The 54,703-nt window shown below is 67.0% G+C and carries 54 protein-coding genes and 2 pseudogenes; 35 read left to right on the top strand and 21 right to left on the bottom strand.

Annotated elements, in window-relative coordinates:
- The 4 genes and pseudogenes from WS62_RS35560 to paaK form a co-directional block, all read left to right on the top strand.
- A pseudogene (locus WS62_RS35560) lies at positions 1-149 on the top strand (3-oxoadipyl-CoA thiolase); the annotation flags it as partial.
- Between the two features lie 61 nt (positions 150-210).
- The gene (paaG, locus tag WS62_RS30635; RefSeq protein WP_066579068.1) at positions 211-1,002 is read left to right on the top strand and encodes a 2-(1,2-epoxy-1,2-dihydrophenyl)acetyl-CoA isomerase PaaG; all 792 of its coding nucleotides are present in this window, start codon (positions 211-213) and stop codon (positions 1,000-1,002) included.
- A 73-nt stretch (positions 1,003-1,075) separates the two neighbouring features.
- Positions 1,076-1,468, top strand: a complete 393-nt coding sequence (gene paaI, locus WS62_RS30630; protein WP_066579076.1) for a hydroxyphenylacetyl-CoA thioesterase PaaI — start codon at positions 1,076-1,078, stop codon at positions 1,466-1,468.
- A gap of 37 nt (positions 1,469-1,505) precedes the next feature.
- On the top strand, positions 1,506-2,804 hold the full coding sequence (gene paaK / locus WS62_RS30625; RefSeq protein WP_066488299.1) for a phenylacetate--CoA ligase PaaK: 1,299 nt from the start codon (positions 1,506-1,508) through the stop codon (positions 2,802-2,804).
- Positions 2,805-3,325: 521 nt separating this feature from the next.
- On the opposite strand, the gene mltA is transcribed toward paaK, so the two are convergent.
- Positions 3,326-4,444, bottom strand: a complete 1,119-nt coding sequence (mltA, locus tag WS62_RS30620) for a murein transglycosylase A (protein ID WP_066579067.1) — start codon at positions 4,442-4,444, stop codon at positions 3,326-3,328.
- Positions 4,445-4,472: 28 nt separating this feature from the next.
- Between mltA and WS62_RS38560 the strand changes: the two genes are divergently transcribed.
- A complete protein-coding gene (locus WS62_RS38560) occupies positions 4,473-4,616 on the top strand; it encodes a hypothetical protein (RefSeq protein ID WP_226382804.1) in 144 nt (47 codons plus the stop codon).
- A 41-nt stretch (positions 4,617-4,657) separates the two neighbouring features.
- Here WS62_RS38560 and apaG read toward each other — a convergent pair whose 3' ends face one another.
- On the bottom strand, positions 4,658-5,032 hold the full coding sequence (gene apaG / locus WS62_RS30615) for a Co2+/Mg2+ efflux protein ApaG (protein ID WP_006029800.1): 375 nt from the start codon (positions 5,030-5,032) through the stop codon (positions 4,658-4,660).
- Between apaG and WS62_RS38555 the strand changes: the two genes are divergently transcribed.
- The 9 genes from WS62_RS38555 to WS62_RS30575 all read left to right on the top strand — a co-directional run bounded on the left by WS62_RS38555 (position 4,958) and on the right by WS62_RS30575 (position 12,455).
- On the top strand, positions 4,958-5,167 hold the full coding sequence (locus tag WS62_RS38555; protein ID WP_082716003.1) for a hypothetical protein: 210 nt from the start codon (positions 4,958-4,960) through the stop codon (positions 5,165-5,167). The two genes, apaG and WS62_RS38555, sit on opposite strands and share 75 nt — an antisense overlap.
- Positions 5,168-5,212: 45 nt before the next feature.
- The gene (gene rpe, locus WS62_RS30610; RefSeq protein WP_066579065.1) at positions 5,213-5,899 is read left to right on the top strand and encodes a ribulose-phosphate 3-epimerase; all 687 of its coding nucleotides are present in this window, start codon (positions 5,213-5,215) and stop codon (positions 5,897-5,899) included.
- A 5-nt stretch (positions 5,900-5,904) separates the two neighbouring features.
- Positions 5,905-6,618 carry a phosphoglycolate phosphatase gene (locus tag WS62_RS30605; protein ID WP_066579062.1) on the top strand — a complete coding sequence of 238 codons (714 nt, stop codon included), beginning with the start codon at positions 5,905-5,907 and terminating at the stop codon, positions 6,616-6,618.
- A 361-nt stretch (positions 6,619-6,979) separates the two neighbouring features.
- Positions 6,980-8,473, top strand: a complete 1,494-nt coding sequence (gene trpE, locus WS62_RS30600; RefSeq protein WP_066579059.1) for an anthranilate synthase component I — start codon at positions 6,980-6,982, stop codon at positions 8,471-8,473.
- A 13-nt stretch (positions 8,474-8,486) separates the two neighbouring features.
- On the top strand, positions 8,487-9,077 hold the full coding sequence (locus WS62_RS30595) for an aminodeoxychorismate/anthranilate synthase component II (protein WP_066579056.1): 591 nt from the start codon (positions 8,487-8,489) through the stop codon (positions 9,075-9,077).
- Positions 9,078-9,094: 17 nt separating this feature from the next.
- Entirely contained in the window at positions 9,095-10,126 is a 1,032-nt protein-coding gene (gene trpD / locus WS62_RS30590) for an anthranilate phosphoribosyltransferase (protein WP_066579054.1), read from the top strand.
- Positions 10,127-10,182: 56 nt separating this feature from the next.
- Positions 10,183-10,968, top strand: coding sequence for an indole-3-glycerol phosphate synthase TrpC (trpC, locus tag WS62_RS30585; protein ID WP_066579051.1), 786 nt, complete (start codon positions 10,183-10,185; stop codon positions 10,966-10,968).
- A gap of 12 nt (positions 10,969-10,980) precedes the next feature.
- On the top strand, positions 10,981-11,622 hold the full coding sequence (locus WS62_RS30580) for a CYTH domain-containing protein (protein ID WP_059598309.1): 642 nt from the start codon (positions 10,981-10,983) through the stop codon (positions 11,620-11,622).
- Positions 11,623-11,666: 44 nt separating this feature from the next.
- Positions 11,667-12,455 (top strand): uracil-DNA glycosylase, encoded by a 789-nt coding sequence (locus WS62_RS30575; protein WP_059598310.1) that lies wholly within the window; start codon positions 11,667-11,669, stop codon positions 12,453-12,455.
- Between the two features lie 313 nt (positions 12,456-12,768).
- On the opposite strand, the gene WS62_RS30570 is transcribed toward WS62_RS30575, so the two are convergent.
- The 4 genes from WS62_RS30570 to WS62_RS30555 form a co-directional block, all read right to left on the bottom strand.
- Entirely contained in the window at positions 12,769-13,365 is a 597-nt protein-coding gene (locus WS62_RS30570) for an FMN-dependent NADH-azoreductase (RefSeq protein ID WP_059598311.1), read from the bottom strand.
- A 137-nt stretch (positions 13,366-13,502) separates the two neighbouring features.
- Positions 13,503-15,332, bottom strand: coding sequence for a M61 family metallopeptidase (locus WS62_RS30565; RefSeq protein ID WP_066579048.1), 1,830 nt, complete (start codon positions 15,330-15,332; stop codon positions 13,503-13,505).
- A gap of 91 nt (positions 15,333-15,423) precedes the next feature.
- Positions 15,424-16,152 (bottom strand): DsbC family protein, encoded by a 729-nt coding sequence (locus tag WS62_RS30560; protein WP_059598313.1) that lies wholly within the window; start codon positions 16,150-16,152, stop codon positions 15,424-15,426.
- 98 nt (positions 16,153-16,250) lie between these two features.
- The gene (locus tag WS62_RS30555; protein WP_059598314.1) at positions 16,251-17,432 is read right to left on the bottom strand and encodes a UbiH/UbiF family hydroxylase; all 1,182 of its coding nucleotides are present in this window, start codon (positions 17,430-17,432) and stop codon (positions 16,251-16,253) included.
- Between the two features lie 307 nt (positions 17,433-17,739).
- Between WS62_RS30555 and WS62_RS38720 the strand changes: the two genes are divergently transcribed.
- From WS62_RS38720 to WS62_RS30530, 6 genes and pseudogenes are all read left to right on the top strand, one after another.
- On the top strand, positions 17,740-17,862 hold the full coding sequence (locus WS62_RS38720) for a hypothetical protein (protein ID WP_081464153.1): 123 nt from the start codon (positions 17,740-17,742) through the stop codon (positions 17,860-17,862).
- A gap of 417 nt (positions 17,863-18,279) precedes the next feature.
- Complete coding sequence (locus WS62_RS30550; protein WP_066579045.1) at positions 18,280-18,645, top strand: hypothetical protein; 366 nt, start codon at positions 18,280-18,282, stop codon at positions 18,643-18,645.
- A gap of 430 nt (positions 18,646-19,075) precedes the next feature.
- Positions 19,076-20,170, top strand: a complete 1,095-nt coding sequence (gene ychF, locus WS62_RS30545) for a redox-regulated ATPase YchF (protein ID WP_066579043.1) — start codon at positions 19,076-19,078, stop codon at positions 20,168-20,170.
- 323 nt (positions 20,171-20,493) lie between these two features.
- Positions 20,494-21,573 carry a GSCFA domain-containing protein gene (locus WS62_RS30540; protein ID WP_066579040.1) on the top strand — a complete coding sequence of 360 codons (1,080 nt, stop codon included), beginning with the start codon at positions 20,494-20,496 and terminating at the stop codon, positions 21,571-21,573.
- Positions 21,570-22,415 (top strand): hypothetical protein, encoded by an 846-nt coding sequence (locus tag WS62_RS30535; protein WP_066579038.1) that lies wholly within the window; start codon positions 21,570-21,572, stop codon positions 22,413-22,415. Before WS62_RS30540 ends, WS62_RS30535 begins: the two co-directional genes overlap by 4 nt.
- Positions 22,370-22,697: pseudogene (locus WS62_RS30530) on the top strand (AraC family transcriptional regulator); the annotation flags it as partial. The gene WS62_RS30535 and the pseudogene WS62_RS30530, both read left to right, overlap by 46 nt.
- A 105-nt stretch (positions 22,698-22,802) precedes the next feature.
- On the opposite strand, the gene gabP reads toward WS62_RS30530, so the two are convergent.
- The 3 genes from gabP to WS62_RS30520 form a co-directional block, all read right to left on the bottom strand.
- The gene (gabP, locus tag WS62_RS30525) at positions 22,803-24,206 is read right to left on the bottom strand and encodes a GABA permease (protein ID WP_066579036.1); all 1,404 of its coding nucleotides are present in this window, start codon (positions 24,204-24,206) and stop codon (positions 22,803-22,805) included.
- 458 nt (positions 24,207-24,664) lie between these two features.
- On the bottom strand, positions 24,665-24,802 hold the full coding sequence (locus WS62_RS37750) for a hypothetical protein (protein WP_197422954.1): 138 nt from the start codon (positions 24,800-24,802) through the stop codon (positions 24,665-24,667).
- Positions 24,803-25,045: 243 nt separating this feature from the next.
- Positions 25,046-26,011, bottom strand: coding sequence for a glycerophosphodiester phosphodiesterase family protein (locus tag WS62_RS30520; RefSeq protein WP_066579034.1), 966 nt, complete (start codon positions 26,009-26,011; stop codon positions 25,046-25,048).
- Between the two features lie 148 nt (positions 26,012-26,159).
- Here WS62_RS30520 and WS62_RS30515 point away from each other — a divergent pair, with 148 nt between their 5' ends.
- Both WS62_RS30515 and ettA read left to right on the top strand, forming a co-directional pair.
- Positions 26,160-26,462 (top strand): DUF3761 domain-containing protein, encoded by a 303-nt coding sequence (locus WS62_RS30515; RefSeq protein WP_066579031.1) that lies wholly within the window; start codon positions 26,160-26,162, stop codon positions 26,460-26,462.
- A gap of 334 nt (positions 26,463-26,796) precedes the next feature.
- Positions 26,797-28,464, top strand: coding sequence for an energy-dependent translational throttle protein EttA (gene ettA, locus WS62_RS30510; RefSeq protein ID WP_066579028.1), 1,668 nt, complete (start codon positions 26,797-26,799; stop codon positions 28,462-28,464).
- 325 nt (positions 28,465-28,789) lie between these two features.
- On the opposite strand, the gene WS62_RS30500 is transcribed toward ettA, so the two are convergent.
- From WS62_RS30500 to WS62_RS30485, 4 genes are all read right to left on the bottom strand, one after another.
- Positions 28,790-29,413, bottom strand: coding sequence for an HAD family hydrolase (locus WS62_RS30500; protein WP_066579024.1), 624 nt, complete (start codon positions 29,411-29,413; stop codon positions 28,790-28,792).
- On the bottom strand, positions 29,410-29,961 hold the full coding sequence (locus WS62_RS30495; protein ID WP_066579019.1) for an isochorismatase family protein: 552 nt from the start codon (positions 29,959-29,961) through the stop codon (positions 29,410-29,412). Before WS62_RS30495 ends, WS62_RS30500 begins: the two co-directional genes overlap by 4 nt.
- Before the next feature lie 88 nt (positions 29,962-30,049).
- Positions 30,050-31,864 (bottom strand): aminopeptidase P family protein, encoded by a 1,815-nt coding sequence (locus tag WS62_RS30490; protein ID WP_066579017.1) that lies wholly within the window; start codon positions 31,862-31,864, stop codon positions 30,050-30,052.
- 18 nt (positions 31,865-31,882) lie between these two features.
- Positions 31,883-32,137, bottom strand: a complete 255-nt coding sequence (locus WS62_RS30485) for a hypothetical protein (RefSeq protein ID WP_059469997.1) — start codon at positions 32,135-32,137, stop codon at positions 31,883-31,885.
- 171 nt (positions 32,138-32,308) lie between these two features.
- On the opposite strand from WS62_RS30485, the gene WS62_RS38550 reads away from it, so the two are divergent.
- From WS62_RS38550 to WS62_RS30450, 7 genes are all read left to right on the top strand, one after another.
- Positions 32,309-32,650 carry a hypothetical protein gene (locus WS62_RS38550; protein ID WP_231748459.1) on the top strand — a complete coding sequence of 114 codons (342 nt, stop codon included), beginning with the start codon at positions 32,309-32,311 and terminating at the stop codon, positions 32,648-32,650.
- 27 nt (positions 32,651-32,677) lie between these two features.
- Positions 32,678-33,976, top strand: coding sequence for a glutamyl-tRNA reductase (hemA, locus tag WS62_RS30475; protein ID WP_059469998.1), 1,299 nt, complete (start codon positions 32,678-32,680; stop codon positions 33,974-33,976).
- A gap of 65 nt (positions 33,977-34,041) precedes the next feature.
- Positions 34,042-35,124, top strand: coding sequence for a peptide chain release factor 1 (prfA, locus tag WS62_RS30470; protein WP_066579016.1), 1,083 nt, complete (start codon positions 34,042-34,044; stop codon positions 35,122-35,124).
- A 22-nt stretch (positions 35,125-35,146) separates the two neighbouring features.
- A complete protein-coding gene (gene prmC / locus WS62_RS30465; RefSeq protein WP_066579013.1) occupies positions 35,147-36,004 on the top strand; it encodes a peptide chain release factor N(5)-glutamine methyltransferase in 858 nt (285 codons plus the stop codon).
- Positions 36,005-36,083: 79 nt separating this feature from the next.
- A complete protein-coding gene (grxD, locus tag WS62_RS30460; RefSeq protein WP_010106712.1) occupies positions 36,084-36,392 on the top strand; it encodes a Grx4 family monothiol glutaredoxin in 309 nt (102 codons plus the stop codon).
- Positions 36,393-36,405: 13 nt separating this feature from the next.
- Positions 36,406-37,002 (top strand): UbiX family flavin prenyltransferase, encoded by a 597-nt coding sequence (locus WS62_RS30455; RefSeq protein ID WP_066579010.1) that lies wholly within the window; start codon positions 36,406-36,408, stop codon positions 37,000-37,002.
- A gap of 229 nt (positions 37,003-37,231) precedes the next feature.
- Entirely contained in the window at positions 37,232-38,020 is a 789-nt protein-coding gene (locus tag WS62_RS30450) for a DODA-type extradiol aromatic ring-opening family dioxygenase (RefSeq protein ID WP_066579007.1), read from the top strand.
- Between the two features lie 360 nt (positions 38,021-38,380).
- Here the strand turns inward: WS62_RS30450 and WS62_RS30445 are convergent, their stop codons facing one another.
- A complete protein-coding gene (locus tag WS62_RS30445) occupies positions 38,381-39,979 on the bottom strand; it encodes an APC family permease (RefSeq protein WP_066579005.1) in 1,599 nt (532 codons plus the stop codon).
- Between the two features lie 432 nt (positions 39,980-40,411).
- On the opposite strand from WS62_RS30445, the gene WS62_RS30440 reads away from it, so the two are divergent.
- On the top strand, positions 40,412-40,615 hold the full coding sequence (locus tag WS62_RS30440) for a cold-shock protein (RefSeq protein WP_066488200.1): 204 nt from the start codon (positions 40,412-40,414) through the stop codon (positions 40,613-40,615).
- Positions 40,616-40,730: 115 nt separating this feature from the next.
- Here WS62_RS30440 and WS62_RS30435 read toward each other — a convergent pair whose 3' ends face one another.
- The 3 genes from WS62_RS30435 to WS62_RS30420 form a co-directional block, all read right to left on the bottom strand.
- The gene (locus WS62_RS30435) at positions 40,731-41,990 is read right to left on the bottom strand and encodes an Hsp70 family protein (protein ID WP_066579002.1); all 1,260 of its coding nucleotides are present in this window, start codon (positions 41,988-41,990) and stop codon (positions 40,731-40,733) included.
- 403 nt (positions 41,991-42,393) lie between these two features.
- Complete coding sequence (locus WS62_RS30425; protein WP_066488196.1) at positions 42,394-42,999, bottom strand: nitroreductase family protein; 606 nt, start codon at positions 42,997-42,999, stop codon at positions 42,394-42,396.
- Between the two features lie 442 nt (positions 43,000-43,441).
- On the bottom strand, positions 43,442-44,725 hold the full coding sequence (locus WS62_RS30420) for an MFS transporter (RefSeq protein WP_066578996.1): 1,284 nt from the start codon (positions 44,723-44,725) through the stop codon (positions 43,442-43,444).
- Positions 44,726-44,887: 162 nt separating this feature from the next.
- Between WS62_RS30420 and WS62_RS30415 the strand changes: the two genes are divergently transcribed.
- The 3 genes from WS62_RS30415 to WS62_RS30410 all read left to right on the top strand — a co-directional run bounded on the left by WS62_RS30415 (position 44,888) and on the right by WS62_RS30410 (position 46,592).
- A complete protein-coding gene (locus WS62_RS30415) occupies positions 44,888-45,517 on the top strand; it encodes a TetR/AcrR family transcriptional regulator (protein WP_066578995.1) in 630 nt (209 codons plus the stop codon).
- 48 nt (positions 45,518-45,565) lie between these two features.
- Positions 45,566-45,730 carry a hypothetical protein gene (locus WS62_RS37120; RefSeq protein ID WP_156441188.1) on the top strand — a complete coding sequence of 55 codons (165 nt, stop codon included), beginning with the start codon at positions 45,566-45,568 and terminating at the stop codon, positions 45,728-45,730.
- Between the two features lie 280 nt (positions 45,731-46,010).
- Entirely contained in the window at positions 46,011-46,592 is a 582-nt protein-coding gene (locus WS62_RS30410) for a DUF1415 domain-containing protein (protein WP_066578993.1), read from the top strand.
- 69 nt (positions 46,593-46,661) lie between these two features.
- Here the strand turns inward: WS62_RS30410 and WS62_RS30405 are convergent, their stop codons facing one another.
- The 4 genes from WS62_RS30405 to WS62_RS30390 all read right to left on the bottom strand — a co-directional run bounded on the left by WS62_RS30405 (position 46,662) and on the right by WS62_RS30390 (position 51,325).
- Positions 46,662-47,555 carry a class I SAM-dependent methyltransferase gene (locus WS62_RS30405; RefSeq protein WP_066578991.1) on the bottom strand — a complete coding sequence of 298 codons (894 nt, stop codon included), beginning with the start codon at positions 47,553-47,555 and terminating at the stop codon, positions 46,662-46,664.
- A 129-nt stretch (positions 47,556-47,684) separates the two neighbouring features.
- Entirely contained in the window at positions 47,685-48,821 is a 1,137-nt protein-coding gene (locus WS62_RS30400; protein WP_066579074.1) for a N5-glutamine methyltransferase family protein, read from the bottom strand.
- Between the two features lie 436 nt (positions 48,822-49,257).
- The gene (locus tag WS62_RS30395) at positions 49,258-50,376 is read right to left on the bottom strand and encodes an acyltransferase family protein (protein WP_066579072.1); all 1,119 of its coding nucleotides are present in this window, start codon (positions 50,374-50,376) and stop codon (positions 49,258-49,260) included.
- A 442-nt stretch (positions 50,377-50,818) separates the two neighbouring features.
- A complete protein-coding gene (locus tag WS62_RS30390; RefSeq protein WP_066578989.1) occupies positions 50,819-51,325 on the bottom strand; it encodes an LEA type 2 family protein in 507 nt (168 codons plus the stop codon).
- A gap of 25 nt (positions 51,326-51,350) precedes the next feature.
- Here WS62_RS30390 and WS62_RS37745 point away from each other — a divergent pair, with 25 nt between their 5' ends.
- The gene (locus WS62_RS37745) at positions 51,351-51,554 is read left to right on the top strand and encodes a hypothetical protein (protein ID WP_197422956.1); all 204 of its coding nucleotides are present in this window, start codon (positions 51,351-51,353) and stop codon (positions 51,552-51,554) included.
- Positions 51,555-51,935: 381 nt separating this feature from the next.
- Complete coding sequence (locus WS62_RS30385; protein WP_066578987.1) at positions 51,936-54,095, top strand: M1 family metallopeptidase; 2,160 nt, start codon at positions 51,936-51,938, stop codon at positions 54,093-54,095.
- Positions 54,096-54,703 lie beyond the last annotated feature (608 nt).

The following is a 54,703-nucleotide window of genomic DNA, read 5'->3' as shown; positions in this document are numbered from 1 at the left end:
TCGCGCTCGGGCACCCGCTCGGCGCGTCGGGCGCACGGCTCGTGACGACCGCGATGTATCAGCTGCATCGCACGAACGGCCGCTATGCGCTGTGCACGATGTGCATCGGCGTCGGACAGGGCATCGCGATCGCGATCGAACGCGTGTAAGGCACGGCAAGCAGACGAAGGATGCATCCCGTTTCATTTCGAAGATATAAGGAGGCCATCGATGTCCTACCAAGCGATTCGCATCGAAATCGATCAGGCGACACACGTTGCGACGATCGCGCTCGATCGCCCCGACAAGCTCAACAGCTTCACGCGCGAGATGCACCGTGAGTTGCAATCGGCGCTCGACGACGTGCAGGCCGCCAACGCGCGCGCACTGATTCTCACCGGCGCGGGACGCGGCTTCTGCGCGGGCCAGGATCTCGCCGACCTCGATTTCACGCCGGGTGCGATGACCGACCTCGGCGCCATGATCGAAGAGCACTTCAACCCGCTCATTCGCCGCCTGCAGGCGCTGCCGCTGCCCGTCATCGCCGCCGTGAACGGCACCGCGGCGGGCGCGGGGGCCAATCTCGCGTTCGCGTGCGATCTCGTCATCGCGGCGAAATCGAGCAGCTTCATCCAGTCGTTCGTGAAGATCGGCCTCGTTCCCGATTCGGGCGGCACGTGGTTCCTGCCGCAGCGCGTCGGCTTCGCCCGCGCGCTCGGCCTCGCGCTGACGGGCGACAAGCTCGGTGCGGAGCAGGCAGAGCGGTGGGGGCTCGTCTGGCGCGTCGTCGACGATGCCGAACTGTCCGGTACCGCCGCACAGCTCGCCCGACAACTCGCGCAGCAGCCGACACGCGCAATCGCCGCAATCAAGCAAGCGATGCGCGCGGGCATCACCAACACGCTCGACCAGCAGCTCGATCTCGAACGCGACCTTCAGCGCGAACTCGGGCAATCGTACGACTACGCGGAAGGGGTCCGCGCGTTCATCGAGAAACGCACGCCCCGCTTTGAGGGGCGCTGAGATGGCCGACCACTCCGCATCGATCGCCGCCGAACTGTCCGCCGAAGCGCTCGCCCGCGCGACCGCCCAGGCGATGTACAAAGCAGACGCCTGCAGCCGCGGGTTCGGCATGGAGCTTCTCGAGGTGCGGCCGGGTTACGCACGCATGCGCATGCCGGTGCGCCCGGATTTCCTGAACGGCCACCAGACCTGTCATGGAGGGCTCATCTTCGCGCTCGCGGACTCGACATTCGCGTTCGCGTGCAACTCGTACAACATCAACACCGTTGCGGCCGGCTGCGCGATCGAATTCCTGCGGCCGGTCCCGGTCGGCGACGTGCTCATCGCGGAAGCGACCGAACAGACGCTGAACGGCCGGCACGGCATCTACGATATCCGCGTGACGAACCAGGCAGGAAAGGCCGTCGCGATGTTCCGCGGCAAATCGACCCAAATCAAAGGGACCGTAATCCCTGTAGACCGATAGCGTCCACGCACGCATTCATAACTAGATTGGAGACATCATGGCAACCTCGCTTCCGCTCGAACCGATCGAACGGGCGAGCCGCGACGAACTGCTCGCGCTTCAGCTCGAACGCCTGAAATGGTCACTCGCGCACGCGTATGAAAATTCGCCTGTGTATCGGCGCAAGTTCGATGCGGCGGGTATTCATCCACGCGATCTGAAAACGCTCGCCGACCTGGGTCGCTTCCCGTTCACGACGAAGAACGACCTCCGCGACAATTACCCGTTCGGCATGTTCGCCGTGCCGCAGGAGCGCATATCGCGCATTCACGCGTCGTCGGGCACGACAGGCAAGCCGACGGTGGTCGGCTACACGGCTCACGACATCGACACGTGGGCCAATCTCGTCGCCCGCTCGATCCGCGCAGCGGGCGCGCGACCGGGCGACAAGGTCCACGTGAGCTACGGCTACGGCCTCTTCACGGGCGGGCTCGGCGCCCATTACGGCGCGGAACGGGCCGGGCTCACGGTCATTCCGTTCGGCGGCGGGCAGACGGAAAAGCAAGTGCAACTGATTCAGGACTTCCGGCCCGACATCATCATGGTGACGCCGAGCTACATGCTGTCGATCGCCGACGAGATGGAGCGTCAGCACCTCGATCCCGCGCAGTGCTCGCTGCGCATCGGCATCTTCGGCGCGGAACCGTGGACCAACGACATGCGCGGCGCGATCGAGAAACGCATGGGCATCGACGCCGTAGACATCTACGGGCTCTCCGAAGTGATCGGTCCGGGTGTCGCGTCGGAATGCGTCGAAACGAAGGACGGCCCCACGATCTGGGAAGATCACTTCTACCCGGAGATCATCGATCCCGACACCGGCGAAGTGCTGCCGGACGGCGAGTTCGGCGAGCTCGTGTTCACGTCGCTCACGAAGGAGGCCATGCCGATCGTCCGTTATCGGACCCGCGATCTCACGCGCCTGCTGCCCGGCACCGCGCGCACGATGCGGCGGATGGAAAAGATCACCGGCCGTTCGGACGACATGATGATCGTGCGCGGCGTGAACGTGTTTCCGACCCAGCTCGAGGAACAGTTGCTGAAGCAGCGCGCGCTCGCGCCGCACTATCAGGTCGTGTTGACGAAGGACGGGCCGCTCGACGTGCTGACGCTAAACGTCGAGCCCTGCCCGGAGACGGCGCCGGACGCCGCCACCATCGACGCCGCGCGCAAGGCGCTCGCGCACGACATCAAGTCGCTGATCGGCGTGACGGCGATCATCAACGTGCTGCCCGTCAACGGCATCGAGCGCTCGGCCGGCAAGGCTCGGCGGATCGTCGACAAGCGTAGGTCGTGACGATTGCGCGCGGGCGGCGGGACGGGCTCGGCACGCGCGTCCCGCCACTGCCAGGCTGCGTCTCGCGCAGTTCGAGCGTGGCCGTTCGGGCCGCTATCGCGGCCTTGATCGCTTTCGCCATCTGAGCCCTGCGCCGAGACTCAGCCGACTGAGCCTAGGCACTGAGGCCGGGTCCCAAGCTCTGCAGCCCCGGCACTGGGTTGAGCAACCGTTCCAAGAGCAATGGAGCCCTGGAAACTCGCCCGCCGGAACACCATAGCCCTTCGCGCCCCGCGTTCCCCGGCGTACCGATGCGCCGAACGCCCTGGCTCACGAATGCCCCGATTCCGCAAGACGCTTCGATTGCGGCCCCCTCGATCGGGGCCACCTCGTGCCGCCGCCGCACCACCGACCGCCCAAAAACAAAACGCGCCGCGCCACCCGATAGACGGGCGAACGCGGCGCGCGATCTGGCGCCGACCGAACGCAAAGCTCACGCGATCGAGCAATCGACGCTCGCCGCCCGAACGCTCACGAACGGATCACGAATTGGGAAAGAGCAACCACATCCGCCCGGTCTGCTTCATCCGGCCGGCCTGATCGCCCGCGTCGTCGCCAAGCCCCCAGAAGTAGTCGGCGCGCACGCCGCCCTTGATCGCGGTCCCGACATCCTGCGCGAACACGAGGCGATTGAGCGGCGAATTCGTCATCGGACGCGTCGTCTGCAGGAACACCGGCGTGCCGAGCGGAATCGACGACGGATCAACCGCGATCGAGCGCTCCGGCGTGAGCGGCACGCCGAGCGCGCCGACGGGACCGTCCGCGCCGCCGTGCGGCACGTCTTCCTGCGACGGCATCTCGCGGAAGAATACGAAGCGCGGATTCGTATCGAGCAGCGCGTCGACCCGCGACGGATTCGCGCGCGCCCACGCCTTGATCCCCTGCATCGTCGCCTGTCCGGCGCCGAGTTCGCCGTGATCGAGCAACCACTTGCCGATCGAGCGGTATGGCTGGTTGTTGGTGCCGCCGTAGCCGACCCGCATCACCGCGCCGTCGTCGAGGACGACCCGGCCCGAGCCCTGCACTTGCAGGAAGAACGCCTCGATCGGATCGTCGACCCACACGAGCTCGTTGCCGTTCAGCGCGCCCGAGCGCACGAGCTGCGCCCGCGCCGGCATCGAAGCGCCCGCGCGGTAGCCCGCAGGCCAGCGGTAGAGCGCGTACTGATACTGGCCGCGCCGCACCCGTGAGCCGTGCAGCAGCGGCTCGTAGTAGCCGGTCACGAGGCCGTCGAGCGTGCCGTCGTTGTTCGCGAACTGAAATGGCGTGAAATATGTCTCGAAGAAAGTGCGGGCGCTGCCGACGTCGAGATCGTCGATCCGCGCGGCCGCCGCACATGCGCGCTGCCAGATCGCCTGCCGCGCGAGGCGCGCGCAGTTCTGCCGCAGCGCGATCGTCGCGCCGATCAGGCTGTCGTCCTGCCAGCCCGGCACCTGCTGCCATGCGACGGGCGTGAGTCGCGCAGCCGCGACCTGCCCTGGTACGATCGCGGCACCCGTCGGCCGCGATCCCTGTCGCACGGGCGTGCCGCCGCAGGCGGCGAGGAACGCCGCAGCCGCGATTGCCGCCGCCCACCCGGCAAACCGCCGGCTAAAACCCATACAATGTCCGTTGTTGATGGAAACCGCCATGTCCGATCTGCTCGACCAATACCCAATGCTCATCTTCGCGCTGGAATCGTTGCTGGCGCTCGCCCTGCTCGTCTTCATCGTCGTCTGGACGACTTCGGGCAAGAAGAAGCAACCCAGCCGGCACGACAAGCCCCAGCGCTGACAGCGCCCTTGAATCTCCCGTGACCCGGCAACGCGGCACGCTCAATGCAGCGTGCGCGGCATGTGCAGCGCGAATTCGTCGACGGGCGCCTCGAAGCGCTCGCCGTCCTCCGCGACACAGAAATACGCACCCCGCATCGTGCCGACGGGCGTCGCGATCACGGCCCAACTCGTGTACTCGAACTGCTCGCCCGGCTGCAGGAGCGGCTGGTGGCCGACGACGCCGAGCCCCTTCACCTCCTGCACCTGGCTTTCGCTGTCCGTGATGATCCAGTGCCGTGCGATCAACTGCGCCGCGACCTGGCCCGTGTTCCGGATCGTCAGCGTGTACGCGAATGCATATTGACGGCGTTCGGGGTCGGATTGTTCCGGCAGATAGCTGGTCTTCACCGACACGCTGAATCGATACTGGCTCATGGTGGTCTCGTCGAGGTCGCCCGGCGCAGCCGACGCCGGGGCGCCCGCCCCGCGCGGCCGACGCGCCGCTTTGGTTCGGCATTCTGCTTGATGAGGCTCCGGCCCGCAACCGGGCAGCGAGCGCCTCAGCGGTAGAATGACACCTTTCGCATCGCAACGCTCCCCACGCTCTTTCCGCTCATGACGCAATTCCGCATCGCCCCCAGCATCCTGTCGGCCGACTTCGCGCGGCTTGGCGAAGAGGTCCGCAACGTGGTCGCCGCCGGCGCCGACTGGATCCACTTCGACGTGATGGACAACCACTACGTGCCGAACCTGACGATCGGCCCGCTCGTCTGCGAGGCGATCCGCCCGCACGTGCAGGTGCCGATCGACGTGCACCTGATGGTGCGCCCCGTCGACCGGATCGTGCCGGATTTCGCGGAGGCGGGCGCGAACCTGATCAGCTTCCACCCGGAAGCGTCGGACCACATCGACCGCACACTGGGCCTCATCCGCGACCACGGCTGCAAGGCGGGCCTCGTGTTCAATCCGGCCACGCCGCTCAATTACCTCGACCACGTGATGGACCGCGTCGACCTCGTGCTCATCATGTCGGTGAATCCGGGCTTCGGCGGCCAGTCGTTCATTCCCGAAGCGCTCAGCAAGCTGCGCGAAGCCCGCGCTCGGATCGACGCGCACACCGCGCGTACCGGCCGCGAGATCCATCTGGAGATCGACGGCGGCGTGAAGGCCGACAACATCGCCGAAATCGCCGCGGCGGGCGCCGACACGTTCGTCGCGGGCTCGGCGATCTTCGGCAAGCCCGACTATCGTCAGGTGATTGGCGAGATGCGCGACGCGCTCGCGACCGTCAAGCGCGCGTGACCACGATGACGATGCTCGCACGCGACACGCCGCGCATCGACGCGGCGCTCATCGACCTCGACGGCACGATGGTCGATACCGCAGACGATTTCACCGCCGGCCTGAACGCGATGCTCGCGCAGCTCGACGCGGAGGAGACGACGCGCGAGGAAGTGATGCACTACGTCGGCAAGGGCTCGGAGAACCTGATCCAGTGCGTGCTGACGCCGCGCTTTTCGGAAGACGAAGCGAAAGCGCGCTTCGACGAGGCGCTCGCGCTCTACCAGGCCGAATACGCGAAGATCAACGGCCGCCACACGCGGCTCTACCCGGACGTCGAGGCAGGCTTGCAAGCGATGCGCGATGCGGGCCTGAAGCTCGCATGCGTGACGAACAAGCCGTACCGGTTCGCGGTCGAGTTGCTCGCGCAATACGGGCTCTCCGGCTACTTCTGCGCGGTGTTCGGCGGCGACAGCGTGCCGCGCAAGAAGCCCGATCCGGCGCCGATGCTCGCTGCGTGCGACGCGCTCGGCGTCGCACCGCGCGCGACGGTCGCGATCGGCGATTCGGAGAACGACGCGCTTGCGGGCCGCGCGGCCGGGACGGCGACGCTCACGGTGCCGTACGGCTACAACCACGGCAAGGCTATACAAACGATAAATTCGGATGGTATAGTCGATTCGCTTCTCGCCGCCGCGCAAGCCATTGCCGCGCACAATTCGGCAAGATCAGCCATCTGACTTTTTTCTTCCATCCGCATGTTTCTGAACAAAAAACGGAGTCTGAGCAGCATCGACCGGGGAGCCTGGCCCTGGCGTCGCTGGTCGCGCTAACCTCGATGAGGTACGCTGAAGCTCGTCTTCAGCCCCGTTTTTTGTTTCGCTGCGCGTCCGCGCCCCCGATCGTCGTCCAACTTGCCGGTTTCGCCGCTGTCGAACGCTTCGCGTTCGGGCTGCCTGTCGGCGCGCGGCGCACGATCGCCAGGCACAGCATCCGCCGGTTCGTCCGACCCGCCCCGCGAGGGGCCGTGCTCCGGGCGCAGCGCAGCGCCACGCGATCCCCGGCGCACCGCGCCGATCGTCCCGACGACAGGACCGGAACATGACTGAACTCGAATTCCAATCGCTCGCCAACGAAGGTTACAACCGCATTCCGCTCATCGCCGAAGCGCTGGCCGACCTCGAAACGCCGCTCTCGCTGTACCTGAAGCTCGCGCAGCCCGAACGCGGCGGCGCCAACTCGTTCCTGCTCGAATCGGTCGTGGGCGGCGAGCGCTTCGGGCGCTACTCGTTCATCGGCCTGCCCGCGCACACGCTCGTGCGCACGAAGAACGGCGTGTCGGAAGTCGTGACGGACGGACAAGTCGTCGAGACGGACGACGGCGACCCTTTCGCATTCATCGCGAAGTTCCAGGATCGCTTCAAGGTCGCGCAGCGCCCCGGCCTGCCGCGCTTCTGCGGCGGCCTCGCCGGCTACTTCGGCTACGACGCGGTGCGCTACATCGAGAAGAAGCTCGCGCACACCGCGCCGCGCGACGATCTCGGCCTGCCCGACATCCAACTGCTGATGACCGAGGAAGTCGCCGTCATCGACAACCTCGCCGGCAAGCTCTACCTGATCGTCTATGCCGATCCGGCGAAGCCCGAGGCCTACACGAAGGCGAAGCAGCGGCTGCGCGAGCTGAAGCAGCGGCTGCGCGCGAGCGTCGTGCCGCCCGTCACGTCGGCGAGCGTGCGCACCGAGATCTATCGCGAGTTCAAGAAGGAAGACTATCTGGCCGCCGTGCGCCAGGCGAAGGAATACATCGCGGCGGGCGAGCTGATGCAGATCCAGGTCGGCCAGCGCCTGACGAAACCGTACCGCGACAATCCGCTGTCGCTGTACCGCGCGCTGCGCTCGCTGAATCCGTCGCCCTATATGTATTACTACAACTTCGGCGAATTCCATGTCGTCGGCGCGTCGCCCGAGATTCTCGTGCGCCGGGAAAAGCGCGGCGACGACCAGATCGTCACGATCCGCCCGCTCGCCGGCACGCGGCCGCGCGGCAACACGCCCGAGCGCGACGCCGAGCTCGCGACCGAGCTCCTCAACGATCCGAAGGAAATCGCCGAGCACGTGATGCTGATCGACCTCGCGCGCAACGACGTCGGCCGCATCGCGCAAATCGGCTCGGTCCACGTGACCGACAAGATGGTGATCGAGAAGTACTCGCACGTGCAGCACATCGTGAGCTCGGTCGAAGGCAAATTGAAGCCCGGCATGACGAACTTCGACGTGCTGCGGGCGACGTTCCCGGCCGGCACGCTGTCCGGCGCGCCGAAGGTTCGCGCGATGGAGCTGATCGACGAGCTCGAGCCCGTCAAGCGCGGCCTGTACGGCGGCGCGGTCGGGTATCTGTCGTTCTCGGGCGAGATGGATCTCGCGATCGCGATCCGCACGGGCCTGATCCACAACGGCAATCTGTACGTGCAGGCGGCGGCGGGCGTCGTCGCCGACTCGGTGCCCGAATCCGAATGGCAGGAAACCGAGAACAAGGCGCGCGCGGTGCTGCGCGCGGCCGAACAGGTGCAAGACGGCCTCGACAGCGATTTCTGACCGGAGACTGACCATGCTGCTCATGATCGACAACTACGATTCGTTCACCTACAACCTGGTCCAGTACTTCGGCGAGCTCGGCGAAGACGTGCGCACCTATCGCAACGACGAGATCACGCTCGACGAGATCGCGAAGCTCGATCCGGACGCGATCTGCCTGTCGCCCGGCCCGAGCAATCCGCAGCACGCGGGGATCACGCTCGACGTGCTGCGCGAATTCGCCGGCAGGAAGCCGATTCTCGGCGTGTGCCTCGGCCATCAGGCGATCGGCGAGGCGTTCGGCGGCCGCGTCGTGCGCGCGAAGACGATCATGCACGGCAAGGTGAGCCGGATCGAGACCGACGGCCGCGGCGTGTTCACCGATCTGCCGAAGCACTTCGACGTGACCCGCTATCATTCGCTTGCGATCGAGCGCGAATCGCTGCCCGACTGTCTGGAGATCACGGCGTGGACCGACGACGGCGAGATCATGGGCGTGCGCCACAGGACGCTGCCCATCGAAGGCGTCCAGTTCCATCCGGAATCGATCCTGTCGGAGCACGGCCACGCGCTCCTCGAGAATTTTCTGAAGGAAGCGCGGCAAGCGGCCGCTCATTCAGCTTAACGACGGCGGCCCGAATCATGACCATCACTCCACAGGAAGCGCTGCAGCGCACGATCGAGCATCGCGAGATCTTCCACGACGAAATGCTGCACCTGATGCGGCTCATCATGCGCGGCGACATGTCGCCCGTGATGTCGGCCGCGATCATCACCGGCCTGCGCGTGAAGAAAGAGACGATCGGCGAGATCACCGCCGCCGCAACCGTGATGCGCGAGTTCGCGCGCCACGTCGAGGTCGCGGACAACGCGAACTTCGTCGACATCGTCGGCACCGGCGGCGACGGCTCGCACACGTTCAACATCTCGACCGCGACGATGTTCGTCGCGGCGGCGGCGGACGCGAAGGTCGCGAAGCACGGCAACCGCGGCGTGTCGAGCAAATCCGGCAGCGCCGACGTGCTCGAGGCGCTCGGCGTGAACATCGACCTGCAGCCCGACCAAGTGGCCGCGTCGATCGCCGAGACCGGGATGGGCTTCATGTTCGCGCCGAATCATCATCCTGCGATGCGCAACATCGCGCCCGTGCGCCGCGAGCTCGGCGTGCGGACGATCTTCAACATCCTCGGGCCGCTGACGAACCCGGCCGGCGCGCCGAACCAGTTGATGGGCGTGTTCCATCCGGATCTCGTCGGCATCCAGGTGCGCGTGATGCAGCGGCTCGGCGCGCAGCACGTGCTCGTCGTCTACGGCAAGGACGGGATGGACGAGGTGTCGCTCGGCGCGGCGACGCTCGTCGGCGAGCTGCGCGACGGCGAAGTGCGCGAGTACGAGATCCATCCGGAAGACTTCGGGATGCAGATGGTGTCGAACCGCACGCTGAAGGTCGAGAACGCCGAGGAATCGCGCACGATGCTGCTCGAAGCGCTCGGCAACAAGCCCGGCGTCGCGCGCGAGATCGTCACGCTGAACGCGGGCACCGCGCTCTATTCGGCGAACGTCGCGGGCTCGATCGCCGACGGCATCCAGCTCGCGCGCGAAGCGATCGCGAGCGGCAAGGCCCGCGAGAAAGTCGACGAACTGGTGCGCTTCACGCAGCAATTCAAGCACTGACGCGCCGCTTCAGCTTCAGTCTCAACCGAACCCGATTCAAGCACGCAGGACAACCCATGAGCGACATCCTCGACAAAATCATCGCCGTCAAGCGCGAAGAGATCGCCGCCGCGCTCGAGAGCGCGCCGCTCGAAGAATTGAAACTGCAGGCGTCGGCGCGCGATTCGCGCGACTTCGTCGGTGCGCTGCGGAAACAACATGCAGCGGGTCGAGCCGCCGTCATCGCCGAGGTGAAAAAGGCGAGCCCGTCGAAAGGCGTGCTGCGCGAGCACTTCGTGCCGGCCGACATCGCGCGCTCGTACGCCGGGCACGGCGCCGCGTGCCTGTCCGTGCTGACCGACGAGCAGTTCTTTCAGGGCAGCGCGCGCTATCTCGAAGAAGCGCGCGCCGCGTGCAGCCTGCCCGTGCTGCGCAAGGACTTCATCATCGACGCATATCAGGTGCTCGAAGCGCGCGCGATGGGCGCGGACGCGATCCTCCTCATCGCCGCCGCGCTCGACACGCCGCTGATGCAGGATCTCGAGGCGTACGCGCACTCGCTCGGCCTCGCGGTGCTCGTCGAAGTGCACAATCGCAACGAGCTGAACGAAGCGCTCACGTTGAAGACGCCGCTCATCGGCATCAACAACCGCAACCTGCGCACGTTCGAGACGACGATCGACACGACGCTCGGCATGCTCGACGCGATTCCGGACGACCGGATCGTCGTCACCGAATCCGGCATCCTGGCGCGCGCGGACGTCGAACGGATGGAAGCGGCGGGCGTGCACACGTTCCTCGTCGGCGAGGCGTTCATGCGCGCCGAGAATCCGGGCGCGGAGCTCGCGCGGATGTTCTTCTGAGCGCGGCGCACGATGGCGATCGAACAGGAAATCAAGCTCGCGCTGCCCGCCGCGCAGATCGACGCGGCGCGGCGATTCTTCGACGCGCGCGCCGGCGCGCCCGGCCGCGAGATCTCACTCGTGAACGTCTACTTCGACACGCCGGCGCTCGCGCTCGCGCGTGCGAAGAGCGCGCTGCGGCTGCGGCTCGCGCCGCAAGGCTGGCTGCAGACGTTCAAGACGGCCGGCGCAGCCGTTGGCGGGCTGCATTGCCGCCATGAGTGGGAGATGCCCGTCGCGGGCGAGGCGCTCGAGATCGACGCGCTCTGCGCCGCGTGCGACGTCGAGCAAGCCGCCGACGCGCTGCGCGCCGCCGCGCCCGGCCTCATCGCACTCTTTCGCACCGATTTCTCGCGCACGCTGTGGCGAATCGAGCACGCGGGCGCGACGATCGAGGCCGCGCTCGATCGCGGCGAGATCGTCGCGCAAGTCGACGGCGACGTGCGCCGCGAGCCGATCTGCGAGATCGAACTCGAGCTCGTCGACGGCGACGCGGCGGCCCTCTCGTCGCTCGCCGAAGCGGTCGCCGCCGCGCTGCCCGGCGTCGCGCCGGACAACCTGAGCAAGGCGCAGCGCGGCTATCGGCTGCGCGGCGGCGAACTGCGCGCCGACTGACCGCCCTTTTTCCCCGCATGACCAAGCCCTCACCGTCCCGCCCGATGCGACAACCTTCGCTGTTCGACGATCCTGCCCCGCCCGCTCCGCCCGCAGCGAAAAACGGCGCCTCCGCGCCGTCCATCGCTTCGCAATTCGATGCGCTGCCGCCCGACTGGCGCGCGATTCTCGAGCCGTTCATCGCGAGCGACGCATACGCGCCGCTCTGCCGCTTCGTCGACGGCGAACGCGCGGCGGGCAAGGCCGTTTATCCGGCCGACGTGTTCCGCGCGCTGCGGCTCACGCATCCGGACGACGTGAAGGTCGTGATCCTCGGCCAGGACCCGTACCACGGCGAGGATCGCGGAATTCCGCAGGCGCACGGCCTCGCGTTCTCGGTGCCGCCCGGCGTGAAGCCGCCGCCGTCGCTGCGCAACATCTTCAAGGAAATCTCGGCCGACTTCGGCTACGAGACGCCCCGCCACGGCTGCCTCGACACGTGGGCGCGGCAAGGCGTGCTGCTGCTCAACACGGTGTTGACGGTCGAGCGTTCGTCGGCCGCGAGCCACGCGAAGCGCGGCTGGGAGAAATGCACCGACACGCTGATCCACGAGCTCGCGACGCGCCATCACCATCTCGTGTTCATGCTGTGGGGCGCGCATGCGCAGGCGAAGCGCGCGCTCTTCGACGCGAGCGAGCATTGCGTGCTCGAAGCGCCGCATCCGTCGCCGCTGTCCGCGCATCGCGGTTTTCTCGGCTGCCGCCATTTCGCACTCGCCAACGACCATCTGAAGCAGCATGGACGCGCGCCGATCGATTGGCGGCTGCCCGAAGAGGCCGAGACGCTCGCTTGAGCACGAGCCGACACGCTCGCCGGCGCGTGAGCGCGATCGCAGCCCGGCTCGTCGGCGACGTGACGCGATCGCTTTTTCGTGTGCCGCCGAGGAATGTTGCGTCGTCGTGCCGCCGCACGGCCCATGCCGGGCCGCGCGCCTCGCCGACGGCGCTTGACGGCTTCGCCGCAAGCCGCCGCGCACCATCCCGTTCACGTGCGGGCGCACGCCGGGCCGCGATGCCGCGGCAACATTCGGCACATTCTCGACACAAGCAAAAACGCCGCGAACCTTCCGGTCCGCGGCGTTTTTTTCAGCTATCCGGCGAAGACGCTCAAACCGCGGCGATCGCCTCGCGTGCGTTCGCGAGTGCGGCGTTCGCAGCATCCGGCCCGAGCGCGAGACCTTCCGCGTAGACGAAAGTCACGTCGGTCATGCCGATGAAGCCGAGGAACGTCTGCAGGAACGGCGTCTGGCTGTCGGTCGACATGCCGACGTGCTTGCCGCCGCGCGCCGACACCACATAGACCTTCTTGCCCTTGATCAGCCCTTCGGGGCCTTCCGCCGTGTAGCGGAACGTGACGCCTGCGCGAGCGATCCAGTCGAAGTACGCCTTGAGCTGCGACGACACGCCGAAGTTGTACATCGGCGCGCCGACCACGATCACGTCGGCCGAGCGCAGCTCGTCGATCAGCGCGTCGCTCTTCGCGACAATCGCGTTCTGCTCGGCGGTGCGCTGGTCGGCCGGCGTGAAGAACGCGCCGAGGACCGCGTCGTCGAGGTGCGGCAGCGCGTCGGCGAGCAGGTTGCGGACCTTGACGGTCGCGCCGGGGTGGCTTTGTTGCAGCTTCGCCGTCAGTTCGTCGGCAAGCATCGTCGACTGGGCGCCTTGCGAGCGGGCGGCGGAATTGATCTGAAGAATGGTCGTCATGTCGGGCTCCGGGGGTTGGTTTGCGCCAAGTGCAGCGCGAGTGACGCCATTGTGCGGATCGTTGCGGTCGCGAAAAAGCCGTGACTGGGTGACGGATTGTTGCAACAGCGAAACAATCGACGCCCGGTTCGGCGCGGCTATTTCCCGCCACGCGCCGCCGGCAGCCCGAGCCACGCGTCGCGGTGCGCACGCGTCGCGGCGGGCTTCGGCTGCGCGGTCAGCTTGTAGCGCGCGACTTCCGGGCCGTCGAGCTTGAGCCGCGCGACGCGCAGCTCGTCGCGCCGGAACGCGTGGATCTCGACCTTGTCGCCGACCCGATAGCGCGCGAGCAGCGCATCGAGGTTCGAGCCCGTCACACGCAGCCCGTCGAGCGCGACGAGCGCATCGCCCGCCGACAGCCCCGCGCGATGCGCGGCGCCGCCTTCGTAGACGGCCGCGAGCGTGCATTCCGCGCCGCCTCGCGTGCGTGCGCCGAGCGTCGGCTTCGGCGGCGCGCCGGTCGAGCCGTTCGCGCCCGTGTCGGGCGCGAGCGTCACGCCGAACGGCTCGAAAAGCGCGGCGAGCGGCAGATCGCGCGTGCCGGACACCGCATCGTCGAACAGCCGGCCGAGGTCGACGCCCGTCGCTTCGGCGATCAGCGCCTTCACGTCGTCCTCGCCGACGCCGTGCGGCTTGCCGTGATAGAAGTCGCGCCCGAAGCGCTGCCACAGGAGCCGCATCACGTCGTCGAGCGACTTGCGATGGCGGGTCTGCGCGCGGATCGCCAGATCGAACGCAAGCGCGACGAGCGAGCCCTTCGTGTAGTAGCTGACGATCGCGTTCGTCGCGTTCTCGTCCTGCCGGTAGTACTTGATCCACGCATCGAACGAGCTTTCGGCGACGCTCTGCCTGAGCCGGCCGGCGCCGCGCTGCACGCCGGCGATCGTGCGGCCGAGCATCGCGAAATAGTCGTCCTGCGAGATGAGGCCGCTGCGCACGAGCATCAGGTCATCGTAGTACGACGTGACGCCCTCGAAGAGCCACAGCAGCGACGTATAGCTCTCGCGCGACAGGTCGTACGGCGCGAACGCGGCCGGCTTGATCCGCTTCACGTTCCACGTGTGGAAGTACTCGTGGCTGCACAGGCCGAGATACGTGCGATAGCCTTCCGTCGTCTCCGGGCGCCCCTTCACCGGCAGATCGCTGCGATTGCAGATGAGCGCGGTCGACGCGCGGTGCTCGAGCCCGCCGTAGCCGTCGCTGACCGCCTGCGTCATGAACACGTAGCGCGACATCGGCGCGCGCTTCGTCTTCGGCTCGAAGAGCGCGATCTGCGCTTCGCACACGCGCTTCAGGTCGGCCGCGAGCCGCTCGAGATCGAGCCCGACCACACGGCCCGCGATCGCGACGTCGTGCGGCACGCCGTGCGCCTCGAACGTCGTCAGCGCGAATTCGCCCAGCGTGACCGGATGATCGATCAGCTCGTCGTAATTCTCCGCGCGGTACGCGCCGAAGCCGTAACGCTTCGTGCCGCGCGCCTCCGGCAGCGCGGTCGCGACGCGCCAGCGCCGATATGCATCGCCCGCCGGGCGCTCGATCGTCACCTCGCGCGGCGCGTCTTCGCGGCCGACCGGCGAAAGAAACACGCTCGTGCCGTTGAAGAAGCCGCCCGTGTCGTCGAGATGCGCGGCGCGCACCGACATATCCCACGCGTAGACGTCGTAGCGCAGCGTGATCGATCCGGACGTCGGCGCGGCCTGCCAGGTCTGCTTGTCGGTCTTGTCGATCCGCAGCTTGCGGCCCGCGTCGTTGAACGCGCGCAGCGTCACGATGTTGCGCGCGAACTCGCGCACCATGTAGCTGCCCGGAATCCACACGGGCAGCGTGAAGCGCTGGCCCGCCGGATCGGGATCGGCGAGCGTGAGCGTCACTTCGAACAGGTGGGCGGCGGGGTCTTTCGGAACGATCGTGTAGCGAATCGGCTTCATCGTCGGAATCGGTCGGGGCTAGCGGAAACGGATACGAAAAGAGGCGCCGGCCAAGCGCCGGCGCCTCCTTCGCGATGCAAGAAACGCCGCGTCACTTGACGCCGGCGAGCGCCTGATTCAGTTCGTCGGCGGACACGGCGCCCGGCAGGCGGGTGCCGTCGGCGAGGAACACGGTCGGCGTGCCCGTCACGTTCATCCCGCGGCCGAGCGCGAGATTCTTGTCGAGCGCGGTCGTGTCGCAGCTCGTCGCGCTCGCGGGCGCGCGATGCTCGAGCATCCATGCCTGCCAGGTCTTCACGCGGTCGCTCGCGCACCAGATCGACTTCGACTTCACCGTCGAATCGGGCGACAGCACCGGATACAGGAACGTGTAGACGGTCACGTTGTCGACCGACTGCAGCGTCGTCTCGAGCTTCTTGCAGTACGGACAGTTCGGATCGGAGAACACCGCGATCTTGCGCGCGCCGTTGCCCTTCACGACCTTGATCGCGTTCGAAAGCGGCAAGCTCGTGAAATCGATCTTGTTGATCTCGGCGAGACGCTCGGCCGTGAGGTTCTTGTGCGTCTTCGTGTTGACGAGCTCGCCGAGCAGCACGTAGTCGCCCGACGCGTCGCTATAAACGATCTGCGAGCCGAGGTTGACCTCGTACAAACCCGCGATCGGCGACTTCGTCACGCTCTTGATCGGAGCGTCGGCGCCGAGGCGGGACTGCAATGCAGCCTTCAGCTTGTCGGTGGTCTGATCGGCCTGCGCGGTGCAGCCGAGCGTCGCCGTCGCGGCGGCCAGCGCGAGCGTGGCGATACGAATCGTTTTTTTCATGCAAATCTTCCTTCAAAGCGTGCGTGCAACGCCACAGTGTACGACTGCGGCGGAGCAGTGTCGGACTGCCGTGCTGCGCGAAGGTTCGCCCGCCGCGGTCAGCCGAGCGCCGACGCGACCAGCCAGCGCTTGACGAGCGGCTGCGCGCCGACGAGCGCCATCCCCGTATTGCGCACGATGCGTGCGACCGTGCCCGGCAGCGAAAAGATCCGCTGCAGGCCGTCGGTCGCGATCATCTGTGCGCGAATGTCCTCGCGCCGCGCGCGCTCGTAGCGGCGCAGCAGTACAGTGTCGCCGAGATCGCGGAACGCTTCGCGGTGCGCGATCGTGTCCGCGAGCGCGGCGACGTCGCGCAGCCCGAGGTTCATCCCCTGGCCCGCGAGCGGGTGAATCAGGTGCGCGGCGTCGCCGACGAGCGCGACGCGCGGCGCGATCAGCCGGTCGACCGTCTGCAGCGCGAGCGGGAAGCCCTTCGCGGGCGTCACGCACTCGAGCGCGCCGAGGCGGTTCATCGTCACGCGCTCGACCTCGGCCGCGAGCTGCGCGGGATCGAGCGCGAGCAGCGCGTCGGCGTGCGCGGTGTGCGCGGACCAGACGAGCGACACGTGGCCGTCCGGCAGCGGCAGCAGCGCAACGATCTCGCCATCGCGGAACCACTGATACGCGGTCTCGCGATGCGGCAGCGACGCCTTGAAATTCGCGACCACGCCCGTCTGCCGATAATCGCGCCGCTCGACCTTCGAGCCGATCTGCGAGCGCACCCACGAATGCGCGCCGTCCGCGCCGACGACGAGATCGCATTCGATCACGTCGCCGTTCGCGAGCGCGAGCGTCGCGGCGTCCGGCTTCACGTCGAAGCCCTGCGCGCGCGCGTCGAACCACGTGAGGTTCGGCTGGAAGCGCAGCGCGGCGTCGAGCGCGCATTCGATCAGCGACGATTCGCCGATCCATGCGAGCTGCGGCACCGCCGACTGGAACGCGGAGAAGTGAAGTTCGGCGTGCGCGTCGCCGTACACGCGCATGTCGTAGACGGGCGCGAGCCGGCTGTGGTCGAGCGCCTGCCACACGCGCAGCCGCTCGAGGAGCGCCTGCGAACTCGCCGATAGCGCGTAGATGCGCGAATCGAATGCGAGATCGGCGGGACGCGGGGCGGCCGGCTGCGCGAGCAGCGCGGTCTTGTGGCCCGCCTGCGTCAGCGCGAGCGCGGCCGTCTTGCCGACGAGGCCGCCGCCGACGACGGCGACGTCGAAGGTCTGATGGTAGGCAGTCATGGCGGGCATTATAGCCGGGCGAAGCAGGTCGCTTCGCTCAGGGAATTTGCGGTAAATCAGGGCACGCGACACGGTGACGCACGCATCGAGCCGGTTTCGCCGCGCTCGTCGAACGCGGGTTTCCACGTAACCGCGCATGCCGCGCGCCGACGCGGCCGCACCGCCCGTCAGCGGCGATGTAACCGGCGCTCGCCCACCGCCGCTCGCCACCGGAACCGCGCGTTACGCGCCACACGTTTCCTTACAAACGCACACCGCTTGTCATGCGCACGGCCGCTACAGTGAGCCGACGCAACAACTGGAACAGGAGATGTCGATGAAACGGATCGCGGCTCTCGCCGCCCTCGCGGTCGTGCTGGGCAGCGTGCTCGCAGGATGCATCGTGGTGCCGGAAGGCGGCGGCTACTATCACCATCGCGACTACTACTACCGGTATTGATATGCGGTTCGGCGGCTCGTTGCTCGCGGATCGCATGGCGCATCTCGTCGCGTGCGGCACGCGGGGAGCGCGCTGACGCCGGCTGGCGCCCGGCCCTCGAGCCGGCGCCAGCCGGGCCGATGCACGACCGCAAACGCGCGCCTGTCGACGAAAACGGCGGCTCGATCGAGCGCCTTCCCTCAGTCTTCCTTCAGCCGTCCCTCAGCCTTCGCTCACTCGCCACTCCGACCGCACGGACAGTCGCCACGGCTGCGGCCGTCGCTGCCCCCACGCGCAAGCCCCCAGCGCCGCAAAGTGCGTTCCACCCCACCGAACGGTTGTCTGATTCCGCTCATCGCGTGCTATCGTTTCAATGACGACGCGACCAATCTGCAGGCGTCGCAAAAACAGGTCTCAACCACCATCGCGAGCACGGCCATGAGCGACCTGCGCCACCATCTCAATCAACAGGACCGAGTGGAGCTGCTCTGCTGGCTCGCCGTCGGAAATCTCGGCGCCTTTTACCTGAACGAGAGCTGGCCAGGTGCAGCCTTTCAGGTCCAGTCCGCGCACAAATGGCTCGACCGGCATGCGCGCGAGGCCGATTGGCTGACGCTCGCGAAGCTGTCGCTCATCGCGCTCGACATCGCGAAGAAGCACGCGGATTTCGTCAACGCGCCGTGGGCGCGCGACGCAGTTGAGGAAATCATCGATACCGACGATCTGAACTACGATGCGCGCCTCGCGCAGCTCGTGCTGAACGACTGCCGCACGGCGCTCGTCGATCGGCGGACCGCCGACTGATTCGCCCGCTGCCCTCGCGGGGCGGCGCGGACGAAGGACGATCGACGCCGGCGCGCACCGCACCGCCGCCTGAAGGCGCCGGCCGTCTTCCCGCGGAATGCGATTCCGCCCGCGCTTGTCACGTGATACGCGCTTCGCCGTGCGCAGCGACATCGCTCACATCGAGTCGGCTGCGAGCCCGCGCTGCCCGGACATCGGCCGGCGGCCCGCGCGCGGCGACGCCGCTCGAGCCGCCGGTTGCCTTGGCGCGCCGTCGAACGAGTTACAATTGCCTCTTTTGGTGGCAGCGCACGTCCCGCTTGCGCTCGAGCGTCCGAACGGACGCTCCTGCCCGGCCCCGATGTGGCCCAAAAGGCGCGCGGACGAACGCCCCGCGCCGTGCACGATGCGCTCCACATCACGCACAACCCATTGAATCCCGAAGGAATCCATGAGCCTCAAATGCGGCATCGTCGGCTTGCCCAACGTCGGCAAGTCCACCCTGTTCAACGCGCTGACGAAGGCCGGCATCGCCGCCGAGAACTACCCGTTCTGCACCATCGAGCCGAACGTCGGCGTCGTCGAAGTGCCTGACGCGCGCCTGAAAGCGCTCGCCGACATCATCAAGCCCGAGCGCGTCGTGCCCGCCGTCGTCGAGTTCGTCGACATCGCGGGCCTCGTCGCCGGCGCGAGCAAGGGCGAGGGCCTCGGCAACCAGTTCCTCGCGAACATCCGCGAAACAGACGCGATCACGCACGTCGTGCGCTGCTTCGAGGACGAAAACGTCATCCACGTCGCCGGCAAGGTGAGCCCGCTCGACGACATCGAAGTCATCAACACGGAACTCGCGCTCGCCGACCTCGGCACCGTCGAGAAGGCGCTCGCCCGCTATTCGAAGGCGGCGAAGTCGGGCAACGACAAGGAAGCGGCGAAGCTCGTCGCGGTGCTCGAGAAGGCGCGCGCGCATCTCGACCAGGGCAAGGCCGTGCGCGGCCTCGATCTGTCCGACGACGAGAAGGCGCTCATCAAGCCGTTCTGCCTGATCACCGCGAAGCCGGCGATGTACGTGGCGAACGTGAAGGACGACGGCTTCGCGAACAATCCGCACCTCGACGCGGTCCGCCAGTACGCGGACGCCGAGAAGTCGCCGGTCGTCGCGGTGTGCGCGGCGATCGAGGCGGAGATCGCCGATCTCGACGACGCCGACAAGGAAGCGTTCCTCGCCGACATGGGCATGGAAGAGCCGGGCCTCGACCGCGTGATCCGCGCGGGCTTCAAGCTGCTCGGCCTGCAGACGTACTTCACCGCGGGCGTGAAGGAAGTGCGCGCGTGGACGATCCACATCGGCGATACCGCGCCGCAGGCGGCGGGCGTGATCCACACGGATTTCGAGCGCGGCTTCATCCGCGCGCAGACGATCGCCTACCACGACTTCATCGCGTACAAGGGCGAGCAAGGCGCGAAGGAAGCTGGCAAGATGCGCGCGGAAGGTAAGGAGTACGTCGTGCATGACGGCGACGTGATGAACTTCCTGTTCAACGTCTAGCCGTACCACCGGCTCGGCGGGCGCAGGCGGCGGATCGTTCGCCGCTCGCGACCGCCGGGTCGTTTCGATTTCGCGCGGATCACGCCGAACGCGAAATCCTCGCGCGTCGCCACCGCTTTCCGATTCGATCGAAGCCGCGCTCGCCGGCCCCGGCGATCCCGCCCGTCCGCTCCCCGAAGCCTCACGCAGAGCCCCCCGAGCGCCCCCTCTTCTCCGCGCTTCAAAAACCGCCGGCTCGTGACATATCATGCTGGCTGGCTCGGCCGAACGCCGCTCGCGGCAACACGCCCCCGACTCCGATCAATCTCCTCTTTCCAGCGAGCATGTCGAATCCATACGCGCTGCAGCCGACGAGAGCCTTCTGGCGTCCCGCGGTCGGAGACGTCAATCCGATGGAGATCTCGGACCTCTGGCGGCCGAAGTATCCGATCGGCAAGCACGAACCGATCGCGACGCTCGGCTCGTGCTTCGCGCAGCACATCAGCCGCGCGCTGATGCGGGCGGGCTACCGTTGGCTCGACAGCGAACCGCCGCCGAGCCGCTTCCCCGAAGCGCTCTTCGACGACTACCACTACCGCGTCTTTTCGGCGCGCATCGGCAACGTCTACACGGCGGCGCTGCTGAACCAGTGGGTGCGCTGGGCATTCGGCGTCGAAGCGCCGTCCGACGAGATCTGGGAGCAAAACGGCCGCTACTACGATCCGTTCCGGCCGAACATCGAGCCGAACGGCTTTGCATCGCGTGACGAAGCGTTGCTCACGCGGCAAGCGACGCTCGGCAACCTCCGGCGAATGTTCGAAACGTGCGGCGTGTTCATCTTTACGCTCGGACTGACGGAAGCATGGCTCGACACCGAGCGCCGCGTCGTCTATCCGATGTGTCCCGGCACCGTCGCCGGCACGTTCGACGCCGCCCGCCACGCATTCAAGAACTACGCATTCAACGAGATCGTCGCGGACCTGTCCGACGTCTTCGATCTCGTCCGGCAAGTCAATCGCGGGATACGGTGCCTGCTCACCGTGTCGCCCGTTCCGCTCACGGCCACCGCGACCGACGCGCACGTGCTCGTCGCGACGGTTCATTCGAAGTCGATACTGCGGGCCGTCGCGGGGCAACTCGCGGCGTCGCGGCCGAACGTCGACTATTTCCCGTCGTACGAGATCGTCAGCGCATTCCCGTTCAAGGGAGCGTTCTACGAGCCGAATATGCGCTCGGTCTCGACGTTCGGCGTCGACTTCGTGATGCAGCAATTCTTCGACGGCCTGACGTCCGTCGCGCCCGGCGATGTGCGGTCGCCCGAAACGGCCGCCGTCCCGCCCGAGCGCGGCGCGCCCGGGCCGGCCGCGCGCGACGAAGTATGCGAAGACATGATCTTGGACGCGTTCAGGAAGCTGAAGCCATGAAAATCGCCGTAATCGGCAACTCGCATGCGCTCGCGCTGGTTGCCGCGCACCGTGAAGGGCTCGGCGGCGCGATCGGGCAGCTCGACTTCTACTTCATACCCGGCGAATGGGCCATGGCCGACGCCGATCGGCTGACGAACGCCCCGCCGCTCGCGGACGACGACAAGGGCATCCTGCTGGGCGACTACGACGGCTACCTGATCTCGGCGCTCGGCTGGTGGGCCGCGCGCAACGAAACGCTCGAGCGCGGCATGCATCCGCTGTCGCACGTGGCTTGCGCGACGTGGCTTGCGGCAAACGCATCTTCGTCGAGCTTGCATCTGCCCGAGCATCTGCCCGCGAACCTCGCCGTCGTCTCGACAGCCGTGTTGTCGAAAACGATCGCGGGATGGCTTGCCGAACAGCCGATCGCCAGATTGGCGAAGCACATCGCCGGCCGGTACGACAAGCCCGTTTTCCTTCAGCCTTGGCCGGCGCCGAATCGTGCGCTGGCCGCCGATTCCGACTGGACGATCAACCGTTGGTATCGCGCCGTCGGCCCGGCCATCTGGCGGCAGTACTTCGACGCGCAGCATGACGCGCTGAAGGCGATGGCGGCCGGCATGCGCGACGGCGTGACACTGCTCGACTATCCGCTGCCGGGGCCGGCGCGGGACGGGCTCATGGACCAGCAATGGTGCGAGCCCGATCCGTTTCACGGCAATGCGCGGTACGGCGCGCTCGTTCTCGAACAGTTGCAGCAGGCGCTCGCGAGACGGCCGGTCGATGCCGATGTCGATGCCGATGCCGAAACCAGGCCCGAAGCCAACGCCAACGCCAACGCCAACGTACCGCAAGCCTAACGGCGTCAACGGCACAAGCGCGCGAGATGCGCTCGCTGTTTCGCTACGCGCGCACGCTCGGCCGCCTGATCGCCGCTGATTTCGCGCTTCGCGCCGCCCGCGCCGAGCGGAATGGCGATCGGTTGCGGCTACTACGATCACGCGCAGATGACGCCGGACTTTCGGCGCTACGCGGGCATGGCGCGCGTCCAGCTTGCGGCCGCGGCGCGCGCCATGCCCAGGACGCCGATGGCGATGTATCGCTACGAGCACGCGGACAAGCAGATCCTGCCGAACGCGTGACTTGCATTCGGCGCGGCGTGTCTCGCCGCGCTTCGCCAGGCTCCGCTTATCGAACCGAATGCGATCGGCCCGGCGGCCGCGCGCCGCCGCCGGGCCGATGTCCCGTCACCGCAGGTTCGCGGACACCCGAGGCGGCGCGGACGCCGACGCCTCGGCGCCGCGCGCGCGCCGATTCATCCACGACGCCGCGACGACGGCGAGCGCAAGCACCGCGGTCGCGGCGATTTCCATCCGGTGATCCTCACGCAGCAGCATCAAGACGAGCACGCCGCAGATGAACAGGATCACCGCCCACGTGAGCCACGGGAAGCACCACATCCGCAGCGGCAGGCGCTCGCCGGTCGCGTCGAGCGTCGAGCGCATCCGCAGTTGCGAAATCGCGATCACGAGATAGACGAGCAGCGCGATCGCGCCCGACGTCGCGAGCAGGAAGCCGAACACCTGCTCGGGCATCACGTAGTTCGCGATCACGGTCAGGAAGCCGAATGCGGTCGACGCGAGCACAGCCGCGCGCGGCGTGCCGCTCGCGTCGGTGCGGCGCAGGAACGCGGGCGCGTCGCCGCGCGTCGACAGCGAAAAGATCATCCGCGACGCCGTATAGAGCGCCGAATTCAGGCAGCTCGCGACCGATACGAGCACGATCACGTCGATGATCGCCTTCGCGTGCGGCACGCCGATCAGTTCCATCGCGCGCTGATACGAGCCGTGCGTGGGCAAGAGCGCGTCGTTCCACGGCACCAGCGCCGCGACGACGAAGATCGAGCCGAGATAGAACAGCGAGATCCGCCAGATCACCGAGTTCGTCGCGCGAACGATCTGGCGCTCCGGCTGCTCGGACTCGGCGGCGGCGATCGTGACGATCTCGGTGCCGACAAACGAGAACATCGTCGTCAGCATCGCGGCGAGCACCGCACCGATCCCGTTCGGCATGAAGCCGCCCGCGTTCACGAGCCGCGCGGCGCCCGACACGCTCGAGCCCGGCAGCAGGCCGACGATCGCCGCGCCGCCGATCGCGAGGAACACGACGATCGCGACCACCTTGATGAGCGCGAACCAGAATTCGAACTCGCCGTAGTTCTTGACCGAGAAGAGGTTCGTCACGGTGAGCACCGACGTGATGCCGAGCGCGAAGATCCATGTCGCGACGCCGGGGAACCATACGTTGAGGATCGTCGCGGCCGCCGTCGCCTCGATCGGAATCACGAGCACCCAGAACCACCAGTAGAGCCAGCCGATCGTGAAGCCCGCCCAATGGCCGATCGCGCGATCGGCATAGGTCGAGAACGAACCGCTGTCCGGCTGCGCGACCGCCATCTCGCCGAGCATCCGCATCACGAGTACGACGAGCAGGCCTGCGATCGCGTATGCGATCAGCGCGGCCGGCCCGGCTTCCGCAATCGCGTGCCCCGAGCCGACGAACAGCCCGGCGCCGATCACGCCCGCAATCGACAGCATCGTGACGTGACGCTGCTTCAGGCCGGTTCCCAGGCCTGTCTGATTTCCTTTCATGTCTCCCTCCAAATAAACGGTTCCGGTATGACCGGGCATCGTGTGAAGGCGGCGCGGGGCCTTTTTTTGTTATCGAACCGTGCTCGTCGCGACGTGCGTCGCGCGTCGGCCGGACATCGCGCCTGCGGCCGCCCGGACGGATGCGCCGCGCAGATCCGCGCAACTGCGTTTGCGATGCGCCGCGCATGCGGCGGCGCATCGCGGCGCCCCTGCCGTCGGCATCATGGTCGGCCGCCTCCGAAGCGAAGCAGTGTAAGCATCAAACGGTTCGCGACTAAGAACCAATTGGTGAATTTCGATAGAACCATTTGCCGTATCGATAAAGACGCGAGCGATGCATGGTCCGTCCGACGCTGTCGCACGGGCCCGCGAAGCCGCTCGAAAAAAACGGCCGGATGCCCACGCACGGCGCTTCGTGAAGCAGGCGTAGCGACGAAAAACGCGCGTCGACAGACAAATCACAGCGCGCCGCCCGCCGTCTCGTCGCGCCATTTCACGGGCACGATCGCCTGCCATTCGCGCAGGAGCAGCGCCTTCACGGTGTCCGGATGCACGGCCGACAGGCGCACCAGCACGATCGGCCACCCGGCGAACATCGCGAACGGCGACGCACGGCGGTCGAGCCGGTCTGCGATGCCGGCACCGCGAAACCGCGCAATTGCGCGACGCGCAGATCGTCGTCGACGACTGCGGCATCATTGAAGCGGACGCCGCGCTACGAAGTCGGCCGCACCATGTGCGCCCGACGCCGCAAATCGACCGCACCGTCGCCAGCCACACCGATCGATTCGGGACATCCGCTCGACACGCCTGCGGCGCACGGTCGTCGCGCGCTCCATCTATCGCGCCTCCCTTCCACAACGCAACGGCCGCGCCTGCAGCGCCGCCTTGATCGCGGCCATCCCGCGCGGCGAATCCGCGAGCACCGCGTCGACCCCGAGACACGCGGCCACGCGGTAATCGTGCGCGTCGTTCACCGCGATCGCGAGAATGTGGGCGTTCGCGCGCTGCTTGAAGCACGCGACGGTCGCGGGCGTCCACAATGTCGCCGCGACCTTCGACACGCCCTCGCCGAGCGTGAAGCGCTCGCTCACCGTCAGATTCCGACGCATCTCGAAACCGGCCCACACGGGCGCATCGGGCGCGCCTTCGCACGCACCGCCGAGCAGCACGTTCACGAGCCGCCCTCGCGTCGCATCGCGCGACTCGAAGAGCCGCGCCTGCGGGTACGACGCAAACGCGGCCTGATACGCCGCGTCGGTCGAATAAATCGTCACGCGCGGCCACGCGGACTCGCTCGCCAGCACATCCGCGACCGCCTTCGCCTGCGGCCCGGCCGGCAGCGCCTTCATGTCGAGCACGACCGGCATCGCGGGCGGAATCGCACGCAACGCATCGCGCAGCGTCGGGATGCCGACCGGGCGGACGCGATACGGATATTGTCCGCTCGCGTCCCGAAAATTCCAGCCCGCGTTCATCTGCGCGAGCTGCGCCGCTGCATACCGGGCGACCGGGCCGCTCGACTGCGTCAGCGCCGACAGATCGGCGGGCCGGTACAACACCGGCACGCCGTCGCGGCTCAACTGGACGGTCAGCCAGATCGCGTCCGCACGATTCGCGACCGCCTCGCGAATCGCCGCGAGCGTGTTCTCCGGCGCGTCGCCCGTTCCGCCGCGGTGCGCGACGACGAGCGGCAGCGTCGCGGGCGCTTCGCCGACCGGCCCGCCGCCCGCGCACGCGGCCAGGCCGAGCGCGGCGCCGGCAAGCGCCGCCCGCAGTCGCGTCAGGTCAATCAGTCGATTCATAGATCGGCTTCCTCCATCGAAATATGTCTCGCCTCTTGATTTGACGATGCGCAGCGGATTTTCTTCAGCGCTTCGCTGCAGTTATTCGCTGCAGTTAAGATGCCATCCTGCCGCCAGGCGATACCGACAACGACAATCGAGAGAGACCATGCTACTTCCGCTGTCCCGCGCGGCGCGGCGCATCGCCGTCACGCTCGCCCTCGCGACGCTCCCGCTCCCGCCCGCATTCGCCTACGCGCCGACCACGCCCGCCGTCGGCGGCGAAGCCGACCTCGACCGCCACGACGCGTACCGGAACCGCGACGGAGAAACCGTGCACGCGCCCGCGCATTCGAAATCGGGCCGCGTCCCCAAAGGCGCGACGGCCCGCTGCCGCGACGGCGCGTACAGCTTCAGCCGGCATCGACGCGGCACGTGCTCGGGGCACGGCGGCGTCGCCGCCTGGCTGTGACACGCCGCCGCCTCGGCACGGGCGGCGAAGCGGCGCTGCAGTCGCGGCGTTTCGTTTCGGGCGACGGCGAACCGGTGCGGCAGTCAGGCGGTCGGCCAACATCGCCGCGCGCCCGAAACGCCATCGCTCCGCCCCGCACGACGAAACGCATTCGCCGCCTGTCCGGCGCGCTCCCGCACCACGCCGAAGTACAATGGCGGTTCGCGCCGCGCAGCCGCGGCGCCGCCACCGGCACGCGCCGCGGCCGCTTCCACGAACCAAATCGCACACGTCGCCGCCGTCGGCCGCCAGCCGGCGCGCGGCCGCGTGAACTTCCACTCTTTCATTCACGCAGATGGCCCAATACGTTTTCACGATGAACCGGGTCGGCAAGATCGTGCCGCCCAAGCGCCAGATCCTGAAGGACATCTCGCTGTCGTTTTTCCCCGGCGCGAAGATCGGCGTGCTCGGTCTGAACGGCTCGGGCAAATCGACGCTGATCCGCATCATGGCGGGCGTCGACAAGGACATCGAAGGCGAAGCGACGCCGATGCCGAACCTGAACATCGGCTACCTGCCGCAGGAACCGCAGCTCGACCCGACGAAGACGGTGCGCGAAGCCGTCGAGGAAGGTCTCGGCGACCTGTTCCAGGCCAACAAGAAGCTTGAGGAAATCTACGCGGCATATGCCGAACCGGACGCCGACTTCGACGCCCTCGCCGCCGAGCAGGCGAAGTACGAAGCGATCCTCGCTTCGAGTGACGGCGGCAGCCCCGAGCAACAGCTCGAAGTGGCCGCCGACGCGCTGCGCCTGCCGCCGTGGGACGCGAAGATCGAGCATCTGTCGGGCGGCGAAAAGCGCCGCGTCGCGCTGTGCAAGCTGCTGCTCGAGAAGCCCGACATGCTGCTGCTCGACGAGCCGACCAACCACCTCGACGCCGAATCGGTCGAATGGCTCGAGCAGTTCCTGACGCGCTTCCCGGGCACCGTCGTCGCGGTCACGCACGACCGCTACTTCCTCGACAACGCGGCCGAGTGGATTCTCGAGCTCGACCGCGGCCACGGCATTCCGTGGAAGGGCAACTACAGCAGCTGGCTCGACCAGAAGGAAGACCGCCTGAAGCAGGAAGAAGCGTCGGAATCGGCGCGCCAGAAGGCGATCAAGAAGGAACTGGAGTGGGTGCGCCAGAACCCGAAGGGCCGCCAGGCGAAGTCGAAGGCGCGTATCGCGCGCTTCGAGGAACTGAACAGCCAGGAATACCAGAAGCGCAACGAGACGCAGGAAATCTTCATCCCGGTCGGCGACCGCCTCGGCAATGAAGTGATCGAGTTCAAGAACGTCAGCAAGGCATACGGCGATCGCCTGCTGATCGACAACCTGAACTTCAAGATTCCGGCGGGCGCGATTGTCGGCATCATCGGGCCGAACGGCGCGGGCAAGTCGACGCTGTTCCGGATGCTGACGGGCAAGGAGCAGCCGGATTCGGGCGAGATCGTGCAGGGCCCGACGGTGAAGCTCGCGTACGTCGACCAGAGCCGCGACGCGCTCGACGGCAGCAAGACCGTGTTCGAAGAGATCTCGGGCGGCGCGGACGTGCTGACGGTCGGCAAGTACGAGACGCCGTCGCGCGCGTACATCGGCCGCTTCAATTTCAAGGGCGGCGATCAGCAGAAGAACGTCGGCAACCTGTCGGGCGGCGAGCGCGGCCGCCTGCACCTCGCGAAGACGCTGATCGCGGGCGGCAACGTGCTGCTGCTCGATGAGCCGTCGAACGATCTCGACGTCGAAACGCTGCGTGCGCTCGAAGACGGGCTGCTCGAATTCGCGGGCTCGGTGATGGTGATCTCGCACGACCGCTGGTTCCTCGACCGGATCGCGACGCACATCCTCGCGTTCGAAGGCGATTCGCAGGCCGTGTTCTTCGACGGCAACTACCAGGAGTACGAAGCCGACAAGCGTGCGCGCCTCGGCGAGGAAGCGGCGAAGCCGAAGCGTCTGCGCTACAAGCCGATCAGCCGGTAACGGCCGGCCGCGGATTCGTTCGCGGTTCGTCGTTCGCGGTTCGTCGTTCGTCGTTCGTCGTTCGCGGTTCGCCGTTCGCCGTTCGCCGTTCGCCGTTCGCCGTTCGCCGTTCGCCGGAATCGGCGTCGCGCGAGCGGCGGCGGTTCGCGCGATCTACGATCGGCGATCGGCTGCGGCGACGGCTGCCGCGCACGATGCATGACCTGCGCCGTGCGCGGCGCGAAACAAAAAGCGGGCGACATGCCCGCTTTTTTCATGAACTTCGCCGACGCGCCACCAACGCGTTCGCGCGAAGACGGCGGCGATGCAGCACCACACCGCATCGTCAACCGAACACGCCCAGCTCGCGCAACCGCGTCTCCGTCGCATCGGCGCGCGTGTGATGAATCCCGTGCCAGCCGAGCGCGGTCGCGGCCGCCGCGTTCTTCGCGTTGTCGTCGATGAAGACGAGCTCGTGCGGCGCGACGCCCGGCAGATGCGGATCGATCCGCGCGTGCATCTCTCGGTAGATCGCCGGATCGGGCTTCACGAGCTTCACGCGCCCCGACACGACGATGTCCTTGAAGCGGCGCAGCACCGGAAAATTCTCCCACGCGTACGGAAACGTCTGGGCGGACCAGTTCGTAAGGCCGAAGAGCGGCACGCCGTGCGCGTCGAGCTTGTCGACGAGCGCCGCGCCGCCTTCGATCTCGCCGCCGACCATCTCGTGCCAGCGCGCGTAGAACGCGCGGATCAGCGCCTCGTGCTCGGGAAACGCCGCGATGCGCTCCGCGGTCGCCTCTTCGATCGTCTGTCCGCCGTCCTGCTTCACCACCCAGTCCATCCCGCACACGTGCGTGAGAAACCAGCGCCGCTCGGTCTCGTCCGGAATCAGCCGCTTGTACAGATACTCGGGGCTCCAGTCGATCAGCACCCCGCCGAAATCGAACACGACTGCCTTGATGGTCATGCGAACTCCGTCGCGAGCACCTCTTCGAGCGGCCGCGGTGCGACGCCGTTGCCCGAGAACGTGCAGTGGGTCCAGATGAAATTGTGATGCGCGACGACCTGCGCCGCGCTCAGGTGCGGGCGGTCGTTCGTCGTATGCAGATCGGAGACGACCGTCGTCCGATAGCCGAGGAGCGCCGCGCGGCGCGCTGCCGAATCGACGCAGAATTCCGACGCATAGCCGCAGATCGCCACGGCGTCGATTCCGTGCGCATCGAGTTGCGCGGCGAGCGGCGTGTCGTGGAACGAATCGCTTTCGCGCTTGCGGAGCCGCCAGTCGGCGGCGGCGCAGACGAGGTCCGCATGCAGGTGCCAGCCGGGCGTGCCGGGCACGACGTCGTCGTCCGCGTCGCCGTCGTGCTGCACGAAGCACACGGGCGCGCCGGCCGCGCGCGCCGCCGCCGTCAATCGGTTGATGCCCGCGACCGCCTCGCCCAGCCGATGCGCGGGCGTCGCCCGCTGCAGCAACCCGCGCTGCATGTCGACCACGATCACCGCTACGTTCGCCATCCGTCGCCCTCCGTTCTTATCGTTCGATCGTTCGTGCCGGTTGCCGCTTGCCTGTCGTCGGTCGCCGGCCGGCGACCGAAGCCGCGCGTCAGATCGGCTGCGTGCGCGCGTCGAGCCATGCTTTCGCATCGCCCGACAGATGCTTGCCGACCCGCTCGCGCACCGTCGCATGATACGCATCGAGCCACGCGCGTTCTTCGTCGTCGAGGAGCGCAGGCAGCACGCAGCGCGTGTCGATCGGGCACAGCGTCAGCGTCTCGAATTCGAGGAAATCGCCGAACTCGGTCTGTCCCGCCGCGCGGTTCACGACGAGGTTCTCGATCCGCACCCCCCACTTGCCCGGCCGGTACACGCCCGGCTCGATCGACGTGATCATCCCCTCTTCCATCGCCGTGTACGGCTCGGCGGGCGCGTAGTGCGAGATCACCTGCGGCCCTTCATGGACGTTCAGGAAATAGCCGACGCCGTGCCCCGTGCCGTGTCCGTAGTCGAGCCCCGCCTGCCACATCGGCGCGCGCGCGATCGCATCGAGCATCGGCGAGCGAATGCCGCGCGGAAAGCGCGCGCGCGACAGCGCCATCATCGCCTTCAGCACGATCGTGAAGTCGCGCCGGTGCGCATCGTCGATCGCGCCGACCGGCACGACCCGCGTGATGTCGGTCGTCCCGCTCAGATACTGGCCGCCCGAATCAATCAGCAACAGGCCGTCGCCTTCGATCGCCGCGTACGCGGCGCGTGTCGCGCGGTAGTGCGGCATCGCGCCATTCGCGTTGAAGCCCGCGATCGTCGCGAAGCTCGGCGATACGTAGCCCGGCCGGCGCGCACGCACGGCGGTCAGCTTTTCGTCGATCGTCAGTTCGGTGATCGTCTCGTGGCCGAGCGCGCCTTCGAACCACGCGAAGAATTCGGCGAGCGCCGCGCCGTCGAGCTCCATCGTCGCGCGCACGTGCTCGATCTCGGCGGGCGTCTTGCGCGACTTCGCGAACGTCGACGGATTCACCGCCTCGATCACGCGCACCTGCTGCGGCACCGCCTGCAGCAGCCCGTACGTGACGCGGCGCGGATCGATCAGCAGCCCCGCGCCGTCCGGCAGCGCGGCGAGCGCCGCGGCCGCGGCGTCGTACGGCTCCACATCGACGCCGTCTCGCGCGAGCGACGTCGCGAGCTCGGTCGACACCTTGCCGTCGGCGATGAAGAGCGTCGCGCGCTCGAGGCCGACGAGCGCATGCGCGACGAACACCGGGTTGTAGTTGACGTCGGCGCCGCGCAGATTGAAGAGCCACGCGAGATCGTCGAGCGTCGACACGAAGTGCCACTGCGCGCCCTGCTCCTGCATCGCGCGGCGCACCAGCTCGAGCTTGCCCTCGCGCGCCGTATCGGCCTGCGGCGCCGCGTGCTCGAAGATCGCGTCGGCGGGCAGCGACGGACGCTGCGGCCAGATTGCGTCGAGCAGGTCGAGATCGGTGCGCAGCACGATGCCGCGCGGCGTGAGCGCCGCCGTCAGCGCGCGCGCCGCCGCGACGCCGAGCACCGCGCCGTCGACGCCGACCGTCATGCCCGTGGGCACGTGCCCGGCGAGCCATTCGACGTGCGGCTGCATCTGCTGGCCGCCCATCATCTTCATCAGCTCGACGCCGGTGCCGGCGAGCTGCGCTTCGGCCTGCACCCAGTAGCGGCTGTCGACCCAGAGGCCCGCGAAATCGGCGGTCACGACGAGCGTGCCGACCGAGCCGGTGAAGCCCGACAGCCATTGCCGCGCCTGCCAGCGCTCGGGCAAATATTCGGACAAATGGGGATCGGCGGACGGCACCACATAGGCGGCCAGATCCTCGTGCGCCATCGCGCCGCGCAGCAGGGCAAGACGCGCCGGCACGGGCGACGGTTCGGGGAGTCGGGCATTCATGATTTCACCTGCAAACGTTCAGCGGCGGGCCGACAGGCCCACCGTCACGGCAACGGCCAGAAGCGCGGCGGCCGTACAGACCGGCCATTCGAGCGTCTCGCCATCGTAAAAGAGACCAGTGACATTGCCGGCCATCTTCGCGGCCGCCGCGCCGAGCACGCCCGCCGCGACGGCAAGCCATAGCGACGCGCGGCTCAGGCTGCGCAGCGGATTGAGCGCCCAGCCGAGCAAGCCGACAGCAAAGCCCAGCACGACGATTCCAAACCAGTTCATTCAACGCCTCTTCTACCGTCGGACTCGTCCTGTCGGCACGAACGGCGCGCGGCGAGCGCCATTCTTCACACAATTCAGGGCCGGTGCAGCGGCTCACGAGCCGGTTTCCCGCCGCGCGAACGACCGCAAGGCATGACGGCGAAGCAACGTCCGATGCGATCAGGCGTGGCCATGGCACCGCTCGTTGCGGCGGCGTCGACGCGCCGAGCCGCTCGCTCGATCCCCCGCCGCGCGCCGTCGCCGCCGGCGCGCCCCCGTCTCGCAGTCCGTCATTTTCGCACCGTTTTGGCATCGCTTTTCAAAAAGGCGCGGCATGACGTCGCGCCCGGAAGGCGGTTCGCCGCAACGGCGCACGGTTTCAAATGCGCGCGGCGCGGCCGCCGCCCCGGCAAAGCGCGTCCGGCACGGTTCGCCGGGCATGCGGGCAAGCGCGACGACGGCGCGCGGCGGCGCCAGCCGCGAACACGGGCCGCCGTGCGCATCGGCCATGGCTTCGTCGTCAAAACGCTATAATATGGGACTAAACGATAGCCCCTCGACATGCAGCTCCTCACGATCGGAATCAATCACCACACTGCGCCTGTCGCCTTGCGCGAACGCGTGGCGTTTCCGCTCGAACAAATCAAGCCTGCACTCGCGACGTTCAAGAGCGTCCTCCTCGGCCATCCGGCGCCGAACTCGCCCGAAGCGGCGATCCTGTCGACCTGCAACCGCACCGAGCTGTACTGCGCGACCGACGATCGCGCGGCCCGCGACGCCGCGATCCGCTGGATGTCCGACTATCACCGCATTCCCGCCGACGAGCTCGCGCCGCACGTCTACGCGCTGCCGCAGTCCGAGGCGGTGCGCCACGCATTCCGCGTCGCGTCGGGACTCGATTCGATGGTGCTCGGCGAAACGCAGATCCTCGGCCAGATGAAGCACGCGGTGCGCACCGCGTCCGAGGCGGGCTCGCTCGGCACCTATCTGAACCAGCTGTTCCAGCGCACGTTCGCGGTCGCGAAGGAAGTGCGCGGAACGACCGAGATCGGCGCGCAGTCCGTGTCGATGGCGGCCGCGGCCGTGCGGCTCGCGCAACGGATCTTCGAACAGGTCGCGCAGCAGCGCGTGCTGTTCATCGGCGCGGGCGAGATGATCGAACTCTGCGCGACGCACTTCGCCGCGCAAGGTCCGCGCGAGCTCGTCGTCGCGAACCGCACCGCCGAGCGCGGCGCGAAGCTCGCCGAGCGCTTCGGCGGCCGCGCGATGCCGCTCTCCGACTTGCCCGCGCGGATGCACGAGTTCGACATCATCGTGTCGTGCACCGCGTCGACGCTGCCGATCATCGGCCTGGGCGCCGTCGAGCGCGCGGTGAAGGCGCGCCGCCATCGCCCGATCTTCATGGTCGACCTGGCCGTGCCGCGCGACATCGAGCCCGAAGTCGGCGAGTTGAAGGACGTGTTCCTCTACACGGTCGACGATCTCGGCGCGATCGTCCGCGAAGGCAATGCGTCGCGGCAGGCAGCCGTCGCGCAAGCCGAGGCGATCATCGAAACGCGCGTGCAGAACTTCATGCAGTGGCTCGACGCGCGCAGCATCGTGCCCGTGATCCGTCACATGCACACGCAGGCCGACGCGCTGCGCCGCGCGGAAGTCGAGCGCGCCCAAAAGATGCTCGCGCGCGGCGACGATCCGGCCGCCGTGCTCGACGCGCTGTCGCAGGCGCTCACCAACAAGCTGATCCACGGCCCGACGAGCGCGCTCAACCGCGCGAACGGCGCCGACCGCGATTCGTTGATAGAACTGATGCGCGGCTTCTATCAGCACGCGCCGCGCTCGTCGGACTCGTCGGGCCGTTAGCGGCGCCTGCCTGTCCGTCCCCCCTTCCCTTTTCGAATTCTTCCCTGGGAGCGTCGCTCCGCACCATGAAGACGAGCATGCAAAGCAAGCTCGACCAGCTCACAACCCGGCTGGCCGAACTGAACGACCTGTTGAGCCGCGAGAACGTCACCGCGGATCTCGACCAGTACCGCAAGCTGACGCGCGAACACGCGGAAATCGGCCCCGTCGTCGAGCACTACGCGCAGTGGCGCCAGGCGCGCGCCGACGAGCTTGCCGCGCAGGAGCTGCTCGGCGACGCGTCGATGCGCGACTTCGCTGAAGACGAGCTGCGCGGCGCGCGCGAGCGAATGGGCCGCCTCGCGGCCGAGCTGCAGACGATGCTGCTGCCGAAGGACCCGAACGACGACCGCAACATCTTCGTCGAAATCCGCGCGGGCACGGGCGGCGACGAATCGGCGCTCTTCGCGGGCGATCTCCTCCGGATGTACCTGCGCTATGCGGAGCGGCAGCGCTGGCAGGTCGAGATGATGTCGGAGAGCCCGTCGGATCTCGGCGGCTACAAGGAAGTGATCGTGCGGATCGCGGGCTACGGCGCATACTCGCGCCTGAAGTTCGAATCGGGCGGGCACCGCGTGCAGCGCGTGCCCGCGACCGAGACGCAGGGCCGCATCCACACGTCCGCGTGCACGGTCGCGGTGATGCCGGAAGCCAACGAGATCGGCGAAATCGAGATCAACCCGGCCGACTTGCGGATCGACACGTTCCGCGCATCCGGCGCGGGCGGCCAGCACATCAACAAGACCGATTCGGCGGTGCGCGTCACGCACATCCCGACGGGGATCGTCGTCGAATGCCAGGACGACCGCTCGCAGCACAAGAACAAGGACCGCGCGCTGAAGGTGCTCGCCGCGCGGATCAAGGACAAGCAGTATCACGAGCAGCACGCGAAGGAAGCGGCGACCCGCAAGAGCCTGATCGGCTCGGGCGATCGCTCCGAGCGGATCCGCACGTACAACTTCCCGCAGGGCCGGATGACCGATCACCGGATCAACCTGACGCTGTACAAGCTCGAGCAGATCATGGACGGCGATCTCGACGAACTGATCGCCGCGCTCGTCAGCGAGCATCAGGCCGAACTGCTCGCGTCGCTCGGCGACGCCGAGTGACATCGCCCGGAAATCGCGCACGATGAGCACGAAGAGGCCCACGCCCGCCACCGCCACCGACTTGCTGCGCGCGTCCCCGCTCGACGCGGTCGACGCGCGGATCCTGCTCGCGCACGCGCTCGGCTGGACCCGCACGCAGCTGATCACGCGCGCCGACGAGCCGCTCGACGCCACCGCGATCGAGCGCTACCTCGCGATCGAGGCGCGCCGCGCGGCGGGCGAGCCGGTCGCGCAGCTCACGGGCGCGCGCGAGTTCTTCGGCCTCGAATTCGAGATCACGCCGGACGTGCTGATCCCGCGGCCGGAGACGGAGCTGCTCGTCGAGACGGTGCTCGACGCGGTCGACGGAATCGCCTCGCCATGTGTGCTCGATCTCGGCACGGGCAGCGGCGCGATCGCGGTGTCGATCGCGTCCGAACGGCCCGACGCGCATGTCTGGGCGCTCGACCGGTCGCCGGCCGCACTCGACGTCGCGCGCCGCAACGCGCGCAAGCTGCTCGCTCCGGCGCGCCCGGGCGGACCGCTGCGGTTTCTCGAAAGCGACTGGTACGCGGCGCTCGATTCCAGCCTGCGATTTCATGTGATCGTCAGCAACCCGCCGTACATTGCGCGGCACGATCCGCACCTCGCCGAAGGCGATCTGCGCTTCGAGCCGCGCGGCGCACTCACCGACGAGGACGATGGGCTCGCCGCGATCCGCACGATCGTTGCGGGCGCGCATGCGTTCCTCGCGCCGGACGGCGCGCTGTGGATCGAACACGGCTACGATCAGGCGGCCGGCGTCCGCGCGCTTCTCGAGGCGGCGGGCTTCGCCGGCGTCGAATCGCTCGCGGATCTCGCGGCGATCGAGCGCGCGACGGGCGGCCGCCTGCCCGGCTGACGCCGCGGGCGGCGCCCGCCGGCCCAGGTGAAATCCAGTATCATTTCTCTTCTAACGCCCAGCTACAGCAAGGTCAGTCATGGATACCCAACAACGCATCAAGCAAATCGTCGACGAAAACCAGGTCGTGCTCTTCATGAAAGGCACGGCGCAATTCCCGATGTGCGGCTTTTCGGGCCGCGCCGTGCAGGTGCTGAAGGCGTGCGGCGTCGACCAGTTCAAGACGGTCAACGTGCTCGAGGACGAAGAGATCCGCCAGGGCATCAAGGAATTCTCGAACTGGCCGACGATCCCGCAGCTCTACGTGAAGGGCGAATTCGTCGGCGGCTCGGACATCATGATGGAGATGTACCAGTCGGGCGAGCTGCAGCAGCTCTTCACCGCCTGATCCGCCCATCCCGATGGAGCCTCGTCCGGCGCCGCCGCGGCGCCTGATCGTCGCGGTCACGGGCGCCACCGGCGCGATCTACGGGGTGCGCATGCTCGACATGCTGCGCGCGTCGGGCGGCGTCGAGACGCACCTGCTGATCTCGAGCGCCGGCTGGCTCAACCTCCAGCACGAACTGCAACTGTCGAAGGACGACATGCTGGCGCGCGCCGATGTCGTCCATTCGGTGCGCGACGTCGGCGCGAGCATCGCGTCCGGCTCGTTCGCGACGGACGGCATGATCGTCGCGCCATGCTCGATGAAGACGCTCGCGAGCATCGCGCACGGCCTGTCCGACAACCTGATCACCCGCGCCGCGGACGTCACGCTGAAGGAACGCCGCCGGCTCGTGCTGCTCGTGCGCGAAACGCCGTTCAACCTCGCGCATCTGCGCAACATGACGGCCGTCACCGAGATGGGCGGCGTGATCTTTCCGCCGATGCCCGCGTTCTACGCCATGCCGAAATCGATCGACGAGATGGTCGACCATACGGTCGCACGCGTGCTCGACATGTTCGCGCTCGGCGCGCCGCGCACCCCCCCGTGGCAAGGGCTGCGCGAGCATGGCTGATGCCGAGGGCGAGACCGGCATGGCGGCCGTTTCTCCGTCGGCAGTCAATCGCGCGCCAGTCGCGCGTCGCCCCGCGTAATCGGGACCAGCCGCCCATTGTTGCCGCGTTGTCCCGCCCGCGCGATTAACAACATATTCAACACAATCAAATCCGTTTTTCGCATTTATCAATGATCGGTACGAGCCTATAGTCGTAGGCAATGTCACTTCCCCGAAGTCCCCGATCATCATGAACCGACTTCCGTCCCTCTATCTGTCGCACGGCGCGCCGACGCTGCCGATCGATCCGACGCTGCCGTCCGGCGCGTTCACGGTGCTCGGCGGCGAGCTGCCCCGCCCGCGCGCGGTGCTGATGCTGTCCGCGCATTGGCTTACCCATCAGCCCGTCGTCAGCGACGCCGAACGGCCCGACACGATCCACGATTTCTACGGCTTTCCGCGCGCGCTCTACGAGATCCGCTATCCGGCGCCCGGCGCGCCCGACGTCGCGGCCCGCGCGGCCGCGCTGCTCGGCGATGCGGACATCGAGACGGCGGTCACGCCGCACGGGCTCGATCACGGCGCGTGGGTGCCGATGCTGCTGATGTTCCCGAATGCGGACGTGCCGGTCGCGCAGTTGTCGATCCAGCCACGCGCCGACGCCGCGCATCATTTCCGCGTCGGCCGTGCGCTGCGGTCGCTGCGCGACGAAGGCGTGATGGTGATCGGCTCGGGTCAGATCACGCACAACCTGCGCGCGGCGGATTTTTCGGCCGCGCCCGAGGACGCTGACCCGCGTGTCGCCGAATTCACTTGCTGGTTCGAGGAAAAGCTCGCCGCACGCGACATCGACGCGCTGCTCGACTATCGCCGCCTGGCGCCGCACGCGGTCCTGATGCATCCGACCGACGAGCACCTGTTGCCCATCTTCGCGGCGCTCGGCGCGGCCGACGACGACTACCGGCTGCGCATCCAGTCGCTCGGCACGTACCAGCGCGTGCTCGCGATGACGAACTATGTATTCGACTCGGCGGCCTGACGCGCGCTGAGCCGGGGCTTCTGCATTTCGGAGCGTCCAGGGCTTCGGCTTCCGGCCTCGACGCACTGCGCCGGCTTTGCTCCGGCAACAGCCCTCGCCGCCGCGGCTGATCATCGGGAGCGCCATCCGGCGCGCACTGAGGACATCCAGCCAGCACCGCAAGCAAGAGCATGCCGACACGGACAACACGCTTGACCCGCGCGGCCGCACGCAGCCCCGGCCGGCCGCCCGAGCCCGTCGGCCGACACGCCACGCTCCGACCGCCCCAAAACGACAAAGCCCGCCCGGGATTTCCCAGGCGGGCTTTGTCTTCGAGCTTCGACGCCCATCGCCGCCGATCGTCGGCGACGGACCGTGCGATTACGCGCCGATCCCTTCGAGGATCTCGTCGCGCGACTCGCGCTCGTCGAGATATTCGGTGCGATAACCGGTATTCACGCCCCAGTAATAGAACGCGAGCGAGATCGCCGCGACGACCAGCATGTCCCAGCCGTACGGCAGCAGGTTGCGGCCGCCGAACTCCTTGCTGCCGATGAGCGACAGCACGGCCATCGTCGGCAGGTACGCGACGAGCCACCACGCGGCCTTCAGGTCGCGGCCCCAGCCGCCCCAGCCGGACTTCGCCTGGAAGTAGAAGTAGACAGGCAGCGCGACGACCATCAGCAGGATGATCTCGCCCGTCAGCGGCCACTTCGCCCAGTACAGGATCAACGACGCGCACACGAACGCGAACGGCGCGATCAGCTTCATGCCCGGGATCGACAGCGGACGCTCGAGGTCCGTCGCCGCGCGACGCAGCGCCATCAGGCTGATCGGGCCCGTCAGGTAAGAGATCACGGTCGCGACCGAGATCACCGCCGCGAGCGAGCTCCAGCCGCGGAAGAAGAACAGGAAGACGAACGAAACCAGCAGGTTGAACCACATCGCCTGGCGCGGCACGCCGTAGAGCGGGTGCACGTCGCCGAACATCTTCGGCATCGTGTTGTTGCGCTCCATCGCGTAGATCATGCGGGTCGTCGTCGCCATGTAGGTCGTGCCGGTGCCGCTCGGGCTCACGAACGCGTCGACATACAGCAGGATCGCGAGCCAGTTCAGGTTCAGTGCGATCGCGAGTTCCGCGAACGGCGAAGCGAAGTTGAAGTGCACCCAGCCCTTCGCGACGTCGGCCGGATTCACCGCGCCGATGTAGGCGACTTGCAGCAACACGTAGATCACGAGCGCGATCAGGATCGACGAAATCACCGCGAACGGCACGCTGCGCGACGGATTGCGCGCTTCCCCGGCGAGGTTCACGGGGCTCTGGAAGCCGTTGAACGCGAACACGATGCCGCTCGTCGCGACCGCGGTCAGCACGGCCGACCAGCCATACGGCGCAAAGCTCGCGTTCGACGCGGTGCCGAGGTTTTCGCTATGGAAGCTCGACAGCATCAGGCCTGCGATCGTGAGGCCGGGAATCAGGAACTTGAAGATGGTGATCGTGGTGTTTGCGCGCGCGAAGAGCTTCACACCCCAATAATTGAGCAGGAAGTAGATGACGACGAGGACCGCCGACAGCAGTAGGCCGGGTGTCGTGAGTTCGCCGTTGACGAAGAGCGCGTGCGCCCATGCATACGGCCAGGTGCTCATGTACTGGATCGACGCCTCCGCCTCGATCGGGATCACCGAGACGATCGCGATCCAGTTCGCCCACGCGCTGATGAAGCCGACGAGCGAGCCGTGCGAGTAGCGCGCATAGCGGACCATGCCGCCCGATTCGGGGAACATCGCGCCGAGTTCGGCATACGTCAGTGCAATGGCGAGAATCACGACCGCGCCGATGATCCATGCGCAGATGGCGGCGGGTCCGGCGATCTTGGCGGCTTTCCATGCGCCGAACAGCCAGCCCGATCCGATGATCGAACCCAGCCCGGTCAGCATCAAGGCGAACGGACCGATGTTCCGTTGAATAGAACTCTTCACAACCTCTCCTATGTCTCAAAAAGCAAGGTCGGCACACCGCCAAGGATCGAGCCGGACGGCACCGCACTTGCATTCTTGGGGGACAGGTTGTCCGATCGGGAGCAACCCATCCGCGCGGCGCGTAGTTTAACGGTTGCACCGCGGAATGAACGCAAAAATCGATCGCTCCCCTACAAAAATTTGATGACAATGGCAAGCTTTGTAAGCTCTAATAATCGGTTGCCTCAGCATTAACCCTGAGATTTGATCGAATAAGATTGACCGTCGAATCGAATAGTCGTATAAACGGTCGAGCAGGATTTCAAGCGGCGAGTGAATAGGTACTTTCGTAGTTCGCCCATCAACGGTACTCCGGTTGGTCCCATTACCCCCTTCCTTGATTTTCATGCGCTCCCCGGGCTTTGGCCCTGTTTATATTTTTAGGAACAAGTTATGGCAACCGGCACCGTCAAGTGGTTCAACGACGCTAAGGGTTTTGGTTTCATCACCCCCGAAGGCGGCGGTGAAGACCTCTTCGCGCATTTCTCGGAAATCCGCAGCGACGGCTTCAAGACGCTGCAAGAGAACCAGAAGGTCGAGTTCGAAGTGAAGACCGGCCCGAAGGGTCTGCAAGCAGCGAACATCAAGCCGCTGTAAGCGCAGCGCGAGATTTCGCAGCACAGTAAAAAGCCCCGCCTCGGCGGGGCTTTTTGTTTTCGGCGAATCGGGCGATCCCCGGCGTGGGTGCGGCGAGCCGCCCGCGCGCCGTCCGTCAGCCGTACACGCGCTGCGCGTGGATGCCGAGGCCCGTCGCGACGCTCGCGAGGCGATCGCCGTACACCGGCTGCGCATCCTGGAACGTCGCCGCGAGCGCGCCCGACAGGAACGCGAGCCCCGTCGAGCCGCCCGTGAAATACAGCGCGTCGACGTCGTGCGGCGCGATCCCCGCGAGTCGCACCGTCTCGCGGGCGGCGTCGACGATCCGCGCGGTCTCGTCGCGGCTCGCGTCGATCAGTTGGTCCGCGTCGAACGCGATCTGCAGATCCTCCTCGACGTCGTTCAAATCGATCATCGTCTCGCCACCCGCCGACACGCCGATCTTCGCCTCTTCCGCCCGCGCGGCGAGCGCGTGGCCGAGCCGCTGCTCGACGACGCGCAGCAGCCGCTCGAAATGGCGGACATCCGTATACAGATGCTTCATCAGCTTGAGTTCGCCGATCCGCTTCGGCGTGTAGACGGTATTGATCAGGTGCCAGGTCGCGAGATCGAAATAGACCCGATTCGGCAGCTCGCGGCCCTCCGGGTCGAATGCACGATAGCCGAACGCGGACAGCACCGCCGACAGCTCGACGCGCCGGTCGTAATCGGTGCCCGCGACGTGCACGCCGTGGTGCGCGAGCACGTCGTCCTTGCGCTCGAGCCGGCGCATCCGCTCGGGGCCGACGCGCACGAGCGAGAAGTCCGACGTGCCGCCGCCGATGTCCGCGACGAGCACGAGCCGTTCGGCGTCCTGCCGCGACTCGTAGTCGAACGCGGCGGCGATCGGTTCGTACTGGAATTGCACTTCGGTCAGCCCTACCGCGTGCGCGGCCGCTTCGAGCTGCTGCTCCGCGAGGCGGTCGGCGCGCGGATCGTCATCGACAAAGAACACCGGGCGGCCGAGCACCGCGCGGCCGATCGCGCCGCCCGCGCACGCCTCGGCCTTCTGCTTCAGGTGCATCAGGAAGAGCGCGATGATGTCCGTGTACGCGATCGCGGAGCCGTCGCCAAGATCGGTCGTGGTTTCCGCGAGCGGCGAGCCGAGGATGCTCTTCATCGAGCGCATCAGGCGGCCGTCGAAGCCGTCGACGTACGACGCGAGCGCCGAGCGGCCGTATTCGCGGGCGCCCTCGTCGGTGTTGAAGAAGATGGCGGTGGGCAGCGTCAGGTGCTCGCCCTCGACGGGAGCGAGCCGCATGCCGGGCGCGCCGCCGTCGCGCGGCAACGCGACGGCGGAATTGGACGTGCCGAAGTCGATCGCGCAGTAGGTCATGGGGCGGGTCGCCGGATGGCGGCGCGAAAACGGAAGGACCGGCTTTTTATCACGAAACCGCCAGGCGTCACAACCGGGGCGCGGACGGATGCGGACGGAAGCGCGCCGATGCGGACGATGCGGGCCGGGGTGCTCCGAGCGTGGGCATTCCGCGCCGGCCCGGCATGCCGGGCGCGATCGCCGACCGTCGCGGTCGACTGGGCATTTGCTTCATGATGTTCCGATCCGATATCGTCGAGCAGCGGCGGCGCGCGCTATGTCGCCGCCTCGACCGATGGCTGCTTCACCGTGCTCGCCACCGATCCGGCCGGCGCCGGCGCGGCGAATCCGCATCGGCGACGCCTGCACGCGCGCGGCCCGACCGCTCGACTCGCCGCGCGCGCCGCATGCGCGCTGCGTTGCGTCACGCCGCCGACGAGAACGGCTTTTGCCACGCGTCCGCGTAGACGACCTCGCCCAGCGGATGACGCGTGCGCGGCGCGCGCTCGCGCTCGCGCAGCACCGGATCGAGCTTGTCGGCGTCACCGTAGTGGCCGATCGAGATGATCGCGAGCGGCTCGACGTTGGCCGGGATCGCGAACGCGTCGCGGAACGCCTTCGCGTCGAAGCCGCTCATCTGGTGCGCGGCGAGGCCGAGCGCGTGCGCCTGCAGCACGAGCGACATCGCGGCCGCGCCGGCGTCGTAGAGCGCCGTCGTGCTCGGCTCGCCCTTCGATGTCAGCGTGTGAGCGGTCACCGCGATCAGCACCGGCGCGGGCGCGTTCCAGCCCTGGTTGAACGGCACGAGCGTCGAGAATGCGCGCTTGAACGCGACCTCGTCCTTGCTGCGGTCGAACACGATGAAGCGCCACGGCTGCGCGTTGTACGCGGACGGCGCCCAGCGCGCCGCTTCGAGCACCGCATGCAGATGGTCGGCGCCGACGGGCTCGCTCGAATACGCGCGCGGACTCCAGCGGCCGGCGATCAGCTCGTGAATCGAAACGGAAGTGGGAGCGGGTTTGACGGACATGCGTTTCCTCACCAATTTGAAAAAAGAGCTCGGTTGCCCGGAAAAGAAACGCCAGCATAACCGCTTGTCGCGGAACTTGCCGGACTGCGCTCGCGAATGCAAATCGACGACGGTGCAAAGGGGTGGCGGGTGGCGGGTCACCGGGTCACCGGGTCACCGGGTCACCGGGTCGCCGGGTCGCCAGATCGGCGGATCGGCGGATCGGCGATCTGGTCGCACGCTGCGGGCAATCACCGCGCTTTCGAAGCGGCCGATCGGTCGAAGCCGGGGCGGACGGCACAATCGAGCGCCGAGCCTTTGCCCTTCGCCTACGGCTTTCCGACTATGGCTCCCCGCTCTCCGCCGACCCTTCGTTTTTCATCACCCATCGCCCACGGCCCGCCATTCACCGGCCGCCCGCGGTTGCGCCGCGCGTCCCCCGAGCGCGGCACGCTCGATCCGTTCAGGCCGCGCTCGCCGATACCCGCGCCGTCCCGCGATTGATCCGTAGCACGATCAGCGCGCCGACGATGCACAGCCCGCCCGAGATCATCGACGCGACCGTGTACGTGCCGAGGCTCGCGCGCAACATGCCGGCGCCGAGCGCCGCGAACGCCGCGCCGAGCTGGTGCCCCGCGACGATCCAGCCGAACACCACGGGCGCCGCGTCCTTGCCATACGCGTCGGTCGCGAGGCGCACGGTGGGCGGCACGGTCGCGATCCAGTCGAGCCCGTAGAACACCGCGAAGAGCGGCAGCCCGAAGAAGTCGATGCCGAATGCATGCGGCAGATAGATCAGCGACAGCCCGCGCAGCCCGTAGTACCAGAACAGCAGCACGCGGCTGTCGTAGCGGTCGGACAGCCAGCCGGACATCGTCGTGCCGATCAGGTCGAACACGCCCATCGCGGCGAGCAGCGACGCGCCCTGCACTTCCGTCATCCCGTAATCGCTGCACATCGCGATCAGGTGCGTGCCGACGTAGCCGTTCGTGCTCGCGCCGCAGATGAAGAAGCTCATGAACAGCAGCCAGAAGTCGCGCGTCTTCGACGCCATCGCGAGCGCGCCGAACGCGACCGCGATCGGATTGCGCGGCGCGCTGTCGTCCGCGCGCCGCGCATCGGCGGGCTCGCCGTACGGGCGCAGCCCGACGTCGGATGGCCGCTCCGGCAGCAGCAGCGCGACGAGCGGCACCGCGATCGCCACCGCCACCGCGACTGTCAGCACGACGGGCCGCCAGCCGTGGCGCTGCGCGATCGCCGCGAGCATCGGCAGAAACACGAGCTGGCCCGTCGCGGAGCTCGCGGTCAAGAGTCCCATCACGAGGCCGCGCCGCGCGACGAACCAGCGGGTCACGAACGTCGCCGACAGCGTGAGCGCCGCGACGCCCGTCGCGCCGCCGACCATCACGCCCCAGATCAGCACCATCTGCCACGTCGCCGTCATCATCGACGACAGCGCAACGCCCGCGCCCATCACGCCGAGCGCGACGAGGATCGTCGGACGTACGCCGAAGCGCTGCATGGCCGCCGCCGCGAACGGCCCGGTGAGCCCGTACAGCGCGATGTTCACCGAAATCGCGAGCGAGATCGCCGCGCGGCTCCAGCCGAATTCGTGCTCGAGCGGCACCATCAGCACGCTCGGCGTCGCGCGCGTGCCCGCCGCCGCGAGAAGGATCAGGAACACCACCGCCGCCGCGAGCCAGCCGTAATGAAAACGCCCGCCTATCCTCTTTGCCGCCCAATTCATTCGGATCACTCCTGACACCGGCCGCACCGATCCCGTCGGCACGCCGGAGGTTGAAGGGAAGATGCGCCGACTTTTGTTACCGATCAGTCACAAGCTGGTTGCGATCCTAGTGACCGATCGGTAACATGTCAAGCAGTCAATTTTTCGTAGTCGGGATCGAGCATGGTCACCACCGTCGCCAAAGCCGCCAAGCCGGCCCGCCGCCAGCCGCGCAGCACCCAGATCGCGGGCGCTGAAGCGCAGCAGCATCTGCTGCGCGCGGCGGAAGAGCTCTTCTATCAGGAAGGGATTCGTGCGGTAGGCGTCGACGCGGTCGTCGAACGCGCGGGCGTCAACAAGATGAGTCTGTACCGGCAGTTCGCGTCGAAGGACGAGCTCGTGCTCGCGTACCTCGACCGAATGGACACGTGCTTCTTCGAGCGCTTCGACACGAGCGCCGCCAAGCATCCGGGCGATCCGAAGGCGCAACTCGTCCAATATTTCGACGACCTCGCGCAGCGCGCGACGCAACCCGGCTATCGCGGCTGTCCGTTCGTCAACGTCGCGACCGAGTTTTCGGAACTCGATCATCCGGTGCGGCTCGCGGTCGCCGACAACAAGGATCGGCTGATGGCGCGGCTCGTCTCGCTATCGGAAGCGGCGGGCGCGCGCGAGCCGCAGCCGCTCGCCGACGCGCTCGCCCTGCTGATCGAAGGAATTTACGCGGCGAGTCAGACATATCGGCCGGGCGCGTCCCCGATCGGCTGCGCGCCGCGCGTCGCGCGGCAATTGATCGACGCGGCGTGCGCGTGATGCGATGCCGGCAAATGCGCGACTGCCAAAGCGGCGCGACGTGCGACGGTGGATCCGCCGATTGGTCGATTTGCCGATTTGCCGATTTGCCGATTTGCCGATTCGCCGATTCGCCGATTCGCCGATCTGCCGATCTGCCGATCTGCCGATCTGCCGATTGGTCGATTGGTCGATTGGTCGATTGGTCGGATTGCCGAATGGTCGATACGCTGATGGGTCGAATTGCCAACTCCCGGATTCCCGGATTGGCCGACCACCGTAACGGCGGAAATGGCCGCGTCATGCGGCGGCCGTCGGCGTCACAAAAAAGCCGCCACGCCGCAAGGCTGCCCATCGCCATATCGCCGCGCACTCGCCGGCTTCGGGCACACATCGGCGCAAGCCAGCCGTGACCACGCCGACCATGCGCCGCATCCGAAGCGCGACGCGCCGACGCACGCCGCCCCGCCCCCGCCCGCTACAATCGCGGCTTGACCGCCACACCGTTGCCGCCATGACCGAAGTCTCTCCGTCCGATGCAGAAATCCTCGCCGCCACGCGCCACTGGCTGACGCGTGCGGTGATCGGGCTCAACCTGTGCCCGTTCGCGAAGAGCGTCCACGTGAAGCGTCAGATCCGCTACGCGATCAGCCGCGCGACGTCGCTGGAAGCGGCGCTGACCGACCTCGAGCGCGAGCTGCGGCGCCTCGAAGCCGCCGATCCGGACGAAATCGACACGACGCTGCTGATCTTCCCGAACACGTTCGGCGATTTCCTCGACTACAACGACACGCTCTGGTTCGCCGATCGCCTCTTGCAGCAACTGGGGCTCGAAGGCACGTTGCAGATCGCGAGCTTCCATCCGCACTATCAGTTCGACGGCACCGAGCCCGACGACATCGAGAACTACACGAACCGCGCGCCGTATCCGATCCTGCACTTGCTGCGCGAAGCGAGCATCGAGCGGGCCGTCGACGCGTTCCCCGACGCGGCCGACATCTACGAACGCAATCAGGCGACGCTGCGGCGCCTCGGCCATGCGGGCTGGCGCGACTGGATGGCGCAGCGCGGCGAGGACGAAGAAGAAGCGAAATAGCGCGACGCGGCGCGACGCGCGAAGCGATTTCGCACCGAACGCCGCATGCGGCGCGTCACGCGCCGCAAGTCATGCGCGCGGCTCGGAGTCGGCGGCGGCCGATTCGGCCTGCGCGGCATCGGCCGGTTGCGCGGCAGGCGCGAAGAAGCGTTCGTGCAGTTCCGCGAGCCCGAACATGTCGAGGATCTCGTTGAGCCGCTCGCTCGGCTTGCGCCGCGGCAGGTTCTTGTATTGCGCGATGACGAGTTCGTTCTTCATCGAATGCTCCCATCCGACGAGCTCCGTCACGTTCACCTGATAGCCATGCGCCTCGAGCTGCAGGCAGCGCAGCACGTTGGTGATCTGACTGCCGAACTCGCGCGTGTGCAGCGGATGCCGCCACACTTCGGTCAGCGCATTCGCGAGCGACTTCCCTTTATTCTTGCGCAGCACGCCCGCGACCTCCGCCTGGCAGCACGGCACGAGCACGATGTACCGCGCGCGCTTCGCGAGCGCGAAGCGGATCGCGTCGTCGGTCGCGGTGTCGCACGCGTGCAGCGCGGTGACGACGTCGACCGTATCCGGCAGTCGCGGCGACGCGATCGAATCGGCAACCGACAGATTCAGGAACGACATCCCGCCGAAGCCGAGCCGCTCGGCAAGCTCGGTCGAGCGCACGACGAGCTCCTCGCGCGTTTCGATGCCGTAGATGTGCGAACCGGCGAGCGGGCGCGCCTTGAAGAACAGGTCGTACAGAATGAAGCCGAGATACGACTTGCCCGCGCCGTGATCGACGAGCGTCACGCCGCCCTTGTCCCGCGCGACGTCGGCGAGCAGCGGCTCGATGAACTGGAACAGGTGGTACACCTGCTTCAGCTTGCGGCGGCTGTCCTGGTTCAACTTGCCGTCGCGCGTCAGGATGTGCAGTTCCTTCAGCAGTTCGATCGACTGGTTCGGGCGAATTTCGTAAGTCTTGGTCGACATCGGGAGGCAGGCCGGCGGCCGCTCGAAGCAAACGTCGGGCGGCGGTGGGCGGCATCAAAGCGAGCGTGGAAGCGTCACAGTTTACCTAAAACGGCCCGCGTCGCCCCGGTCGGCATCGCGCGCGCCGGCTCAGCGGCGCACGGCGAGACGCCAGAGCGACGTCGTCTCGGCCGCCCGCGCACGATGCAGCGGATCGGCGGGGTCCGACGCCTTCGGATGAACGGGCTTCACGTCGTCACGGCCGACGACAGTCAAGCCCGCCGCATCGATCCAGCCGCGCAATTCGTCGCGCGTGCGCAGGCCGAGATGCTCCGCGAAGTCAGACAGGATCAGCCAGCCCTCGCCGCCCGGCGCGAGATGCGCGGCGAGCCCCGCGAGAAAGCCCTTCAGCATCCGGCTGTCCGGATCGTAGACCGCGTATTCGAGCGGCGAGCTCGGCCGCGCGGGCACCCAAGGCGGATTGCAGACGATGAGCGGCGCGCGCCCGTCGGGAAACAGATCGGCTTCGACGATCTCGACCTGCGACGCGTAGCCGAGCCGCCCGACGTTCTCCGCCGCGCACGCGAGCGCACGCGGGTCCTGATCGGTCGCGACGACGCGTTCGACGCCGCGCGACGCGAGCACCACGGCGAGCGCGCCGGTGCCGACGCCGATGTCGAACGCGAGCGACGTCGACGGCAGCGGCGCACGCGCGACGAGATCCACGTACTCGCCGCGCACGGGCGAGAACACGCCGTAGTGCGGATGAATCCGCTCGCCGCCGAGCGCGGCGAGCGGCACGCCCTTCTTGCGCCATTCGTGCGCGCCGACGATGCCGAGCAGCTCACGCAGCGACGCGATCGAACGCTCGCCGCCCGCGCCGTACGCCTCTTCACATGCAGCCCGCAGATCCGGCGCGCGGCGCAGCGCGATCGAATAGTCGGCTTCGAGCGGAATCAGCAGCATTCCGAGCGTGCGCGCGCGCTGCGCCTGCGCCATCCGGTGGAGATTGAACGCGTCGACGGGCGTCGCGGCCGGCTTCGTCTTCTTCGGCTTGCGCTCGATCCGGCGCGCGAGCGCCTGCAGCAGCTGGCGCGCATTCTGGAAGTCGCCCTGCCAGACGAGCGCCGTGCCTTCGCAGGCGAGGCGGTACGCGGCGTCGGCCGTCGTGCGGTCGTCGGCCACGACCGCGCGGCGCGGCGGCGGCGAGCCGGCTTCGGAGCGCCAGCGAACGGCGTGCTCGACGCCGTCGGCGTCGGTCCAATGGAATTCGGGAAAGGCAGTCACAGGGAATCGGGAATCGTTGAGTCGACGGGCGGCGCGACGCGCCGCGGACGACACAGTACCGCGCTTTGCACTCGGCCGGCAAAAAAGCGCTTGGCGCACGATGATGGCGCGTGCGGTTTTATGCGCCGATGGTCGATGTAGTCTGCAGCAGCGCTGCGCTGTGCGTGCGGCGGCGCGTATCGAATGCCGATCGACGAAGTTCACGCGCCGTACGTCGAATCTCGCACGGTGCATCATGTGCCACATGCGCCACATGCGCGACACGCTGCCGTCGAACATCGAACATCGAACATCGAACATCGAACATCGGCTGTCGTACGCAAAATGCGGAACATCATCGCGAACCGAGCGCGCCCCAACCGATCGACGCGGCAATCGGCAACCAACGAGCAAGGCGCAGCGCTCGCCGCACGCCGCCGCAAGCGAACCCCTCGCTTCAGACCTTCGCCGTCGCTGCGTCGACGCGACGCTTCGGCGTCAACGCATGCGCGAAGCGCACGAACGGCGCCTCGCAGAATCGATAGCTCACCCACGACAGCGCGATCGCCGGCAGAACCGGCAGGGCCATGTAGAAGCCGAGCGGCAGATCCATGATCCCGTGTCGCTCGCACATCCACAGCAACAGATACAGCGGAATGCCGTGCAGCAGATAGATCGAGTAGCTGATCTCGCCGAGCCACGCGAAAAGCCGCAGACGAATCTTCAATACCGTTGCGAGCGCAACGAAAATCGCGATGCCGAATACGTAGCCGAGCGACGCGGAAACATGCACGAAATCGCGATGCCGCCAGTTTGCGGCCGCCATCAGCAGCGAGATCGCGACGATGAGCACGCCGAGCGCGATCGTCGCCGCGCGATACGTGAGCGGAATGCGGCCGCGCATCGCCGCGAACGTCTTCAGCGGCGCCTCGTATGCCTGCCGGAAGCACGCGCCCCAGAACATGATCGCGAGGTGATAGAGCATCCCCTTGTACTGGCCGAGCGCGTCCGCCGGAACGATCCGCAACGCCGACGTCACGACGAAGAGCACGCACAGTCCCGCGCAGACCGCGCACAGAGCGCGCATCCGATGCAGCGCGTCGATGTTGAACAGCAGTACGCACAGCACGTAGAAGTACAGCTCGGTTTCGAGCGTCCAATAGTGCCCCATCACCGGATCTCGACCGAACGCAGTCGGGATCATCGTCAGGTTTGCGAGCAGGCCGGTCGCATCCATTCGCAGCCCGAACAACAGCCAATACACGAGATAACCGAGCGGCAGCGACAGCCAGAACGCCGGGTAGAGCCGAAAAAAACGACGCACGACGAAGCGGCGCGTGCCCTCCGACGGCGCGCCGCGCAGGCTCGTCGGAATCAGCATCCCGCTGATGCAGAAGAAAATGACAACGCCGATGCGACCGAAATTCACCGAGCGCTGCAACGCGTCGAGCACATGCTGCGAGCCCGCGAGCTTGTCGAACAGCTCCGCGTAGTGAGTCCACATGACGAACAGCACGGCGACGGCGCGCATCGCATCGACGTGCGCGAAACGGCTCGGACTGGTGGAATCGGACATGGCTGAATCGATCGTACGGCTGGCGCTGCGCGCGAAACGGCGACGCGCGCGAACTCGGCGCACAAACGCGCCGAGCGGCATCGCCGCCTCGTCGCGACACCATAGCGCGCCGCGCGCGCGCTTTCCGTGCGGCACCGCACGCAACGGCCCGGCCGGTGCGATCGATGAGCGGGCGGCACCGCGCGCGGTGCGCGGTGCGCGGCCGAAGACGCGAGCGCCCCGCGCGAAAGAAGGCACGCGGATGCTCGGCGTATGCCGATCAATCGGGGCAACGCTGTCGGAACGATGCGCGAGCGCCGCTTCCCGCGACATAGCGACATAGCGACATAGCGACTTGGCGACTTGGCGACATAGGCGACATCAAGCGACAGAAGGCGTCACGCCCGCCCGGCGCATAACCGGCAACCGGCGCCCGATCACCCGCGAATCGCCCGCCTCATGCTCAATAACCGCCGTCCAAACCGCCCGGCGACGCCGGCAAGCGGAGCGTGCCGGAATCGGTGAAGCGCACGCTGCCGAACATCCCGCCGGCAAGCCTGCCGCGCAGCACGTAAGGCAGCTTGCCCGATTCCGTCACATCCGCGAGTCCCAACGCCTGCCGCGCAGCCGAGAACGCGGACACCGTGACGGGCACGCTCAGCACCTGTTCGCCGAACCGCGGCACCGTGCCCCGCGCATCGCTCACGCCGCTCGCGAACGGCCTGCCGTTCAGTTCGAGATCGAGCGCGACGCCGTCGTAGTCGATCGGCGTGTCGTTCGGATTCTGCAGCCGCAGCTTCACGTCGAAGCGCATTTCGAGCCCCTGCCCGATGAGCGGCTCGATGCCGACGACACTCACGCGCACCGGATCGCGCGCCGTCAACGCCGCGCATCCGCCGAGCGCGAGCAGCACGGCGAGCGCGACGAGCAATTGACCTACAAAGAAACGGGAACGGTGCATGGCATGCATCGGCGACGACCCTCACGAGCGAGACATGGAAGCGGCCATTGTAACCAGCGCCGATGCGACGGCCGCCGCACCGGACCGCCCGAGCCGCGTCCGCCGCGCAACGTCCGCCTTTCGTAGTTCGCAAGTCGACTTCCCGCTCTCGGCGGCCACTCACTACGAATATTCAATTAGCACCATTCATGGATTAATCATTCCGAAAATGAAATTAGAAGAAGGAATCGGAAAGTGATATCTCATCAAATTTTTTTTGATTCCTTTACGTTAATCCATCAAGTATATTGAGCCATCTTTCGAATCGCCTGACATTCCTTAACGCTGCTTGACGAATCTGACGTTTCCCCTGGAGGCAAACGGAAGGCTTCGCCGGGCCGCACCGGGGCGTACGGGCGACGAAAGCCGTCGGCACGCGCTTCGCGCCGCGCCGGCCATCATCCACAAACCAGAATCAAAAGGGGGCACCAAACCATGATTATCTTCACGTAAGCAGCCAGCAATTCCTTCGAATATAACCGGGGTAATTCAATTCACTGTCGCTTGACGGCGGAAGCGAACTATTGCCCGTCGAATTCATGCAGGACCGGACAATTTTCTTTTCAATTCGAGGTTCAGTATGTGGATAAACAATCGTAGATTGCGATATCTGTCCCTCCTAGCCGCGCTCACGCTCGCCGCCTGCGGCGGCGACGACGGCGGCACCAGCTCGGCCGTGTCGCTCGGCGCCGCACATAGCCCGTCGAACGGCGCCAACAGCGCAAACGGCAATGCGACCGCGCCCGCCGCCGCCATCGACAAGAGCACGAAGCCCGTCGAAATGCCCGACACCGTCGTCCCCGTCAACTACAAGCTCTGGTTCCGCCCGAACGCGGCCCTGAACCAGTTCAACGGCCGCGCGGACGTCGAGATCAAGGTGCTCAAGCCCGTCGACGCAATTGTCGTCGCGGGCCACCGGATTCAATTCGCGAACGGCAAGATCACGCTGCAGCCGGGCAACGTGCAACTGATCGCCACGCCGCAGGACAAGGGCGACTTCTATCAGTTGCGCCCCGCAAGCGGACAGATCGCCCCGGGCAACTACTCGCTGCACATGGAATGGCAAGGGATCATCAACTTCAAGTCGTACGACGATCCCGTCAATCGCACGGGCGGTAGCTGCGGCAACGATCCTTATCCGGGCTGCTCGGCGGCCGAAGGGATCTTCCGCGTGGACCTGAAGAGCACCGACGGCACGACGAGCGGCGCGATCCTCACGCAAGGCGAAACGAACCTGTCGCGCCAGTGGTTCCCGGGCTGGGACGAGCCCGCGTTCCGCCCGACCTATGAAGTGACGGCCGAAGTGCCTCAGGCATGGCGCGTCGTGTCGAACGCGGCCGAGAAGCCCGCCGTGAACGTCGGCGGCGGTTACAAGCTGGTGTCGTTCGACAAGACGCCGCCGATGCCGTCGTATCTGCTCTTCTTCGGCGGCGGCCTGTTCGACGTGCTCGAAGACGACTTCACAAGCCCGCTGCCCGACGGTCGCGGCCTGCATCTGCGCGTGTTCACGCCGCCCGGCATGCGCGACTGGGCGAAGCCCGCCATGCAGCGCACGAAGCAGGCGCTCGATTACTACTATCGCTACACCGGCATCACGCTGCCGCTCACCAAGTTCGACACGGTTGCCGCGAACGATGCGTTCAAGGATCAGAAAGGCCTGAACTTCGGCGGCATGGAGAACTGGGGCTCGATTCTCGAGTTCGCCGACGACATCCTGCCCGAACCGGGCCAGCCGATGTCGCGCTACGGCAACCAGGTGCTCACGCACGAAGTCGCGCATCAATGGTTCGGCGATCTCGTGACGACCGACTGGTGGGACGACGTTTGGCTGAACGAATCGTTCGCGCGGTTCTTCGAGACGAAGACGACGATCCTGTTCTTCCCGGACGAATTCAACTGGCTCGACCACATCAAGTCCAAGTATCGCGTGATCAACAAGGACATCGGCCCGGATGCGTTCCCGGTGCAGCCGAACTTCAACGGCTGGGCGTCGAACGACTTCGTGCTGAGCGCGAGCGCATTCACCTATAACAAGGGCGGGCACGTACTGAAGATGCTCGAGGGCTATCTCGGCGAAGAGACGTTGCGCAAGGGCCTGCGGCAGTACCTGACCGACTACGCGTTCGGCAACGGCACGCCGAAGCGTCTGTGGGATGCGCTCTCCGCCGCGAGCGGCCAGCAGATCGGGCCGATCGGCGACAGCTTCGTGCGTCAGACGGGCGTGCCGCTCCTGTCGCTCGACACACAGTGCGACTTGACGAAGAACCAGAACGTCGTCACGCTCAAGCAGTCGCCGTTCCCGAACAAGAACAAGTATCCCGGCTCGCAATGGACGATTCCGGTGACGCTTGCTTACGGCGACGGCCTCGTCAACCGCAAGACGCTCGCGCTGAAGGACACGCAGACGCAGATCCGCCTCGACGGCTGCTCGGCCGTCATCGCCAATCCGAGCGGGTTCGACTACTACGTGACGAACTACGGCGACTCCGCATGGAGCGCGCTCCTCACGCAGGTCAACTCGTCGACCGACCCGGTACTGCTCTCGAACCTGAAGAACGAAGCCTCGCTGCTCGTCAGCTCGAACCTCGCGCCGCCTTCGCGCGAAACGAGCATCTCGTCGATCAACTCGCCGGCCGCGATGAAACTGCGTCAAGTGCCGTCGATCCTCGAGACGGTGAAGGAGCGTCCGGCGCTGCGTTACCAAGGCAAGTTCACGCCGCGCGAACAACGGACGCAATAAGCCGTTCGCGAACGTCGCTGCCTGCGTCATCCGTCGCCGTGTATCGCGCGGCGACGGAAACCGCGAAGCGGCGACACACAATGCAACGCGCGTCATTCGGGCCTCCGATCGGAGGCCCGTTTTTTTGCCCACGCCATTTCGTCCATATCGACGCTCGAACGGCATATCCAAACAATACCAACACGCAATTCATTCGAGCGCGTCGCCATTCGACTGCACGCGAACGGTAGATGTACGATCTGAATTGTCAAAAATTTGACAATTGCGCCACCCACCTCGCGAATCGACTCGATGCAGCCACCGCGGCTTCAATCGAACGAATCCTTTACGCACGCGCCACAGCGCGGACATGCGGCGATATCCGCCGCGATGCGGCCACACGTATCGCGCGTATATCACATCGATGCGAATCTCATCCATTCCTAATCGAGAATCGATCGATCGTTAGAACTCGATCACGATTCTTTTCAACGTCCTTTAGGGAAATTCTGCACAACTAGCCTTCGCGAGTGCTTGCCATGAATCGTCGAGGCAGCGAGCATGTAGCCCATGAAACAAACTGACCTTGGACTGAACTTGTCGACGAAGCGCACGCGCAAGCGGGAATT

The organism is Burkholderia sp. ABCPW 14 (assembly GCF_001523835.1).
Classification (GTDB): domain Bacteria; phylum Pseudomonadota; class Gammaproteobacteria; order Burkholderiales; family Burkholderiaceae; genus Burkholderia; species Burkholderia mayonis.
Note: the sequence above shows the minus strand (reverse complement) of the source record. Positions and strands in the feature narration are given on the sequence as shown.

Coding starts and splice junctions, on each gene's coding strand:
- paaG (WP_066579068.1), top strand. CDS start 211: ATGTCCTACCAAGCGATTCGCATCGAAATCGATCAGGCGACACACGTT.
- paaI (WP_066579076.1), top strand. CDS start 1,076: ATGTACAAAGCAGACGCCTGCAGCCGCGGGTTCGGCATGGAGCTTCTC.
- paaK (WP_066488299.1), top strand. CDS start 1,506: ATGGCAACCTCGCTTCCGCTCGAACCGATCGAACGGGCGAGCCGCGAC.
- mltA (WP_066579067.1), bottom strand. CDS start 4,444: ATGGGTTTTAGCCGGCGGTTTGCCGGGTGGGCGGCGGCAATCGCGGCT.
- WS62_RS38560 (WP_226382804.1), top strand. CDS start 4,473: ATGTCCGATCTGCTCGACCAATACCCAATGCTCATCTTCGCGCTGGAA.
- apaG (WP_006029800.1), bottom strand. CDS start 5,032: ATGAGCCAGTATCGATTCAGCGTGTCGGTGAAGACCAGCTATCTGCCG.
- rpe (WP_066579065.1), top strand. CDS start 5,213: ATGACGCAATTCCGCATCGCCCCCAGCATCCTGTCGGCCGACTTCGCG.
- WS62_RS30605 (WP_066579062.1), top strand. CDS start 5,905: ATGACGATGCTCGCACGCGACACGCCGCGCATCGACGCGGCGCTCATC.
- trpE (WP_066579059.1), top strand. CDS start 6,980: ATGACTGAACTCGAATTCCAATCGCTCGCCAACGAAGGTTACAACCGC.
- WS62_RS30595 (WP_066579056.1), top strand. CDS start 8,487: ATGCTGCTCATGATCGACAACTACGATTCGTTCACCTACAACCTGGTC.
- trpD (WP_066579054.1), top strand. CDS start 9,095: ATGACCATCACTCCACAGGAAGCGCTGCAGCGCACGATCGAGCATCGC.
- trpC (WP_066579051.1), top strand. CDS start 10,183: ATGAGCGACATCCTCGACAAAATCATCGCCGTCAAGCGCGAAGAGATC.
- WS62_RS30580 (WP_059598309.1), top strand. CDS start 10,981: ATGGCGATCGAACAGGAAATCAAGCTCGCGCTGCCCGCCGCGCAGATC.
- WS62_RS30575 (WP_059598310.1), top strand. CDS start 11,667: ATGCGACAACCTTCGCTGTTCGACGATCCTGCCCCGCCCGCTCCGCCC.
- WS62_RS30570 (WP_059598311.1), bottom strand. CDS start 13,365: ATGACGACCATTCTTCAGATCAATTCCGCCGCCCGCTCGCAAGGCGCC.
- WS62_RS30565 (WP_066579048.1), bottom strand. CDS start 15,332: ATGAAGCCGATTCGCTACACGATCGTTCCGAAAGACCCCGCCGCCCAC.
- WS62_RS30560 (WP_059598313.1), bottom strand. CDS start 16,152: ATGAAAAAAACGATTCGTATCGCCACGCTCGCGCTGGCCGCCGCGACG.
- WS62_RS30555 (WP_059598314.1), bottom strand. CDS start 17,432: ATGCCCGCCATGACTGCCTACCATCAGACCTTCGACGTCGCCGTCGTC.
- WS62_RS38720 (WP_081464153.1), top strand. CDS start 17,740: ATGAAACGGATCGCGGCTCTCGCCGCCCTCGCGGTCGTGCTGGGCAGC.
- WS62_RS30550 (WP_066579045.1), top strand. CDS start 18,280: ATGAGCGACCTGCGCCACCATCTCAATCAACAGGACCGAGTGGAGCTG.
- ychF (WP_066579043.1), top strand. CDS start 19,076: ATGAGCCTCAAATGCGGCATCGTCGGCTTGCCCAACGTCGGCAAGTCC.
- WS62_RS30540 (WP_066579040.1), top strand. CDS start 20,494: ATGTCGAATCCATACGCGCTGCAGCCGACGAGAGCCTTCTGGCGTCCC.
- WS62_RS30535 (WP_066579038.1), top strand. CDS start 21,570: ATGAAAATCGCCGTAATCGGCAACTCGCATGCGCTCGCGCTGGTTGCC.
- gabP (WP_066579036.1), bottom strand. CDS start 24,206: ATGAAAGGAAATCAGACAGGCCTGGGAACCGGCCTGAAGCAGCGTCAC.
- WS62_RS37750 (WP_197422954.1), bottom strand. CDS start 24,802: ATGTTCGCCGGGTGGCCGATCGTGCTGGTGCGCCTGTCGGCCGTGCAT.
- WS62_RS30520 (WP_066579034.1), bottom strand. CDS start 26,011: ATGAATCGACTGATTGACCTGACGCGACTGCGGGCGGCGCTTGCCGGC.
- WS62_RS30515 (WP_066579031.1), top strand. CDS start 26,160: ATGCTACTTCCGCTGTCCCGCGCGGCGCGGCGCATCGCCGTCACGCTC.
- ettA (WP_066579028.1), top strand. CDS start 26,797: ATGGCCCAATACGTTTTCACGATGAACCGGGTCGGCAAGATCGTGCCG.
- WS62_RS30500 (WP_066579024.1), bottom strand. CDS start 29,413: ATGACCATCAAGGCAGTCGTGTTCGATTTCGGCGGGGTGCTGATCGAC.
- WS62_RS30495 (WP_066579019.1), bottom strand. CDS start 29,961: ATGGCGAACGTAGCGGTGATCGTGGTCGACATGCAGCGCGGGTTGCTG.
- WS62_RS30490 (WP_066579017.1), bottom strand. CDS start 31,864: ATGAATGCCCGACTCCCCGAACCGTCGCCCGTGCCGGCGCGTCTTGCC.
- WS62_RS30485 (WP_059469997.1), bottom strand. CDS start 32,137: ATGAACTGGTTTGGAATCGTCGTGCTGGGCTTTGCTGTCGGCTTGCTC.
- WS62_RS38550 (WP_231748459.1), top strand. CDS start 32,309: ATGGCACCGCTCGTTGCGGCGGCGTCGACGCGCCGAGCCGCTCGCTCG.
- hemA (WP_059469998.1), top strand. CDS start 32,678: ATGCAGCTCCTCACGATCGGAATCAATCACCACACTGCGCCTGTCGCC.
- prfA (WP_066579016.1), top strand. CDS start 34,042: ATGAAGACGAGCATGCAAAGCAAGCTCGACCAGCTCACAACCCGGCTG.
- prmC (WP_066579013.1), top strand. CDS start 35,147: ATGAGCACGAAGAGGCCCACGCCCGCCACCGCCACCGACTTGCTGCGC.
- grxD (WP_010106712.1), top strand. CDS start 36,084: ATGGATACCCAACAACGCATCAAGCAAATCGTCGACGAAAACCAGGTC.
- WS62_RS30455 (WP_066579010.1), top strand. CDS start 36,406: ATGGAGCCTCGTCCGGCGCCGCCGCGGCGCCTGATCGTCGCGGTCACG.
- WS62_RS30450 (WP_066579007.1), top strand. CDS start 37,232: ATGAACCGACTTCCGTCCCTCTATCTGTCGCACGGCGCGCCGACGCTG.
- WS62_RS30440 (WP_066488200.1), top strand. CDS start 40,412: ATGGCAACCGGCACCGTCAAGTGGTTCAACGACGCTAAGGGTTTTGGT.
- WS62_RS30435 (WP_066579002.1), bottom strand. CDS start 41,990: ATGACCTACTGCGCGATCGACTTCGGCACGTCCAATTCCGCCGTCGCG.
- WS62_RS30425 (WP_066488196.1), bottom strand. CDS start 42,999: ATGTCCGTCAAACCCGCTCCCACTTCCGTTTCGATTCACGAGCTGATC.
- WS62_RS30420 (WP_066578996.1), bottom strand. CDS start 44,725: ATGAATTGGGCGGCAAAGAGGATAGGCGGGCGTTTTCATTACGGCTGG.
- WS62_RS30415 (WP_066578995.1), top strand. CDS start 44,888: ATGGTCACCACCGTCGCCAAAGCCGCCAAGCCGGCCCGCCGCCAGCCG.
- WS62_RS30410 (WP_066578993.1), top strand. CDS start 46,011: ATGACCGAAGTCTCTCCGTCCGATGCAGAAATCCTCGCCGCCACGCGC.
- WS62_RS30405 (WP_066578991.1), bottom strand. CDS start 47,555: ATGTCGACCAAGACTTACGAAATTCGCCCGAACCAGTCGATCGAACTG.
- WS62_RS30395 (WP_066579072.1), bottom strand. CDS start 50,376: ATGTCCGATTCCACCAGTCCGAGCCGTTTCGCGCACGTCGATGCGATG.
- WS62_RS30390 (WP_066578989.1), bottom strand. CDS start 51,325: ATGCATGCCATGCACCGTTCCCGTTTCTTTGTAGGTCAATTGCTCGTC.
- WS62_RS37745 (WP_197422956.1), top strand. CDS start 51,351: ATGGAAGCGGCCATTGTAACCAGCGCCGATGCGACGGCCGCCGCACCG.
- WS62_RS30385 (WP_066578987.1), top strand. CDS start 51,936: ATGTGGATAAACAATCGTAGATTGCGATATCTGTCCCTCCTAGCCGCG.